Here is a 54,721-nt window from a genome sequence, read left to right on the forward strand (position 1 = left end):
TTCGACTTCAAATCCTGCAGCGAGGCGTTGAAAAGGTCGGCGCCGGCCTTGGCGTCGATCTTGCCGGCCAGCAGCGCGCGCGCGGCTTCGACCGCGATGTCGACGGCGCTGGCGCGCACTTCGCCGATCGCCTCGCGCTCGGCCTGGCCGATCTTCTGCTCTGCCAAGGCGGTACGCCGGGCGACATAATCCTCGGTCTTCTTGTGCACCTCGGCGGCGAGCATGTCGGCTTCGCGCTTGGCGGCGGCGACGATGGCCGCGGCCTCCTGCTCGGCTTCCTTGCGCTTGCGCTGATATTGGCCGAGCAACTGCTGGGCCTCTTCGCGCAACCGGCGCGCTTCCTCGAGTTCGCTGCTGATCTTGTCGGCACGGGCATCGAGCGCCTTGGCGATCATGCCCGGCACCTTGATGTAGATGGCAATGCCGAGGAAGATTATGAGGGCAACGGTTGCCCAAAGCGTCGCGAGAGATGTGGCGTCCATGATGCGCTCCTCACCCGGCCACGGATTTGACCGCGGCCGCGATCTCGGCCTTGCTGGCCTTGCCGCCGACCAGCGCCTCGACGATGGCCGAAGCGGTGTCCTCGGCGATCGTGCCGACTTCCTTCATGGCATTGGCCTTGATGGAAGATATGCGCGCCTCGGCCTCGCCAAGCTTCTGGTCAAGCGCTGCCTCGATCGTCTTGCGGGCAGCCTCGGCTTCCGCCTTGGCCGCATCGTTGGCCTGCTGGCCGATCGCATTGGCCTTGCCCTTGGCTTCCGCCAATTCCTGCTCATAGGCGGCAACGGCGGCATCGGCCTCGCCTTTCAGCCGGGCAGCATGATCGAGATCCTGCGTGATGCGGTCGTTGCGCACGTCGATGATGCCGCCGACGCGCGGCATCACTACCCGCTTCAAGAAGAGGTAGAACAGCCCGAAAGTGATTGCCAGCCACAGCAGCTGTGACGGGTACGTCGCCGGATTGAATGGCGGGAACGTGCCGTGCGCCTCGGCAGGCACGCCGGTGGCGGCGTGCGTTTCGCCTTCCGTTGCGGCGGGCGCGGACTCTTGCGCAAAGGCAGATGTCACGAACATGGACTATCCCCGAAATTCAGACCCGCCGCAGGATCGCGGCCGGCCTGTTCAATTCTTCCCAATGTTCAGCCGAACAAGTATTCAGCCGAACAGGGCGAGAAGCGCGATGAGAAGCGAGAAAATACCCAGCGCTTCGGTCACGGCGAAGCCGAAAATCAGGCGGCCGAACTGGCCGTCGGCGGCCGACGGGTTGCGCAGCGCGCCCGCCAGATAGCTGCCGAATATGTTGCCGAGGCCAATGCCCGCGCCGCCCATGCCGAGGCATGCGATGCCGGCGCCGATGTACTTTGCTGCTTCTGCGTCCATTTGTTCAACTCCTTTGGATCTAAAATTCCGTTGCAAATTCGATCCGGCGGCAATGCCGGAAACCTTGTTAGTGCCCGGGATGCAGGGCGTCGTTGAGATACATGCAAGTCAGCACGGCAAAGACGTAGGCCTGCAGGAACGCGACCAGCAGCTCCAGCGCCGTCAGCGCCACGGCCATCGCCAGCGGCAGAACCGAGCCCGCCACGCCGACCGCGCCGAGCGCGCTCAGGCTGACGACAAAGCCCGAGAACACTTTCAGCGTGATGTGACCGGCAAGCATGTTGGCGAACAGACGAACCGAGAGGCTGACCGGACGCGAGACGAAGGAAATCACCTCGATCAGCACCACCAGCGGCAGCAGGTAGACCGGCACGCCATGCGGGACGAACAGCTTCAGGAAGCCAAAGCCGTGCTTGGTGAAGCCGTAGACGACGACCGTTCCGATCACCAGCGCAGCGAGGCCGAAGGTGACGATGATGTGGCTGGTGATGGTGAAGAAATATGGGAACAGGCCAAGCAGGTTGGCGACAAGCACGAACATGAACAGCGAGAACACGAAGGGGAAGAACTTCATGCCTTGCGTGCCCGCGGCGTCCCTCAGCATATTGCCGACAAATTCATAGGCCATTTCCGAGACCGACTGAAGGCGGCCGGGAACGAGGCTGCGGCTCGACGTGCTGAGGTAGAGAAACGCCGATGCAACAGCAACCGTCGCAAGCATAAACAGAGCCGAATTGGTGAAAGACAGGTCGTAGCCGCCGATGTGAATCGGAATGATCGGCTGAATCTGGAACTGGTGGATCGGATCGACCTTGTCAGCAGCCACTTTAAATCCCCATCGAAGCCGCAGACGGCTTGAGTATCCTGTTCAATGCGCCGGCATGCGGCGCCTCAATTCATTCTTTCGGATCGCGCGGTTTGTCGCCCGTTCCGAATTCCGACACAAGCCCGGCTGAACGCAGGACATTGAGCACGCCGGCGCCAAAACCCAGCAACAGCCCGACTATCAGACCCCATGGCGATGTCCCCGCCACGCGATCGATAAACCAGCCGAGAGCCGCGCCGACCACTATCCCGGCGATGAACTCGCTGGACAGCTTGAGCGCCTGGCCGTACCCCGCCACACTGCCCGCTTTCGCGTCGTCTTTCCCCTCGAGCCGGTCCGGCCGCCTTGTCGCAAGCGATGCTTCAAGGTCGCGCCGACGGCGCTCAAGATCGTCGTCGCGGATGTCGGCTTCATGCTGCTTGCCGCGGCCGGTTTTTCCGGTTCCGTCTGGCCCATTCTTGTCGGCCACGCAACCCCCCTGCCCGGTCAGACCGTCACCGTCCGTCCGCTTCTTAAAGTCGCCGGCAACATAGTTAGAGGGTCCGCGCCCGTCAAGCCACGAGCGGACGTTCAAGCTCAAGTATTTTTTCGTTATAAATCAGCTACTTGCTTGGGTGCGACATCGTGCCCGACGCGGTCTCTGGCGGGCTGCGGCCGAATCCCCACGACGACGGGTCTTCGATCGGCCGCTCTCCCGCGAAAGATGCAAGGGCTGCCCGAGCACTCAGCTCCAGCCGCCGCCATAGGTGCGGTAGAAGATATGCAGGCCGATCCTGGTCATTTTCTTCATCGTCCTCGCCCAGCCCGGATGGACGTAGTTGGCGTAATAATGGGTCGACGAGCCGACTTCCGGAATGAATATCTTGCCGGCTGTGACGGCCATGGCGACATCCTGGGCGGTCTTGTAGGCGGCGGGATTGTCGATGCGCTTCTTCCTGCCGTCGCAGGCGAAGGAAAACTGGCAGCGGTTGAACCAGTTGTCGTTCTGGTAGACGACGCCGCAGATCGAGTTCGGATAGGCCGGGTTGCGGACGCGGTTGAGGATGACCTGGGCGACGGCGGCCTGGCCGCGCACGGATTCGCCGCGCGCCTCGAAATAGATGCCGTTGGCGAGACAGGCCTGCTCCGGTTTGGAAAAGACGCTCGCCGGCAGCGGCGTCTGCATCCAAGAATGATCGCCCTTGCTCAGCGGTGGAATGAAGCGGCCATCGTTCGGGTCCTCGTCCTGCAGCAAGGCCTCGAAAGGCGATGCCTTGGCATAGTCGGGAGCCGACGAGGCATAGGCGGTCGCCAGCACGTCGGGATGATCGTTGTTGACCAGCGCGGCAAGCATCGCCGGCACGCCGGGATCCGGCTTCTTGTCGACGCGCGTGTGGAAGGCGGCGGCGATCTGGATTTCCTTGCCTTTGATCTCGGGCTTGGCGAAAGCCATCCTCAGGCCGCTGTCCATGCTTGGGCGGAGCAGCGAAGAGGTGCGCTCGAAGATCGAGCCGGCGTTGAAGTTCTTCGGCGGCGAGACGGGCGAGACCTGGATGATGCGGCCCTTCTTGTCGGCACGCGTGATACGGTTCTCGTCCGGCGTCGTGCCGGCGATGCCGCCCTTGCCGCGAAACGAGACGGAGCCGATGCCGGGCAGTTGGACGCCGGAGCCGGAGAGCGAGCCGGTGCTGCTGGAATCGAGGAAGGGCATTTCGGCGGCGTGAACGGAGCCGGCGACGGACTTCTCGACATAGGCGTTCCAGCGGACGCTCGGCGCCTCAAGGCCGGAGACCAGGCTTGTCATGTCCTGATAGGCAGCGACCGTCGGAAAGCCGATCCAGATGCCAAGGCCAATAATAAACGGAGATAGGAAGGAACGTTTTTTGTCACCGGCGGCGGCGACAAGCCGCGTCAAAACACGTCGATGCACGGAACTCTCCAGAAACGCAACGGACCCCACTGGAGAGCTACAATGATGCATTAACCTTGATGGGGCGTTAACAGCTTAGAACGTTGTTTTCCCATCTCATGTCGAAGTCAGGCGCTTTTGCGGCCATCGCTTGACGGAAGAAAGATCGGCCAGGCGATCAGTGCGCAAATAGCCGCACCCAGCCAGACGCCTGCCCACGAGCAGAGCACGAGAAGTCCGGGGATGGCGATCGGCACCAGGAAGAAGGCAATGAAGACCAGGCTGTTGGCGAGGCCGAGCGCCGTTCCGGCCTGGCTCGCGCCGGCCAGCGTCGCAAGCTCGGTGTAGGCGACGCCATGCCAGGAGGAGACGCAAATGCCGGCCACGACCAGCATCGCGACGATCGCCGGCGACAGCATCGGCACTTGGCCTGACAAGAATTGGGCCGCCAACAAGACGAGCGCCGCAAGCACGGTGAAGGCGATCAGGCTCAACAGGCTGCACAGACGCAGGAACGACCGGCGGTTGCCGTGACGGTCGGTGTAGCGGCCGCTCCAGACGCGCATGACCATGGCGCCGACCTGCACGGCGGCGAGGCTGGCGCTGATCACGGCTGTTCCCATGCCGGCGAAATCATGCAGGAAGACGGAAGCAAAGGTGAGCACCGCCACCTGCGGAAAGCACAGCAGGCCGATGGCTGTTGCGATGCGCCAGACGGCCGGGTTGCGCAGCGGCGCCGGGCCGGCCGGCAATGCCGTGCTGCTCGAATTGGTATCGTCATGCACCGGTGGCTGATGCAGCCAGCGCCAGGCGAGAGAGGTCGAGACGGCGGATGCAGCCGCCAGAAGTCCGAAGACCGCCGTGAAGCCATGGGCCGAAGCGAGCGACGGCAGCACGAGCGCGCCAAGCCCGCCGCCAAGCGGCACCGCTGTCTGCCTGATGCTCATGGCAAAGCCGCGCTCGCCTTCGCCGAACCAGGCCATGATGGCACGGCCGCTGGAGCCGTTGACGCTACCGCCGAGCAATCCGGTGACCAGCAGGGCAGCGGCGAGAAGCGCGATGCCAGGAATGTGGGCCGGTGACGGCACGATCAGCGCGGCCATGACAAGCAGCCAAACCGCGGTTGCGCCGAGCCCGGTCAGCAGCACGCGGCGGTCGCCCCAGCGATCGGTCAGCAGTCCCCACGGCAATTCGCTCAGCGCTACGCCCAGGCCGAGAAGACCAAGCGCCATGCCGAGTTCGCCATTGGAGAGATGATAGCCCGAGCGCAGGAACACCGCCGTCGCCGGAATGCCGGAGAAGGTCGCGGAAAAGCAGGCATTGGCGGCGACGCCGATGCCCAGCACCTTCCAGCGATGATTGGCTCGAAGTGCCGCCGCTTCCGACGGGGCGGCAACGGCGCCTGGGCGAAACGGTTTGCAATCTGGTCCTGTGGCGACAGCAGACATGGTTCAGCTCCTGCATGGGCTGGTTGCGTTCGGTCTTGACGCGCTGTCTCTATCGCCATAGCTTCGTCCTGAATATCAGGAAGTTTTTGACGTAATGTCCCAAATACCAGGATTATTGCCATCCGACGCGTGACATTCGATCTCGACGTCCTGCGCAGCTTCGTCACCGGTATGGAGTTGGGCAGCTTCGCCAAGGCCGCCGACCGGCTCGGCCGCTCGACCTCGGCAATCAGCGCACAATTGAAGAAACTGGAGGAGCAGGCGGCGACGCCGATCTTCCGAAAGTCGGGGCGCAGCCTGGCGCTGACCGAGGCAGGCGAGACCATGCTGGGCTATGCGCGGCGGCTGATCGAGCTCAACGACGAGGCCGCGTCCGCCATCCACGACGTCGAGCTGGAGGGCTGGGTGCGGCTTGGATTGCAGGAGGATTTCGGCGAGGCGGTCCTGCCGGAGGTGCTCGGGCGCTTCGCCCGCGCCCATCCCAAGGTCAAGATCGAAGCCAGGATCGCACGCAGCCACGAGCTTGCCGAACGGATCATTTCGGGCAGCCTGGATATCGCGCTTGCCTGGCACAATGGCGCGACGCTGCCTTACAGCCGGCATGTCGCCGACGTCCAGATGCGCTGGATCGGCCCGACAAAACCGATCGAGATCAGCCTGCGCGATAGCGAGCCATTGCCGCTGGTGGCGCTTGAGGCGCCGTGCCTGCTGCGCAGCGTGGCGACCGAAACGCTCGACCGCGCCGGCCTGTCATGGCGGATGGCGTTCTCCAGCCCGAGCCTTGGCGGCATCTGGGCGGCCGTTGCCGCCGGGCTCGGACTGACGATCCGCACCGATATCGGCCTGCCGGCCACCGTCAGGGCGATGACGCCGGAGATCGCCGGACTGCCCGCCTTGCCCAAGATGGCGCTGTTCCTGCACCGCAAGGAGGCCGAGCCCGACCCGGTGGCGGCGCGGCTTGGCGACATCCTGCTGCAGGCGGCGCTGGAAGCGTTGCCGCAGACGCAAACAGCGCCTGTCCTGCGCAACGTGGCGTAGAGGAGAAGTGGCGCTCAGTGGCGCTTCTTTGCCTTGCTGGCGAACGGGTTGTCCGAGGTGCGCAAGGCGATGCGGATCGGCACGCCGGGCATGTCGAAAGCCTCGCGCAGGCTGTTCGAGAGATAGCGGACGTAGGATTGCGGCATCGCATCCGGCCGTGAGCAGGAGACGACGAAGCCCGGCGGCCGCGTCTTGGCCTGCGTGACATATTTGATCTTCAGCCGACGCCCGGCGACGGCGGGCGGCGGATGATGCGCCAGGATGCCTTCCAGCCAGCGGTTGAGCTTGCCGGTCGACACACGGCTGTTCCAAACTCGATGCGTCCTGATGACGGCATCCATCAGCTTGTCGAGGCCACGCCCGGTCTCGGCCGACACCGGCACCGCCTGCATGCCGCGCGCCTGCGGCAGCAGCCGCTCGGTTTTTTCGCGCAGCTCGGCCAGCAACTCCTGGGGATGGTCGATAAGGTCCCATTTGTTGAAGGCGATCACCGGGGCACGGCCCTCGCGGATGATCAGGTCGGCGATCTGCAGATCCTGCTTCTCGAAGGGAATGGTGGCGTCGAGCACGATGATGACGATCTCGGCAAAGCGGATGGCGCGCAAGCCGTCCTGCACCGACATCACTTCGAGCTTTTCGTGGATCCTGGCCTTGCGGCGCATGCCGGCGGTGTCGAACAATTTTAAGCGGCGGCCATGCCAGTCCCAGTCGACCGAGATGGAATCGCGGGTGATGCCGGCCTCGGGGCCGGTCAACAGCCGTTCCTCGCCGATCAGCGCGTTGATCAGCGTCGACTTGCCGGCGTTGGGACGGCCGACGACGGCGATGCGCATCGGCTTGGTGTCGTCATAGCTCGGCTCTGCGTCCGGGTCGGTGATGTCCTCGCCGATCAGCACCTCGCTGGCGGCGACCTCATCCTCGCCGGCCTCTTCGTCCTCGCCGAAGGCGCGCGCCTCGCCAAGTGCCGCGATCACCGCGTCGCGCAGATCGGGCAGGCCCTGGCCGTGTTCGGCCGAGACCGGGATCGGTTCGCCAAGGCCGAGCTCCCAGGCCTCCAGCATGCCGCCCTGGGCGCCGCGCGCCTCGGCCTTGTTGGCAACGACGACAACCGGCTTGCCGGACTTGCGCACGATCTCGGCGAACGTCTTGTCGTCGGGCATCAGCCCGGACTTGGCATCGATCGTAAAAAAGATCAGGTCGGCCTCGCGGATGGCGATCTCGGTCTGGGCGCGCATGCGGCCGGGCAGCGTCGAGGCGGCCGCATCCTCGAAGCCGGCGGTGTCGATGACGTCGAAATGCAGATCGTAGAGTTTTGCGGCATGGACGCGTCGATCGCGGGTGACGCCCGGCGTATCGTCGACAAGCGCCAGCTTCCTTCCCACCAGCCGATTGAAAAGGGTCGATTTGCCGACGTTAGGCCGGCCGATGATGGCGACTTTGAAGGTCATCCGGCCCTGCTATGCATGTCGTTGCCCCAAAACCGCTGTGCACTTTTGGGCGACATGCATTACGATACACCGCCCGAGCCGCGGATCAGCTCCGACATCAACGTCGCCCGCTCGCGCGTGTTGCGCGGGGCGCCGTCGTCCGCGGCGATCTGGTCGAACAGCTTCAATGCATCCGCCGCCTTGCCTTCCTTCCAGGCGGCAAGGCCAAGCGCCTCGCGCGCCGTATGGCGCAGCGTGTTGGTGTCGGCGGTCAGCGCCTCGACGCGGCTGGAGACATCGGCGAAAGAGCCATGGTCGACCAGAAGCAGCGCTGCCCTGAGCCGCGCCATGTCGCGAATGCCGGAGGGGATCTTGGTGTCGGCGGCGACCTCGTCGAAATCCTTGACGGCGGCGTCGACGTCGCCCTTGTCCGCCTTGACGGTTGCCGCACGCATGCGGGCGAGCAGCGGATAGGCGCCGTAGCCGTCCTTCTCAAGCCCCTCCAGAGCGGCAAGCGCCTCGTCGTTCTTGCCCTCATTGGCAAGCTTTAGCGCTTGCGAGAAGGCATCCCCCGAGCGGTTGGCGCGGGTCTCGTCCCAATAGCGGTAGCCGACGACAGCAGCGGTGCCGAGCACCACCAGCACGGCCAGCACAAGCACGGCGGGACCGAAACGGTCCCACAGCGCATGCGCCTGATCGCGACGAATCTCTTCGTTGACTTCGCGGATAAAACTGTCGTCCGACATGGATCAAAACCATTCATGCCCCGGCCGGGGCGGTTGATGAGCCCGCGTTTTAGCGAAATTTCGCCGGCATGGAAGGGGTTCGGCAGGAAAATCGCCCATTCACGAGGCAACCACCGCCAACGGCGGCCGCGCAGGTCGATCGTACCCGTGCCATATTTCACCGGTAGGCGGTGCTTCTACATTCCTCAATCCGGTCAGATGCCTTTGTCCCGTTTGTCCCGCGTTGTTGCGTTTTCGATTGCTACCGGCGCGGCTTTTGCCGACCCGCCGGCGGCGCCGGCAAAACCGAAGCAGATCGTCATCATCTCGTTCGACAGCGCCCGCGACATTTCGCAGTGGCAGCGCAGCCGGGCATTGGCCGCACGCACAGGCGCGCATTTCACCTATTTCGTCTCGTGCGTGTTCCTGCTGTCGCCCGAGACACGCAAGCAATACACCGCGCCCGGCAAGACAGAAGGCAAATCGAATATCGGCTTTGCCGCTTCCAAACAGGAAGTCGCCGAGCGGCTCGAGCAGATCAACCTCGCCGCCAGGGAAGGCCACGACATCGGCAGCCATGGCTGCGGCCATTTCGACGGCAAGGACTGGAGCAAAGCCGACTGGCTGAGCGAGTTCGGCTCGTTCAAGCACATTCTCCAAAACGCCTATTCGATCAACGGCATCGCGCCCGAACCAACGGGCTGGCGCGATTTCGCAGGCAAGGCAGTGGTCGGCTTCCGCGCGCCTTATCTGTCGGCAAACAAGGCGCTCTACGAGGCGCTGCCCGCGGCCGGTTTCCTGCTCGACGCAAGCGGCGTTTCGCGCGGGCCGGTCGAGCCGCCGACCGTCAACGGCATCACGCGCTTTTCGCTGCCGCAGATCCCGGAAGGGCCGAGCTCAAGGCGCGTGATCGCCATGGATTACAATCTCTATGTCAGACATTCCGGCGGCTTCGAGCGGCCGAGCATGGCAGAAGAGTTCGCTGACCGGACCTATCACGCGTTCCGCGCCGCCTTCGATGCGCAATACCAGGACAAGCGCATTCCGCTTGAGCTCGGCTTCCACTTCACGCTGATGAATGACGGCGCCTACTGGAATGCGCTGGAACGCTTTGCCGGCGAGGTCTGCGTCAAAGCGGACGTCGAGTGCATCAGTTTTCACGATTATGTCGCGCGGCGAGGCGAAAAGCAGGCGGCGGTGGGCGGCTGAGCCGCCCAGCGCCCTCCACCCGATTTTCTTAGCTTGCTGGCTGATCCTCAGGGCGCAGGCCAGCTTGCTCCCGTTCCAGATAGTGCTGATCGATTACCGGCAGCGGTGCCCCTTCAAGGGTCGCTTCGAACGCGCGCAGACGTTTGTAGATAGAAATCAACTCGACGATAGTAGGCCAGGAATTGACGAGATACTGGAACGAACTGGCGACTTGGGAAAAGGCGGAGACGACCTGCTGAAAAATGCCGAAGCTTATCTTGCCTACAGCGAGAGTCGGAACAAGAATAAGTGTGGCGAAAACATTGTCTACCTGGAGATAGAGATACCGGACCATGTCGAAGTAGACATAATGAGCGTAGAGGGTGAAATAGTTCTTCCGAACATTCGCGAACAGCTCAGCTAGGGTTGGCGGTTGCGCTCTTGCCATATCGTCCTCACCAAGGACAAGTTCCTTGCGCAGAGCGGCTTCAACCCGTTGATTCCGAAATTCCAGGCCAGGAAGCTTGACCCCGACCACGGCCAACAACCCAGTGCCGAACAACGACCACACGATTGCGGCGATGACCAGTGGATAGGGAATCGCTCCGACGATGGGAAGGGTTGGGACATGACGAGACAGAGCTGCCAGCAAGGGCAGGAATGCGATGAGGGTCATAACGGAATCGATGAAGTTCACTCCCAGCCCTTGCATTGTGCTCGAGAAGCGCATCGTGTCGTCCTGAACGCGCTGCGACGCCCCTTCGATATGACGTAGCCTCGGCCAATAGGCGGTAAAATAGTCGTTCATGGCCGTCCGCCAGCGGAAGACATAGTGCCTGACGAAGAAGACGTTCAAAACCGCGATGGTCATATAGACCAGCGCCAAAGAGAGGAACTGCCACACTCCGTAGTAAAGCTCGGCAGGCGTGACAGAGCCGGGCGTGGTCAGGGCCCTCTGCACCATGTCGTAGAACATGCCACGCCAATCGTTCAGCGCCACACTTATCTGGACGATGAAATTAGTGACAAAAACAACCAAACCAGAACCAAGGATCGACCAATTCTGCCAGGGATGGGGGGCGTACAGCGCCCAAAAAAGGTAAAATATGCCGATACCAGCGAAGAAATATCCGTAGAACCAGAGGAATGACGGCGTCAGGAATCTCACTGGGCTTATGACAGGCGCTGCCTGCGGATCGACTGGCGGCATGCCAAGCATCGTGCCGAGGTGTTCGCCGCCGAAAAACCAAAGAACAACGAGCAGAAGGCTCCAGACGGCCGCCGAGGTGAAAAACAGCTTCGGCTGCGGAAAAAACGATACAAACACTGTGGGAAAATCCTCGGTCGATGCGCAAATCAGCGGGTTCAGCGGGCATAAAGTCACACATTAGTGGGAAAGAAAATGCCCGCTACCCGACGCCCGGTGCCGAGCAAGACCATAATCATGGCGATTTTGGCGCAGCCGACCAGGCGATCGCGCCGGAGGCTAGCAGGACGGCGGCGGCCACGATCGAGGCAAGGAAAAAGTTACCCGAGGCCTGCGCAAGCAGCCCGGCGACGATCGGGCCGATGATCTGGCCAAGGCCGAAGGCGGCCGTCATTACCGCCAGCATCCGGCGTGGTGCTTGCGGAGCAAGCTGCCTGCCGGCCTGCAGGCCAAGCGCGGTGATGGCAATGAAGGTGCCGCCGACAAGAAGGCCGCCGAGCAGCGGCCCGGTGCACCCGCCCATGACGACACTGGCGCTGACGCCGACCACCTCGACCAGGCACCCCAAGGCGTAGGTGGCATAGAGCCCGATTTTAGCCGCGAGCTTCTGCCACAGCCAGACCGAGGGAAAACCGGCAAGTCCGGTGACCATCCAGACCACAGTCTCGAAGACGCGGCTGCCGCCGCCCTGGCGGACGATGGCGACCAAGAACGTTGCCGTGACGATGTAGCCGAAGCCGAACAGGCCGTAGGCGACGATGATCTTCACCAGCGACTGGTGTGTCGGCAATGCCGGCTCGCTCCCGGTGGTGCTGTTCGCGGCCGAGGTGCCGCCGGCCAGCAAGGCGACGGCGGCAAAGCCGCAGGCTGAAATCACCGCCGACCACAGCCAGCCCGCAGCCCAGCCGGCATGTTCGGTGACGAGGACTGCCAACAGCGCCGAAGACGCCGCGATGCCGAGGCCGACTCCGCCGAAATACAGCGCCTGCAGGTCGTTTCGCCCGGCTGCGGCGAGATGACCAAAAACGATGCTGGTCATGAAGACCAATACGAAGGCGCTGGCGAGGCCGGCAAGAAAGCGGATGAGGAGAAAGACGGGCATCGTGCCGGTCAGGCCCATCAGGCCGGCGAGGATCGCAGTGGCGGCGAGGCCGGCCAGCATCAGCTGGCGCTCGCGGCCTTGCGCCCAGCCGCCGGTGGCGGCAAGCGCGCCGACGAGGTAGCCGAGATAATTGGCCGATGCGATCCAGCCGGCATCGGCCGGCGACAGGCCGAGCTCTTCCATCATTCCGGGCAGGATCGGCGTATAGACGAAGCGGCCGATGCCCATGGCGACGGCCAGGGCGATCATGCCGGCGATTGCCAGACGCAAGGGCGAAGCGATGTTCATCGCGGTGCACCATAGGTGCGCCTGCCAGTGAGACAATCCGCCTTTTATTGGGCCAGAAGTGTTCGCGGCCGCGTCGGCGGCTGGCTCGCCTGAAGTGCCAGCAAGTCCTTGTTTAGCCGCAGCAGGTCCTTGGCGGGGCCGTCTCAAAGTGAGTACGACCCGCAGTCAGCCTGAACGGCATGTCGGCGAGTTCGCGCTCCGACATGGTGTCGAGCACCGGATGCGACAGCGGATCGGTCACCCAGTTGGTGGCCTCGCTGTCATGCCGGTGTGGCTGCATTCCGATTGGGGAAAAGGCGCCGAGCCATGATAAAATCTTCATCGGATTTGCCTCCTCACTCTGAGTAACCCACCTAAAATCCGGCATTCGGCAGCGCCTGACAATTGAGATTTAAGCCGTACGAGTTTAGAAAAACTGTATGGCTATGCTGAACCGTGTCCATCTCAACGGCTTGCGCGCCGTCGAAGCCGTCGCCCGCCTGGGCTCGCTCGCGGCGGCGGCCGGCGAGCTCAACGTCTCGGTCAGCGCCGTCAGCCAGCAGATCAACCGGACCGAAAAGCAGCTCGGCCGGGCGCTGTTCGAACGAACGCCAGCTGGCCTGGTGGCGACGGAATTCGGCACCGTCTTTACCGCGCGGCTCAGCGCAGGCTTCCGCGAGCTCGCACAGGCGGTAGCGCTTGCCGATGAAAGCTCGGAGTGCACGCTGGTGGTTTCGGTGGCGCCGGCTTTCGCCTCGAAATGGCTGCTGCCGCGGCTGTCGCGGCATTTCGCCCGCCATCCGAACGTGCTCCTGCGCATCGATGCCTCGGTGCGGCTTGCCGATCTCGATCGCTCGGACATCGACGTCGCCATCCGGCTCGGCGACGGCAAATGGCCGGGCGGGCGGGCAGAATTGCTGCTGGCGCAGGAGGTGTTTCCGGTCTGTGCACCGGTGATCGCCAGCAAGCTGAAATCGATCGAGGACCTTGCTTTGACCTGTGCGATCACCGACGAAAGGTCGATGATCAGCTGGGAGAGCTGGTTCGAAGCGGCCGGCGTGGAGCCGGTCACCTTCATGCAGGGCGCGCGCTTCACCGATCCGATGCTGTGCCTGGAATCGGCGATTGCCGGTCACGGTGTCATGCTCGGCTGGCAGTTGCTGGCCGCCGACGCGCTGGCCGATGGCCGGCTCGTCGCGCCGTTCGGCGCGAGGGCGCAGAGCGGGCTTGGCTATTGGCTGGTGACTTCGGCCAGCAAGGGCGAAAGCCGCAAGGTCAGGGATTTCAAGACCTGGATGCGCGAAGAGATCGAGGCGACGATGGCGCAGTTCAGATCGCTCGAGAGGGCCAGCTAGGACGTAGACTCATTACCGCCTAGCCAGATGCGGATTGCGACGAGTTTGAGCGCGGTAAGATAGTTCTCAGCCAGCTTGTCGTAGCGGGTTGCGATGCGGCGGAATTGCTTCGCTTTGTTGAAGAAGCGCTCAACTAAGTTGCGGGCCTTATACAAGAAGGGGCTGAAGCAGATCGGGTCCTTGCGGTTGGCCTTGGGCGGGATGTTGGCCCATGCTTTTCGCTCGCTGACCGCATTGCGCAAGGCGTCGGCATCATAGCCCTTGTCGGCGAGTAGCATGGCACCCTCCGGCAAATCCGTGATCAGGTCCGCGGCCGAGGTAATGTCACTCATCTGACCTGCCGTGAGCATCAGTTTGATCGGCATGCCTTTGGCGTCGACAAGAGCATGGATTTTGGTTGTCAGCCCGCCTCGGGAACGACCGAGACAATGATCTCGATCCCCCTTTTTTGCCGTCGCGCCCTGCTGATGGACGCGAACAATAGAGGTGTCGATCATCTGCACCTTGCCGTCATGGACTTTGGTGATAGCACGCGCCGATCATCGACACGCGGCACACCTCGTGGCCTTTTGGGCAAAAGTGGCTTGATCACGTGCCATTCGAAGTCGGTCAGGTCATATCGGCTCATGCAGAGTCTGGAATCAGATTCCCCTGCAATAGGAAAGCCGCCAGTCGACAATCGACCTCTTAGCGGACGTATTTGATCAATTCACAGGTGGTCTTGGGAGTGCCGCAGCCACGAAGTCTTGACCTCGGAATTGCAGTGCCAATGGTGTTCAGCCACCAGCACGGCAAGTCCGGACGTTCCGCAGGGGTCGTTAGTTGCGGCCGTTGTCGTCGATGGCGAGGGAACTCGACAGCTCGCGATAGGTATCGATCTGCTGCTGCAGAATGGCAATCTTCTGCTCTGCCGTGGCAATGGCATCGGCACCGGCAAGGAAACGGTGGGGCAGCACGTCCCCAGCCGCGAGCGTGATCAGGGCGCGCGCAAGCTTGGCGGGGTCACCCCCTTGCTTGCCGTTTTGAGAACGCCAGAAAGCGATCTGCGCCGTCCGCCGCTCATGGTAGTCCTCGACGGAAGGCGCGGCATAGTTGGTCGACTCTTCCGTGAGAAGCTCGGTGCGGAAGAAGCCGGGGTTCACGATCATCGTCTCGATGCCGAACGGCACGACTTCGGTCTGCAGCGCCTCCATCCAGCCGTCGAGGCCGAACTTCGAGGCTGAATAGGCCGAGCAGAACTCGAAACCCATCAGCCCGGCCGTCGAGGAGATCGAAATGACCCTGCCGGACCGCTGGTTGCGCATCGCTGGCAGAAAGGCCCGCGTCACCTTCATGGGACCGACGAGGCTGGTGCTGAGCTGCAGTTGCATCTGTTCGGCGGTCAACTCTTCGAAGTACCCGGCAAAGAAACTCGCCGCATTGTTGACCAGCACGTCGATGCGGCCAAACCGGTCAAGCGTTGCCTGGGCAGCGGCTTCGGCGTCGGCCGCGCTCGTCACGTCCAGCTTGACGATAAGGAGGTTCTCGGACTTTCCGACGGCCCTTGCGACCTTTTCCGTGTTGCGGCCGGTTGCCACCACCTTGTGGCCCGCCGCCAACGCGGCCTTGGCGATATCCAGACCGAGGCCCCGGCCTGCGCCGGTGATGAACCAAACACTCATATTGGGCTCCTGTTGTCTAGGCCGCAGCTCGGCCTCGAATTCGGACGGATGGCCAGCATGGGCTGACGTCCCATGCTGGTACCCATCCGCTAGCGGACTGCATCACTGCGGAAGGCCGGCGCCTTCGGTGATGATGCGAAATCCTTCGGTCGACTTGGTAAAAAACTGCCGGGCCGCCGTGTATCCCGGCGAGTTGTAGTAGCGCTTGGCGTCAGCAAGGCTCGGGAACTCGGCGATGGCGATCACCGATCTCGAGCTTCCTTCGATGGCAGTGACATTAGGATTGTAGACGATCACGCGGCCGCCATACTGGGTGACGAGCGGCGAGGCGGCTTCGATGTACTGCTGAAACACCGCCTGATCCTTGATGTCATAGCTGCCGATCATGTAGGCGCGGGGGACGGCGCCCGTCGCTTCCTGAGCAAAGGCGGCCGGGCTCACGATCATGGTGAGAGCGGTGAGCGCGCCCATGATTACCTTCTTCATTTTGTTCTCCTTCAGTGAGCCAGTTGGACGGTAGGCATTGCGCGGAGAGTTGCTCCGGTTGACCGTCTGGCCTTGATGTCAGGAAGTTAGCTCCTTTAGCGGCATGCAATTAGATGGTATAATTTGCATGAGCTTAGAAGGGGGACTGATGAATGCGTCGCGACAGCCTGGATGACTTCCTGACCTTCATCGCCGTCGCCCGCGAGCGCAGCTTCACCAAGGCGGCCGCCATGCTCGGCGTGTCGCAGTCGGCTCTGAGCTATTCGATCCGGACGATGGAAGAGCGCCTCGGCGTTAGGCTGCTGACCCGCACGACCCGCAGCGTCTCGCTAACCGAAGCGGGGGATCGCCTGTTTCGAAGCATCGCTCCCAAGTTAGATGAGATCGCAAGCGAGATTGCCGCCCTCAGCGCCCTGCGCGACAAGCCGGCCGGCACAGTCCGGATCACCACGGTGGAGCATGCCGGCGAGACCATCATCTGGCCCGCCATGGTCGGGCTCATGCGCGACTATCCCGACATCAGGGTCGAGATTATCCACGACTACGGCTTGGCAGACATTGCGGCCGATCGCTTCGATGCGGGTGTACGGCTCGGCGAACAGGTGGACAAGGACATGATCTCGGCGCGCGTTGGGCCAGACTTCCGCATGGCGGTTGTGGTAGCGCCTTCATACTTCGCAAGCCGCTCCCGTCCGGTCACGCCTGAAGACCTTGCCGATCATGCGTGCATACCCCTGCGACTGCCCACAGGCGGCTGTGCACCGTGGGAGTTTCGCAAGGAGGGGCGGGAGTTGAAGGTGCGCGTTCAAGGACACGCCGCGTTCAACACCCTCGCGATGATCTGTCAGGCCAGCCTTGAAGGATTCGGGCTCGCCTATCTGCCCGAGGATCTGGTGACCTACCCACTCGAACAGGGTCGCCTGGTGCGTGTTCTTGAGGACTGGTGCCCCCTTCGGCCGGGATATCACCTGTATTATCCAAGCCGGCGCCAACACTCGCCGGCTTTCGCACTCGTGCTGGAAACGCTGCGCTACCGCGACTGAGTGCGGTTGAAATAAGGGTCGTCAGACCTCGACGACCATGGCACCTATCCAAGCCGCCCAGTACAGGAAGTCCGGAGCGTCCGTTTCCCACCGATCCCAGTCCCCCAATTTATGAGTTCACGGCCTAGGGCTGCCGGCGTCATCAGAGTGGAAAGGTCGGTAGCGCCGGTCTATGTAAGACACAGTCCCCAATCACGGCAGGCAGGATCATGACCACACATTCGCGCGGCGTTTCCGCAAGCATCGACCCGGTGAAGCTCGACAGGCTGGCGGAGGTCGCCGTCAAGGTCGGGCTGCAATTGCAGCCGGGGCAGGATCTGGTGCTGACCTCGTCTATCGCCGCGCTGCCTCTGACGCGGCAGATCGTCGAGCACGCCTACAAGGCAGGTGCGGGCCTGGTGACGCCGATCTTCAACGATGACGAGATCACGCTGGCGCGCTTCCGCTACGGCGCCGACGCCGGCTTCGACCGCGCCGCCGGCTGGCTCTTTGAAGGCATGGCAAAAGCCTTCGCCAATAATGCGGCGAGGCTTGCCGTGCGCGGCGAGGATCCGTCGCTGCTTTCTTCTCAGGACCCGGCAAAGGTGGCGCGTGCCAACAAGGCGAATTCGATGGCTTACCAGCCGGCGCTGGAGAAGATCACCGGCTTCGACATCAACTGGAACATCGTCGCCTATCCCGATCAGGCCTGGGCCAAGCAGGTATTCCCGGACGACGCCGAAGACGTCGCCGTGGCCAAGCTTGCCGACGCCATCTTTGCCGCCTCGCGGGTGGACGTCGAAGACCCGATCGGCAACTGGACGGCGCACAATGCGGCGCTGAAGAGCCGCACCGAATGGCTGAACGGCCACAATTTCCACGCGCTGCATTTCACCGGCCCCGGCACTGACCTGACCGTCGGGCTGGCCAATGGCCACGAGTGGATGGGCGGCGCCTCGACCGCCAAGAACGGCATCACCTGCAACCCCAACATCCCGACCGAAGAGGTTTTCACCACGCCGCATGCAAGGCGCGTCGAAGGCCATGTCACCAGCACCAAGCCGCTGTCCTATCAGGGTACCCTGATCGACGGCATTGCGGTTCGTTTCGAGGCGGGGCGCATTGTCGAGGCCAAGGCCACGAAGGGCGAGGATGTGCTGCAGAAGGTGCTCGACACCGATGAAGGCTCGCGCCGTCTTGGCGAGGTGGCGCTGGTGCCGCATTCCTCGCCGATCGCCAAGAGCGGGCTCTTGTTTTTCAACACGCTGTTCGACGAGAACGCCGCCTGCCACATCGCGCTTGGCCAGTGCTACTCTAAGTGCTTCGTCGACGGCGCCTCGCTCAGCCAGGAGGAGATCGCGGCGCGCGGCGGCAACAAGAGCTTCATCCACATCGACTGGATGATCGGCTCGGATAAGATCGACATAGACGGCGTCCATAAGGACGACAGCCGCGTGCCGGTGATGCGCAAGGGCGAGTGGGTTTAGGCCCGGGATCTCTAAGCGAAGGCCAGCAAGCAGCGGCGCCTGCTGGCCCAGCGGAGTTGGCAATGGAGCTCGCGGTCAAGCGCATTTATGAGCAGCCGGCGCCCGATGATGGGCAGCGGGTGCTGGTGGATCGCATATGGCCGCGCGGCATCGCCAAGCAGGACGCGGCGCTGACGCTATGGCTGAAGGACATCGCGCCAACCAATGCGTTGCGCAAATGGTTCGGCCATGAGCCGGCGCGCTGGTCGGAGTTCCAGCGGCGATACCGCGATGAGCTCGACCGGAACGGCGAGGCGGTTGCGGAACTGCGCGCCTTGCTCCGTGAAGGCCGGGTGACGCTGCTCTACGGCGCGCATGACGAGAAGCACAATAACGCGGTGGCACTGGCGAGCTATTTGCGTGAGTAGAAGCGCTCAATTCGGCATGCCGGCGGGACAGCACCCCTCTCTGTCCTGCCGGACATCTCCCCCTCAAGGGGGGAGATTGGCAGCTTCGCCGAAAGCGCCCTTCTTTGGAGACTAGCGAAAGCCGAAGTGACATCCAATCTCCCCACTAGAGAGGGAGATGTCCGGCAGGACAGAGGGGGGCGCGACGGATCGCGGCGGGTCGGTCCTATTTCCCACGCACCGCCTGCTGATAAACATCAGGCTTGAAGCCGACCAGGATGCGCTCGCCAAGTTCCAGCACCGGACGCTTGATCATCGTCGGCTTGGCCAGCATCAGCGCCTTGGCCTTCTTTTCATCCAGACCCATCCTGTCCTGGTCCGACAGTTCACGGAACGTCGTGCTCGCCTTGTTGAGCAGGATTTCCCAGCCGACCTTGCCTGACCAGCCGTTCAGCCGATCCGCGTCAAGCCCGTCTGCCCTGTAGTCGTGAAAGCGATAGGCAACATCGTGGCTCGCCAGCCAGGAACGCGCCTTCTTGACCGTATCGCAATTGGTGATGCCGTACATTGTGATCGTCAAAACGCGTCCTCGGACCAGTCGAATCTGACGGCACCCTAAAACCGCGCCTCTCACTTTTCCAGCGGCCTCGCCGGGCTCCGCGATTTTGGCGCTTGCCAATAGTAAGGACTTTCCCTAAGTGTTTTCTAAGCCAACTCTGGTCACGCGGAATGGCCGAGGCAAGGAAATGACCATGACGAGCCTGCAGACCGAAAGCCCCCCGCCGATCGACGGCATTTTCCGGGCGCTCGCCGATCCGACCCGGCGACGCGTGGTCGAGCGACTGAACCGAAGCCCCGCCTCGGTCAGCGAGCTTGCGCAGCCGTTCGAGATGGCCCTGCCATCCTTCATCGAGCATCTCCGGGTTTTGGAAGGCTGCGGGCTGGTGCATTCGGAGAAGGCAGGCCGCGTCAGGACCTACCGGCTCGCGCCGGAGCCGTTGAAGCTCGCGGAAAACTGGTTGGCCGACCAGCGGGCGCTGTGGGAGCGCCGTCTCGACCAGTTCGACGACTACGTGCTGAAACTCAAGGAGAAAAGACAGATGAATATGGTCCCGTTGTTCCAACCCGATCCGAAGCTCGACCTCGTGCTCGAACGGACGATCGAGGCGCCGCGAGAACTGCTGTGGACGGCCCTGACGAGGCCCGAGCATGTCCGCCAATGGTTCACGCCGAAGCCGTGGATCATCACCGATTGCGAGATCGACCTGCGGCCCGGCGGTCTGTTCCGCACCCGCATGCAGTCGCCCGACGGCAAGGAGGTCAACGACAGGCGTTGCTGCTACCTCGAGATTGTTCAGAACGAGCGGCTGGTGTGGACCGATGCGCTGCTGCCCGGCTACCGGCCGTCAGGCGACCCATTCATCACAGCGGTCATATCGCTGCAATCGCAGGGCGAGGCGACGCGCTACACCGCGACCGCTATCCACCGCGACGAAGCCACGCGTAACAGCCACGAGGAGATGGGCTTTTACGACGGCTGGGGCACGGTGGCGGATCAGTTGGCCGGCTATCTCAAGACGATCTGAGGCGACCCTGCTTCGCACTCACATTGCGGCCACGGAATCGTCGTGGCCGTTCAACCGCCAGCGTCCGAGCTCGTCGTACCGGCCTTGCCGGATCAGACTGCGGATGAGCACAAAGTCACGTACGGTCCAGTTGATCGGTTCGATCGCCCGTTCGCGAACCCTTTGAACCCGCAATTTGTCACGAAGCAATGTAACATGAGCTTCAAAGGAGCTCCCCACGAAGGGCTTCAGCGGGCTGTCGGCGATCAGGGCGGTAAGATTGCGCCAGAACGCTTGCAGAGGCGGGACGCCATCGCTGCCACGCAGCACCAACGCACCGCCACCGAAAGCCGACAACCGATCGAACGACACTTCAAAAGGTTTCGCCTGGACCATCGAGGCGACGTGGCGGGCGATTTCGACCAATTCCTCCGGCAGTCCATCATAATCGCCGAGCCCAACAAGCGAGATGTGCAGGCGTTCTGCCGGAAACGCTTGCCCTCGCAGTCCCGATTCTCGCCGCCAGACGCATGCCCGGCGTGCAAGCGGCACGGCGATCGTGCTTTCAAGAAGAATGGCGAAGAACAGTCGGTCGTTCCAGCGCCGATCCAGTTCCTGCCAGTTGAAAACGGCTTGGCCGTTGTCGGTGATCCTGAATGCGGGCAGCTCATTCATGTCATTGCTCCTCTAAAAAGCCATTCCCGCCCAGCCAAGCAGAATAGAACAAAAAGAGAACAAATCAACGGAAATGATACGAGCGCTGGTGCTGGCAGCATCAATGCTCGCAACCACATTTCGGTCGGCCGTATGTTGATGGCTCAGGCGCCGTAGCCGATGATGCCCTTGATCTCGAGGAAATCGTGGATCGCCCGGTCGGCGTATTCGCGGCCGTTGCCTAGCTGGACAGCATAGGGCAGTTGGCGCCACGGCGCAGGCTGATATGCGCCACGTCGCCGACGCTGAATTGAAAACCCTCCGCCCGGCGCGGCGCGTCGATCACCACCTGTGTCCCCTGCCCCAGCTCTGCATGAAGGCGCAAGGTGCGGCCGTGAAAGACGATGCTGTTCACCCGCACCGGTGCAGTACCGGCCGCGGCCTCTGTCGTCGCCAAAAGGTCCTCCGGACGCACGCCGATGGTGCGCACCGTGCCCTCGCCAGGCAGTTCGCCCGTCTCCGAAACCGCTTCCAGCGGCAGGGCGCCGGCGGCGAACCGCAAGCGCTCGCCGTCACGGCCGACGAAGCGCGACTGCAGAAGGTTCATCGTGCCGATGAAGCTGGCAACGAATTTGGTGGCGGGCCGGTCGTAGAGGGTCGCCGGCGGCGCAATCTGCTCGATGCGGCCTTTGTTCATGACGACGATGCGATCAGAGATCGACAGCGCCTCGGTCTGGTCGTGCGTGACCATGACGAAAGTGGTGCCGAGGCGCGACTGCAGTCGCTTCAATTCGACCTGCATCTGTTCGCGCAGATGCGCATCGAGCGCCGACAACGGCTCGTCGAGCAGCAGCACGCGCGGTTCGCAGACGATGGCGCGGGCAAGCGCGACGCGCTGGCGCTGGCCACCCGACAATTCGGACACGCGGGCGCCGAGCTTTTCAGCAAGGCCGACCATGTCGAGCGCTGCGCCGACGCGCTTTGCCTGTTCGGCACCGGAGAGCTTGCGCAGCGACAAGCCGAAGCCGACATTTTCGGCGACGTTCATGTGCGGGAACAGCGCGTAGTCCTGGAATACGGTATTGACCGGACGGTCGAAGGGCCTGAGCGCACTGATGTCGCGGCCTTCGAGCAGGACCTTGCCGCTCGACGGGCTTTCGAAGCCGGCGATGACCCGCAGGCTGGTGGTCTTGCCGCAGCCGGATGGTCCGAGCAGGGTCAGGAACTCGCCGCGCGAAATATCGAGATCGACGGCATCGAGCCCGACGATGCTGCCGGGGAATATCTTGGAGACCTTGTCCAGCCGGACGAGCGGATCAGGCGCCATCGCGAACCTCGGACGGTTTGGTCGTGTTGACCCACAGGATCTGGCAGCGCTCGCTGCCCGGATTGCGGAAGGCATGCAGCAAGGTGCTCTTGAAGGCGAAGCTGTCGCCGGCCTTCAGGCCGTATCTGGTCGAATCGACCACCAGCTCGACCTCGCCCGAAAGGACGAACCCGAATTCATGGCCTGCATGGGCGTAGGCTTCGGCGGTGCCGCCACCGGCCTCCACCGTCACCAGCATGCCGGTCAGCGTAGCGGCCGGCGGCGACAGCAGTGCCTTGGCAATGCCTTCCGACTTGACCGGGATCTGCCGCCGGCTGTTGGCGCGCACACAATAAAGATCGTTGCCGGCGTCGTTGCCGTCGGCGATCAGCGCGGACGGCTCGATGTCGAGGGCGGCGGCGAGCGGCCAGATCACTCGGACCCGCAATGACGACATGCCGCGCTCGATCTGGCTCAGCGCTCCGATCGAGACGCCGGCTTTGGCTGCAAGTTCGGCCAGCGAGAGATTACGCTCCAGCCTTAGCGCCCGCACGCGCCGGCCGACCCTGACGTCGGCGTCGTCCTTCGGCTTCTCAGCCGCTTCGTCCAGCATGTCCATTCGTTCGTCCTTGTTTGGTAAGGTTTCCCCTTCTCCCCTTGTGGGAGGAGGTGGATAGGCGCGAAGCGCCGAAACGGATGAGGGGTGTTGGGCGGAGTGCCGTCGGTGCCATCTGGAACACCCCTCATCCGTCGCCTTCGGCGACACCTTCTCCCCAAGGGGAGAAGGAAGAAGCAGGCTCAGCCGCCCGCCTTGACCTTCTCGAACATCTTGGCGAGTTCATCATTCTGTTTCATCGGCCCGGTGAAGATGGTGGTCTTCAGCATCACTTCCGGATCGGACGGCAGCTGCAATTTCTCCAGCTCCTCCTTCGGCACGGCAGCGAAAGCCGAGCTGGTCGAGCTGCCATAGCCGTAGGCCTGGATCAGGTATTTGCCTGAGTCCGTTTCCAGCCGGCTGTTGATGAAGTCATAGGCGAGGTCGACGTTCTTTGCATCCTTGAGCATGACGAAACCACAAGCCCAGGTAAGCATGCCTTCCTTCGGCTTCATGAACTCGACAGGCACGCCTTGCTTCTTCAGCGACGTGGCCGATGCGTTCCAGGTCATGGCGGCGACCAACTGCCCGCTCGCCAGCGCCTGTTCAACCGATGTCATGTCGGTGGTGTAGTTCGAGAGCAGCGGGCGCTGCTCGCGCAGTTTCTCCGCAACCTTGTCCATCTGTTCCGCCGTCATGTCGAATGGATTGACGCCGGCAAGAAGGGCCGCCACCACCGGAGTATCGTGGACGGCATCGATGGTCGCCATGCGCCCGGCATATTGCTTGTCCCAGAGCAGGTTCCAGCTCGCTTCCGGGTTCTTCACCAGATCGGTGCGGTAGAGAATCGAGGTGTTGCCCCAGTCCCACGGCACCATCCAGACCTTGCCGTCGCCGGCCTGCAGGTCGGGCAGGTTCTTGAAGACCGGGAAGATCGAATCCCAGTTCTTGATGCGCTTGGTGTCGATCGGCTGCAGCAGGCCTTCCTTGTTCCAGCGCGCCACCTTGTCATAGCATGGGTGCGCGACATCGGGGCGGAAGCCGGCCTTGACCTTGGTGAAGGCGTCATCGTCGTCGCCGAACATCGAGGCTTCGACACCATCGGGGTGCACGGCGAGGAAGCTCTTGTTGAAGTCGGGCAGCTCATAGCCCGACCAGGTGAAATATTGCAGCTTGTCGCCGGCAAAGGCGACAGTCGACGCAAGCGCCAGTGCGAAGGCGGCCAGTCCGGTTTTCGCTGCCTTTGTCGTTATCGATCTCAGGTCGAATGCCATTGCAGTTCTCCTCTTTCGGTTTCTTCTGGTTTTGACAGGCTGGCGGTCGCTGGCCGCTGAGCGGCGGCAAGCCCGCGATGGCGCAGGATTTCGGCGAGTGCGGCGGTGACGAAGGACACGGCCAAGATCGCCGTGCCCAGCGCCATGACGGTCGGCAGCGATTTCGGGAAGCGCAGCTGGCTCCAGATATAAAGCGGCAGCGTCGGCTCGGTACCGGCAAGGAAGAAGGCGACGATGAACTCGTCGAACGAGGTCAGGAAGGCCAGCATGAACGCCGAGATAATGGCGGGCAGGCTGAGTGGCAGCATCACCCGCCTGAAGGTCGTCCAGTCGGAGGCGCCGAGGTCGAGCGCTGCCTCACGGATGGTCTTCGGGATGGCGGCGAAGCGGCTGCGCATGACCACCACCGTCGCCGGCAGCGCCACCAATATGTGGCCGAGCACAATGGCAATGCGCGACGGCCCAAAGCCGGCGAGGTTGACGAGGATGAGCAGCGATATGCCGACGATGACGCCTGGGATCAGGATCGGCAGCCGCGCTATGGCACTGATGGTGGCGGCCAGCGGCGAGCGTCCGTAGAGGTCCATGTAGGACACCGTGATGCCACAGAGCGTGGCGCCGGTGGCGGCAATGGCGCCGATGACGAGGCTGTTGGCGAGCGCACCGGACAGCGCCGAATTGCCTAACAGCGTGCCGTACCATTCAAGCGTAAAGCCTTGCAGGGGAAATGCCGCCTGGACGGAATTGTTGAAGGAAAACAGCGGGATCAGCAATATCGGCAAATACAGGAACACCAGATAGGCAAGGACATAGGCACCGAGCCAGCCGCCGCCCTGCCTTGCATCGATACGCGCTGTGTTCATGTGCGGCTGCCGTATCGGCGGTCGGCGAAGCGCACCACCAGCACCACGGCGAGAATGACAAGCATGACGGCGACGGCGAGTGCGGCGCCGAACGGCCAGTCATTGGCCTTGCCGAACTCGGCCTGGATCAGTGTGCCGATCATCGTGCTGGCAGGGCCGCCGACCAGCGCCGGGGTGACGTAGTCGCCGACGGTCGGCACAAAAACGACGAGGGCCGCAGCCAGCACGCCAGGCATCGAATTGGGCAGCACGACGCGGCGGAAGCTGGTGAACGGTTTTGCGCCGAGATCGGAAGCGGCTTCGAGCAGCGATTTCGGGATCGTGTCCAGCGCCACGTAGATGGGCAGGATAGCGAATGGCGCATAAGCGTGGGCGAGCGTGACGACGACTGCTGCCGGCGTATTCAAGAACGCCAATGTCGGCTCCGACCAGATGCCGCTTTCAATCAGCGCCGAGTTCAGCACGCCATTATAGGCAAGCACGATCTTCCAGGCGAAGACGCGCAGGAGATAGCTGGTCCAGAACGGCAGGGTCAGCAGGAACAGCAGCAGCCCACGCCGCCGCCCGGCATGGAAAGCCAGATAATAGGCGACGGGATAGGCGGTGACGACGGTTGCGAGCGTGACCAGGCCGGCGATGCCCAGCGAGCGCAGCGTCACCGTCCAGTACAGTGGATCGGTGGCCACAGTGACGAAATTCGCAAGGGTAAAACCAGCCCCCAGCAGCGAGCCGTCATTGCCGCGGAAGGCAAGGAAGAACACCAAGCCAAGGGCGAAAAGGATCAGCAGAAAGGTGACCAGCCCGCCGGGCAGCAGCATAGCGAAACGGAAGCCTGGCGAAGACCGGGTTTCCGGCAGCGGCTGCGTTGCGGCAATGGTCGACATTGACTGTCCGTCGAAATTTGAAATCGACTAAGCTTTTTTCATATTGGTGAAACTGTCAAGCTGTTTCACGCTTGGGAATGAAAGTCAGCGTTCGAACGCGTCCAGCATCCGGTACCAGGCGATGGTCGCGGCAACGCCGACCTGCCGAAACGCGTGAAAAGGGATCGGCCGGATCGGCGATATCGGGAACGGCAATTGCCTGGTGTCGCCGCTCGACAGATAGGAGGCGATGCGCTCGCCAAGCGCGGTCATCAGGCCGATGCCGCGGCCCTGGCAGCCGACGACCGCCAGGAGACCCTTCTCTGGCTCGTGGATATGCGGGAGATGGTCCGGCGTCATTGCCACCCTGCCGAACCACCGCTTTTCAATGGCAATGTCTGACAGCGCCGGATAAAGCCGCAGCAGAGCGCGTTCAAGATGCGCCCAGTCGGCCGGGCCGTTCGGCAAAGCCATGCGGCCGCGCCCGCCGAGCACCAGCCGGCCGTCGGCACTCTTGCGGTAATAGACGAGGATGCGGCGCGAATCCGAAACCGCCTGCCCTTCCGGCAGGATCGCCGCAGCGAGATTGGACGATAGCGGCGCTGTCGCGATCTGGAAGGAATGCAGCGGAACGATCGTCTCGGCGAGGCCGGGGAGCAGGCCGCCGGTATAGGCGTTGGTCGCCAGAACGACCACCTTGGCCTTCAGTTCGGCGCCGCTTTCCGCCGAAACGTGCCAAATGCCAGCATCCTTGCTGATCTGCATCACGTTCTGGCGTTCGGCGATCTTCACGCCCGCCGCGGCAGCGACGCGCGCCAGTTCCGACGTGTAGGCGAGCGGATCGATGACACCGGCGCGGCGATCGAGCCAGCCGCCGAGATAGCCTTGCGCGCCGGTCATCGTCGCAATCTCCGTCGCGCTCAGCAGCCGGACATCGGCGCCGCGGGCGCGCCACTGCCGATCCCGGTTTGCCGCCGCTTTTAGCGCGGTCCCGGTATGCGCCGCCTGGATCCAGCCATTACGGACGAACGGCACCGCCAGTCCTTCGTCGCGGATCAATTCGAAGACGGTGTCAGCGGTCGAGGCGGCAAAGTTGACGAGCGCTTCGCCGCGCTCCAGACCAAAATGCTCCAGCAGCCAGTCCGGATCGTATTTCAGGCCGGGAATGACCTGACCGCCGTTCAGGCCGGATGCGCCATTGCCGATTTCGCCGGCGTCCAGCACCTGGACGGCAAGACCGAGCCGGGCGGCGTGCAAGGCCGTCGACAGCCCCATGATGCCGCCGCCGACGATGACGACATCGACGCGTCGGCCGGCTGGAAAAAGCGACTGGAACGCGGTTGCTGTCCGCGGCTTTTGCCAGATTGGATCGGAAAACCGTAAGCGCAAGCGTCACCTGGAGATTTCAGTAAGTGAAAACCCTAGCGACGATTTCATTATTTTGAAAGAGCGTTTTCCATGGCCATTGGCGCACGTCAGGCTCGATCAAGGTCCAGCGATGCGAAGACCGCTGGAAAGAATTGACAAAGCTCACCCTGGAAGCGGGATAGACGTTTGGCGGGAATTTGTTGAAAGTGCCGCGGCCCAAGGACAAGACAACAGGAAACGTAAGTCATGACGAACGCCACACATTTGCCCGCCGAGGGCCTCTTCGTAGGCCGCGCCCGGACGAGCGATGCTTCCCATCCGCTGGTGGTCACGGTGCGCGACGGCACGGTCTTCGACATCACGTCAAATGTGGCACCGACCGTACGCGACATTTGCGAATTGCCGGATCCGGCAGGACACGTCCGCTCGGCCAAGGGGCGGCCGATCGGCCCGCTCGAAGCCATTGCCGCCAACAGTTTCGAGACAGCGCGCGATCCGGGAACGCCGTACCTGCTGTCCCCCGTCGACCTGCAGGCGATCAAGGCGTCTGGCGTTACCTTTGTCGTCAGCCTGCTCGAGCGCGTCATCGAGGAACAGGCGCGCGGCTCGGCGGAGAAGGCCGACGCCATTCGAGCCGACATCGCCGGGCTGATCGGCCACGATCTGTCGAAGCTCAAACCCGGCTCGCCGGAAGCGATGGAGATCAAGGCCAAGCTGATCGCGCGCGGCGCCTGGTCGCAATATCTGGAAGTCGGCATCGGGCCCGATGCCGAGATCTTCACCAAATGCCAGCCGATGGCCTCGGTCGGCTTCGGCGCCGATGTTGGCCTGCATCCGGTTTCGACATGGAACAATCCGGAGCCGGAGATCGCCATGATTGCCGCCAGCAGCGGCAGGATTGTCGGGGCGACGATCGGCAACGACGTCAATCTGCGCGACGTCGAGGGACGCTCGGCGCTCCTGCTCGGCAAAGCCAAGGACAACAACGCTTCGGCAGCACTTGGCCCCTTTATCCGGCTGTTCGACGAGACATTTTCCATCGGCGACGTGAAGAAGGCGGTCGTACGGCTGAAGGTCGAGGGCGAGGACGGGTTCTCGCTGGAGGGCGCCAGTTCGATGGCCGAGATCAGCCGTTCGCCGGAAGAGTTGGTCGCCGCCGCGATGGGGCCGCACCACCAGTACCCGGACGGGCTCGCGCTCTATCTCGGCACGATGTTCGTGCCGTCGAAGGATCGCGGCGAAAAAGGCAAGGGTTTTACCCACAAGGTCGGCGACATCGTCACCATCTCGTCGGAGAAGTTCGGCGCCTTGGTCAACCGCGTGCGGCTGTCACCCGACTGCCCGCACTGGACCTATGGCGCCAGCCATCTGATGCGCGACCTCGCCAGAGCCGACCTGATCTGAATAGAGAACGATCCAATTCGGCAGTAACCAGGCCGTGAACCGCCTCTATTTCGGGACGGGCAAGCAGGAGCCGCCGAGGATCAGATGGGTCGGAAAGGCGATGCGTTGCGCCGGCCGCTCGCTCTGGCGGCCGAGCCGCTCCAGCAGAAGCTGTGCTGCGGTGCGGCCGATCTCCTCGACGGCCCGGTCGATGAGCGTGATCGGGCCGGGATAAAGCAGCGCGACGTCCGACCTGTCGCAGCCGATCAGCGAGATATCGCCCGGGACCGAAACGCCTTGCTGCTGGATGGCGCGCAGCACGCCGACCAGAATGCGGTTGCCGGCGGCGATGATGGCGGTTGGACGCTCCTTCATCTGGAACAGGGCGGTGGCCTCGCGGAAACCGAAGTCCACCGAGAGGCTTTGCGAGCGGATCAGGTCCTGCGGCACCGGCAGGCCGCTGCGCTGGAACGCCTCGACGAAGCCGCGCACCCCGTTCACGGCCCGGCCTGATGTCGCTGCCGGCCGTGATGATGGCAATGCGACGGTGCCCGAGTTCGATCAGATAGCTTGTCGCCTGCCGTAACCCGGCGGCGTGCTCGGTCAGCACCGCGTCGATCTCGAGCGGAATGTCGCGATCGAGCAGTACTGATGGAATCCGCAACTCCTTCAAGCGCTTGATGGTGCGCGCATCCTGTTCGTTGTTGATGGTCATGATCATGCCGTCGGCCCGCCCATGCTGCAGCATGTCGATCGCCGCCGCCTCCTCGGTGGCGCGGCCGTTGGTGCTCATCAGGTAAAGCGAATAGCCGCGCTGGCGCATTTCCGCGTCCACCGCCTTGAAGCAACTGGCATGCCAGGGATTGGCAATGTCGTCGATGACGAAACCAACCGTCATGGTGTTTCGACGGCGCATGTTCTGGGCGCGCGAATCGGCTGGAAGCCGAGCGACTGGATTGCCGCGCGTACCTTCCCCAACGTCTCCGGCCTGACAGTCTCAGGCGCGTTCAAGCTCCGCGAAACGGTTCCGACGGACACGCCGGAAACGCGCGCCACGTCGCGTATTGTCGCCGCCAGAATCCGGGTTTTCCATGTCGCGAAACTGAAAATCGAACGCGACATGATGAATGCTGGCGGCTTCCGCGTCTCGCCGCTGGAAGTCGAGGCAGCGCTTGCGCCCTGCCCCGGCGTCGCCGAGATCGCCGTTGCCGAACACCGGGTGCGCGACGATGTCTCGGTCATCGCGGCCTATGTCGTGCGCAAGGCAGGCGTCAGCGTCAGCGCCGAAGATATCGTCGCCCTGGCGGGGCAAAGGCTCGCCGCCTACAAACGGCCGAAACAGGTGTTCTTCGTGCCGAGCCTGCCGCGCAGCACCAACGGCAAATTGCTGCGCCGAAATCTCGCGCCGGACTGAAGTGGTTCAGGTCTTCTGCGTCGGCTTCTTTGCGGCTCCCCGACCCCCAGCGAAGCGGGCGAGCACCGCCTCGGTATCGGCGTCGAACGGACGGCCCTGATGACGCAGGCGGCCGGGTGTCTTCGACATGCCGGCAACGACATTCTGCATCACCACGCCGTCCACTTCGGCGATCATACCGCGGGCGCGGAAATGCTCGTCGTCAAAGATGTCCTTCATGTCGAGGACCTTGGCGATTGCCGCATCGACGCGGCGGAACTCGCGCAGCACCTCCTCGGATGGCCGGCCGGCGACCCAGGCGGCGACATAGGCCTCCAATGCCTCGCGGTTCTGGCTGCGGGCCTGGAAGCCGGCAAAGCGGGGATCGTCACCGTGACCGATCAAGGCCAGGACGCGGCGGGCGACGGAATCGGACGAGCTCGAAATCGCCACCCACACGCCATCGGCGCAGCGATAGGTGCCGCGCGGGACGGTGTAGGGGATGCCGGAGCCGAGCCGCGGCTGCAGATAGCCGAGATGGGCATAGGCGGACGGTAACGGCCCCATGATCTGGAACATCGAGTTGAGCAGATTGACGTCGACTGTCTGACCTTCGCCTGTCCGCTCGGCATGACGCAGCGCCGCGAGCGCCGCAAAGGCGCCGACAAGGGCGGTGACTTCGTCGGTCATGGCGATCGGCGGCAGAAGCGGCGGGCCCCCGGCCTCGCCGAGGAGCCCGGAAAACCCACTCATCGCCTCGGCAATCGTGGCGAAGCCCGGATGCATGGCATAGGGACCATCCTGGCCGAAACCGGTGATGCGCAGGATCACCAGCCTGGGATTGCGGCGCAGCAGTTCGTCCGGCGCAAAACCCAGCGCCTCGAGCTTGCCCGGCCGCATGTTCTCGATCAGTACGTTGGCGTCGAGCAGCAGCGACCAGAGATTTTCCTTGCCGGTATCGGTCTTGAGGTCGAGCGCAATGACCTGCTTGTTGCGGTTGACCAGTTTCCAGAAATAGGAATCCGTTTCCCCCGGACCGGTCCACCCCATGCGGCGGGTCGGATCGCCGCCCGGCCCCTCGACCTTGATGACCTCCGCGCCGAAATCAGCAAGATAACGGCCGGCACCCGGCCCGGCTACGACGGTGGCCAGCTCGATGACGCGGACGCCGTCGAGCGGCCCCGACGCTTCGGCCTTCGGCACGGTCTTGGTCGCTGGCGGAGCCGGCTTGTCCATCACGCGTCCTTCCCGGGGCGCAGCGGCAGCAGGACCGAGCGCGTGAATGTGCAGACTTTGAGCCGGTCCTGGTTGAACCCATCCGTGCGAACGGTCAAAACCCCCTCGCCCTGCCTGGAGGCGGATGGACGCTGCGCCAGTATTTCGGTCTCGCCATAGAGCGTATCGCCATGGAACAACGGAGCGAGATGGCGCAGCTCGCTAAGGCCGAGATTGGCGACCGCGCGTCCGGAAATGTCGGGTACGCTCATGCCGAGAAGCAGCGAGTAGACATAGGTGCCGACGACGACATTGCGGCCTTGCGCCATTTCGGTCTCGGCGAAATGGCGGTCGATGTGGAGCGGGCTGGCCGCCATGGTCAGCAGGCAAAAGAGGTGGTCATCGGCCTCGGTAACGGTCTTGCCCGGCCAGTGCTTGAACACGTCGCCGATCTCGTAGTCGTCGAGATACGAGCCAAACCTTTCGTCGCGGGCCGAATGAACCCTCGGCATGTCAGACCTCGAGCACCAGGGTCGGGGCGCCGGTCCTCACGTCATCGCCGACAGCGATCAATATCTCGATGACGGTTCCGGCGAAGGGTGCGGGAACTTCGACCTGGGTTTTGTCGGTCTCCACCGTGAAGAGGGTTTGCCCCTCGGTGATCTTGGCACCGATGCTGGCCTGGATTTCGCTGATGACGACTTCATCGACGGCATCGCCGACCTTGGGCATCTTGAGTGTGGAACGCATCGTCAGTTCTCCGTCTGCAAGGCGAGGGTTGAAGGAAGTCCGCCGGCTGGCAGCCAGGCTTCGCGGCGGATGGGCGCTTGAAAACACCCACTTCTTCGTTGCCAGACGACAAGACCCCCGCCAAGATCGAGCGCAAAGACTTCGGTGAAATTCGAGGCGGCACGCGTTCTCATCACAGCGCCTTGCCCGTGGTGCCGTCGAAGAGATGCGCGCGGCTACCATCGATGACGAGTTCCAGCATCGTGTCGCGGCGCGGCACCTTGTCGGCGCTGACGCGAAGCACGATCAGGCGGGCATCCCGGCGCACCAGCTCGGCCGGATCGGCGGGAGTGCCGATCGAATAATCATCAGCGGTGCGGATGACGACCTGGGGATTGGCTGGAGCCACCGCGATGAAGGATTCAGGTTCGAGCTGTTCGACCAGCTCGACACGGCCGGCCAGACAGCTTGCTGCCCCCCCGCTGGCCGAAGCTTCGCCTGCAGGCCGCCATGACAGGTGCTCCGGCCGGAGGCCGACCAGCAATGTTCTGCCGGCCGGGAGGTCGTGGGCATCCGACTTCGGTGTCACAACCAGCCGACCGTCGCCGATGGACACGACCATCTTGCCGCGCCCGGCATCGACTACAGTTGCCTCAAGGAAATTCATCGCCGGGCTGCCGATGAAACCGGCAACGAAAATGTTGGACGGCGCGTGATAGAGCGCGTGCGGCGTGTCGTACTGCTGCAGCGCGCCGCACGAAAAGACGGCGACGCGGCTGCCGAGCGTCATCGCTTCGACCTGGTCGTGGGTGACATGGATTGTGGTGACGCCGAGCCGCACATGCAGGCGGCTGAGCTCGGCGCGTAGCTGGACGCGCAATTTCGCGTCAAGATTGGAGAGCGGCTCGTCGAGCAAAAAGGCCTCCGGATCGCGCACAATGGCGCGGCCCATGGCGACACGCTGCCGCTGGCCGCCGGAGAGCTCGCGCGGCTTACGGTCAAGCAGATCGGCGAGGTCGAGAATTCGCGCCGCTTCGCTGACGCGGCGGTCGATCTCGGCCTTGGCAAATTTACGCAACTGCAGCGCGAAGGCGATGTTCTCGCGCACCGTCATTTGCGGATAGAGCGCATAGTTCTGGAAGACCATGGCAATGTCGCGATCGCGCGGCGACACCTCGTTCATCACCTTGCCATTGATGCTGATCTTGCCGGTGGTGATGGATTCCAGCCCAGCGATCATGCGCAACAATGTCGACTTGCCGCAGCCGGACGGGCCGACGAAGACGACGAACTCGCCGTCCTCGACCTCAAGGTCGACGCCATGGACCGCCGAAACGGCGCCATAGAGCTTGCCGACCTTCTGCAGGCTGATCGATCCCATCAACACCCTTCCCTGCGCAACGGCCTGCAAGCAGCCAGGCGCGGGCGATGCAGGAGCGCATTTCGCACCGTTGGCGACTGCCGACAAAAGCGGTCCCGCACCAGAAATTGTGGCACGAGACTAGGCAATTCGAGAATCTATGTCAATCGTTTGACCAGACCAGATCAATCGGTTGACCAAACCGCCTCGCGGGGCTATGGTTGCTCCGCTTTCCCGGGTCGGCCGGGGTCCTTGGGAGGGGATGGAATGCCTGGTCCTTCAACTATCGTCGATATCAGCGTCGCCGCCATACAGGGCCAATTGCCGGCGCCGGTGATCTTTGGCGACTGGGTGATGAAGCAAAGGGAATTCGTGGTCGTGCGGCTGCGCACGCAGTCCGGCCATGAGGGCTGGTCGTTCACGCTGACGCGGGATGGCGCCTGCGCCGAGCAGATCCGCAAGAGCATCGCCCCAGTTTATATCGGTACCGACGTTGGCGACCGCGTGAAGACCTTCAAGACAGCCAAGGGGCGCAGCTACGGTTCGCACAGCGCCGGTGTCGGCTTGCGCGCGCTGTCGCAGGTCGACCTCGCCGCATGGGACGCGGCAGCAAAGATAGCCGACAAGTCGATCGCCGAGTTCCTCGGCGGAACAACCGCGCCAATGCCGGCAACCGCGATCGTCGGCTACCCGCCGGCGCTGATGAACCCGCAGCAGATCGGCGACCAGGTGAAAGGGCTCTATGCCGCGGGCTGGCGCCGGTTCAAGGCGCCAATGGGCGTCACGCTGGATGAATCCGAAGCGCGGCTGCGCGCCGCGCGCAGGAACGCGCCGGACGCCTGGCTCGGCACCGATCTGGTCTGGATGTTCTCGGACGTCGACGCGGCTGCCGCCTATGCCAACCGCCTCGCCGATCTCAATATGGGCTGCATCGAAGACATCTTCCCGCCGGGAAACGCCAGGAAGCTCGCCGAGCTGCGCAAACGCGTGCCGATGCCGATCTGGCAAGGCGACGAACAGGGCGGCTCTTACTATCCCGAAGCGCTGATCATGGCCGGCTCCGTCGACCGCGTGCGCGTCGACCTGACCTGCATGGGTGGGATTACCGGCGGCCGCGCCATCATCGACGAGTGCCTTGCCGCGGGCGTCGATTTCGGTCCGCACATGTTCGCGCATGTGCACAGCCAGGTGTTCAGCGCCTGGGGCTTTTCCGACAAGCCGGTCGAATGGGGCGTGCCGTGGAGCGGCGTCGACCCCTATGCGGACAGCCTGGTGCAACCGGAAATCATCAAGGGCGGGCTGATGAAGCCGCTTCCTGCCAAACCCGGCTTCGGCGACATGCTCAACCGGGAATGGGCGCTGAGCCAGCCGCACCAGGATCCCGACCACATTCTCAACTGACCAAAGCCGCCGCGGAGCGGCCTAGACACGGGCATAGCGATGACCGACGACCAGACCGTTCCCGCCAATTATGCAGCGGGCCTCTTCGACCTCTCCGGCCGCATCGCCGTCGTCACCGGCGGCGGCAGCGGGCTGGGTGCCGCGATCGCGATCGGCTACGCGCAATTGGGCGTCACCGTCATCGTTGCCGACATCAACATGGCCGGCGCCGAAGCGTCGCGCGCAACGATCGCCGAACAGGGTGGCAAAGCCGAGGTCGCCAGCCTCGATGTCACCAAGCGCGACCAGTGCTTCGCCTTGGCCGAGGCGGTCAAGCGCGGTCACGGGCATGTCGACATACTGGTCAACAGCGCCGGCTCGGCCTTCCGCAGCCCGGCCGAGGAGTTCCCCGAGGACAAATTCAACTTCATCCTCGACCTCAACCTGAAGGGCACGTATTTCTGCTGCCAGGCCTTTGGCGGAGTGATGCTCGGCCAGAACAAGGGCTCGATCATCAACATCGCCTCGATCGGCTCGTTCAAAGCCTATCCCTGGGCGAGCGCCTATCTCGCGTCGAAGGGCGGCGTCCTGCAGGTCACCCGCGCACTGGCGCTCGAGTGGCGCGACCGCGGCGTCAGGGTCAACGGCATCGGGCCGACACTGATGGAATCGCCGCTGACCAGGGCGGCGGGAGCGACAAGCTCGATCACCGCCGATTTCATCAAGGCGCGTATGCCGCGGCCGCGACTCGGCTTGCCGCGCGAACTGATCGGCACGGCGGTGTTCCTCGCCAGCGACGCCTCGGAACTGGTCACCGGCCATGTCGTCATGTGCGACGACGGCTATCTGAACGCCTGACCAAAGGAGCGCAGACGGAATGGCCAGGATCACGAAAGCCCATCACACCGGCTTCACCGTGCGCTCGCTCGACCGCTCGATCGCGTTCTATCGCGACGTGCTCGGATTCGAGCTGGCGTTCCAATGGAACCCGCGTGCGCCCTATATCGGCGAATTGGTCGGCTATCCAGAAGTCGACCTGCACAGCGCCATCCTGCGCCTGCCCGGTACCGACGTCTGCCTCGAGCTTCTGGAATACCGCAATGTCGAGCAGATTCCCGTCGACATGCATAACGGCAATGTCGGCAATGGCCACATCGCCTTCAACGTCGATGACCTCATGTCGTTCTACGAAAAACTGACGGCGATGGGCGTCAAATCCGTGTCGCCGCCGGTGACACCGACGATCGGGCCGAACAAGGGCGGCAAGGCGGTTTACCTGATCGACCCGGACGGCTTCCGCGTCGAGCTCATCGAAAGTGCCCAAGCCTTCGGCAGCTACAAACCGGAATGACGCCAGTGCCGATAAAAACGTTTCCAAATCTTTTCCGCTGCGATGATTTCGCCGACGCTATCGACGATCCGAGCAGTGCATTGGGAGGTCTGAACCTTGGCTAAAATCTGGATACGGCAAGCGGTTCTGCGGGCGCTTGACGATGCAATGACGGATGACCCCAGCGTCATCGTCATGGGTGAAGACATCGCCGCCGCCGGTGGTCCGTTCAAGGTGACCGAGGGGCTGCTTGCCACGCACGGCCCCGAACGGGTGATCGACACACCGATTTCGGAAATGGCGTTCATGGGTGCCGCGGTCGGTGCTGCCGTCTGCGGCCTGAAGCCGGTGGTCGAGATGATGTTCATCGAATTCATCGGCGTCGCGCTCGACCAGTTGACGACGCAGGCGGCAACGATGCGCTATCTGTCGCGCGGCCGGCTGCCGCCGCCGCTCGTCGTGCGCGCGTCCGCCGGCGCCGGCCAGGGGTTTGGCTGCCAGCATTCGCAGATGCTCGACCACTGGTTCCGCGGCACGCCCGGCCTCAAGGTCGCGGTGACCAGCAATGCACGCACGACCTATGGCCTGCTGCGGTCGGCGATCGAAGATCCGGATCCGGTGGTGGTGCTCGAACCGCGTGTGCTTTACGCCGAGCGCGAGGAATACGAATTCGACCGCAACTACCGCATTCCGCTCGGCCAGGCCGAGATCGCGCGGCCCGGCACCGACGTGACGCTCGTCACCTGCGGCGCGATGCGGCGGGTGGCGCTCGCGGCAGCGGAAACCAGCCACGCCAATATCGAGGTCGTCGACCTTCTGACGCTGTGGCCATGGGACCGCCGGAGTGTTGCCGAATCGGTTGCGCGCACAGGCCGCCTAGTGACACTCGAGGAGGCGCCGGCCGGCAGCGGCTGGGGCGGCGATGTCGTCTCGTCGATCGCCATCGAAGCGTTCGGCCGGCTGAAGGCGCCGCCGCATCGTATCACTCTTCCCGAAGCGCCCGTACCTTATAGCGGCGCGCTGGAAGCCCGTTTCCTGCCGAGCCCGGCCTATGTGGCCGAGCAGATCGCGACGCTTGTCTCGACCAACAAGCCACCCCTGCCGTGGTGGAGGAACGCAGCATGACGCTCTCCAATTCGAATGTGCCGATCGTGCGGCGCGAGGCCTTGAAGAACAGGCTGGAGCAGCTCACGCGCATGGTCGAGATCCGCGCGGTCGAGGAGCGCATCCAGAAACTCTTCGCCGAAGGACATGTCCGCGGCAGCACACATCTTGCCTGTGGACAGGAGGCCGTCTCGGTCGGCATCGCGCGCTCGATCGATCCCGACGACATCGTGACCTGCACCTATCGCGGCCATGGCCACGCGTTGGCGCTCGGCGTGTCGCCAACGGCGGTTATCGGCGAGATCTGCGGCCGCGTCATCGGTTGTGCCGGTGGCCTCGGCGGTTCCATGCATCTGGTCGAGCCAGAGGTCGGGCTGCTGCCGACCGCCGCCATTGTCGGCGCCGGCCTGCCGATCGCCTGCGGCGCGGCGATGGCGGCACGCGCCCGCGGCAAGGACCGCATCGCCGTATCCATTTTCGGCGACGGCTCGGCCAATATCGGCGCCTTCCACGAGTCGCTCAATTTCGCGGCGATCCGCAAGCTGCCGGTGGTCTTCGTCTGCGAGAACAATCTCTACGGCGAATACACCCGTATCCAGCTGTCGACCCCGGTCGAGGACATCGCCATACGTGCAGCGAGCTACAATATGCCGGGCGTCGTCGCCGACGGGCAGGATGTCGACAAGGTGGCGGAGGCGATGGCGACCGCCGTCGCCCGCGCCCGCCGCGGCGAAGGGCCGACACTGATCGAAATGAAGACCTATCGCTATTCCGGCCATTCACGTTCGGACCCGGCGACCTATCGGCCGGCCGGCGAGCTCGATGCCTGGCTGAAGCGTGACCCGATCGACATCCTGGCAGAGCGGCTGGCCGGCGAAAAAATATTGGCGCCGGGCGGTCTCGACCAGCTTAAGGCCGACATAAGCGATGCCGTGGAGCGGGCGACAATGGAGGTGCTGGACTCACCGGCGCCGGATCTCGGCGAAATCCTGGCGCATGTCGGCGCCCATTCGGCTGGAGGGGACCAGAGATGGAATTTCTGGTCGAAATAGAGGTAAATTTCCCGCCCGACGGCGACCCCCTGCAAAAGGCGGAGCTGATCGCGGCAGAAGGCCGTCGCGCCAAGGAACTGGCCGCGGCCGGCATCGTGCGCCGGCTGTGGCGTCAGCCGGGCCGATGGGCGAATTTCGGCATCTGGGAGGCGCCGGACGCGACCGCGCTGCATGAGGCGATCGCGTCGCTGCCGTTCTACCCCTGGCTGAAGGTGGTGGTGCGGCCGCTGGCAGCGCATCCTTCTGATCCGGGCCGAAGCTGACGAAGGTTCAGCAGCGTGATCACGTCTCCCCCCGCAACAGGCATCGACGGTCCGTTCTACGAGGATCTCCGCATCGGCGACCGCGTCGACGGAGCGCCGGTGATGCGGCTGAGCGATGGCCTTGCCGCTGCCCACCATGCAATCGTCGGCGGCAGGCTGAGGCTGGCCTTCGATGCGGCACTGTCGGCATCCGTGACCGGACTAAAGCAGCCTTTTGCCGCGCCGGCGCTGGTCTGGGACGTGGCGATCGGCCAGTCGACGCTGGTGACGCAGCGGGCGATCGCCAACCTCTTCTACCGCGGTCTGATCTTTCGCCGGGCGCCGGCGATCGGCGACAGTTTGAAGACCGTCACCACCATCATCGGGCTGCGGTCCGCCGCCGCCAGGCCGGGGCGTGCGTCGCGCGGCCTGGTCACCATGCGGATCGCCACCAGCGATCAGGAGGACCGACCGGTACTCGATTTCTGCCGGTGCGCGCTACTACCGGCCAGACAGGCAGGGGATGGTGCCGCGCAGGGCGAAACCGATCCGCCGCGATCCGAGTTCACGGGAGCGCCGGCGGCGATCGGCGGATGGAACCTCGACGCTTACCGCAAGGCGGTGCCTGGCCCGCATTTCAACGATCTCAGCGCCGGCACCATCCATCGCCTTGCCGGCGGCGATGTGGTGAGCAGCGCGCCGGAGCTGGCGCGGCTGACGATGAACCTGGCGACGATCCACCATGACCGCACCCAGACGGGGCAGCGCCTCGTCTATGGCGGCCATACGATCGGGCTGGCAGCGGCACAGTTGACCCGTGCACTGCCGTCGCTGGTAACCATTTTGGGCTGGCAGGACTGCGATCATCTGGGGCCGGTGCACGAGGGCGACACGCTGCACTCCGAAATCGGCATCGGGCGCTGCGAGCCTCTGCCCGGCGGCGGTGGGCTGGTGCATTTGCGCTCACTGGTGCGGGCGACCGCTTCCGATGGCGGGATTTCCGACGTGCTCGACTGGCGATCAGTGGGGCTGTTCGCATGAGCGGCGGCATTCTCGCCGGCCTTAGCATCGTCGAGGGCTCGGCCTTCGTGGCGGCACCGCTCGGCGGCATGACGCTGGCACAATTGGGGGCCGACGTGATCCGCTACGACCAGATCGGCGGTGGGCTCGACCATGGCCGGTGGCCAGTGGCGGACAACGGCCAGAGCCTGTTCTGGGCCGGCATGAACAAGGGCAAGCGTTCGATCCAGATCAACCTGCAGTCGCCCGAAGGGCAGGACGTCGTGGCCAGTCTGATCGCGAGACCGGGGCCGGGCAACGGCATCTTCCTGACCAATTTTGCGGCGCGCGGCGCCCTCTCCTACGAGGCCCTGAAGCACCGGCGCAACGACGTCATCATGATCGCGCTGACCGGCAACAATGATGGAACCAGCGAGGTCGACTATACCGTCAACGCGGCAACCGGCTTTGCCGAAATCACCGGCGCGCGCGGCGCCACGGAGCCTACCAATAGCGTGCTGCCGGCCTGGGACATCGCGATGGGCGAGATGGCGGCGGTGGGCGTGCTTGCCGCCGACCGCCACCGCAGCCGCACCGGCAACGGGTCATTGGTGAAACTGGCGCTATCGGACGTAGCGCTGGCCATGACCGGCAATCTCGGTCGGCTGGCGCAGGCCGAACTTGGAGGCAGTGCCGAAAAGGACGGCAACTATCTCTATGGTGCGTTCGGGCGGGATTTCCTCACCGCCGACGACCGCCGCGTCATGGTGATGGCGCTGACCGGCCGGCAATGGGCCGTACTGCTGCAGGCGACCGGGCTGGACACGGCAAAGCTCGCGGCAACAAGCGGCGCCGACCTCGACAGCGAAGGCGGGCGTTATGCGGCGCGCGAGGCGATCGCCGCCCTACTGGCGCCGTGGTTTTCGGCACGGAGCTTCGCCGACGTGCGGCGCATCTTCACGGCATCCGGCGTCTCGTGGGGGCCTTACCAGACATTCCGGCAATTGTTGGTCGAGGATCCGCGCTGCTCGACGGACAACCCGATGTTCGCAAAGGTCGATCACCCCGGTCTCGGATCGCTGCTGACCCCGACTTCGCCACTGGATTTCTCCTCGGTGGAACGGCTTCCTGCAGTCCGCGCGCCCGTACTTGGCGAGCACACCGACGAGATCCTGACCGAACTGGGGTTGAGCGACGGCGAGATCGGAAGCCTGCACGACCGCGGCATCGTCGCCGGTCCGGCGACGGCTTGAGCCGCGAAGGCTTTAGCGCAATTCCAGGAAAGGTGTGAAACGGTTTTCCGTCCGGAATTGCGTAGAAACAAAGAGATAGAGCGGTTCGGCGTTTCCGTGAAACGATGAACCGCTTTAGCGAGGCGGCGGCGCCACGGATTCGCGGTAAACCAGCTTCGGCGGGATATCGATCACGACATCCTGCGGTTCGCGCCCCTGGATCATGGCTTCGAGCTCGACTACGGCGCGCGCGCCCATTTCGGCGAGCGGGGTAATGATGGCGGTCAGCGGCGGCGCGGTAAAGATGGCGTCCTCGCCGTCGAGCGTGACCACCGAAAGATCGTCCGGCACGCGCACGCCGCGCACACGGGCCGCCGCCAGCGCACCGATGCCGACCAGCATGTTGAAGGCGAAGACGCCGGTCGGGCGTTGCGCCTCATCGAGCAGCCTGTGCAAGGCATCGTAGCCACCGCGGCGCGAGACCGGGCCGGCGATTTCGACGACGGCCGGCAGGCCGGCAGCCTGGCAGACTTCGACGAAGCCATGGCGCCGGCGTCGCGAGGTGTCGAGTTCGGGCAACGCGCCGATGAAGCCGAGGCGCCGATGGCCGGCCTCGATCAGGGTCTGCGCGGCAAGCCGTCCCGAAGCCTGGTCGTCGACGGTGACGCTGCGGCCGATGCTGGAACGGCGGTTGACGAAGACGTGCGGCACCGGATTGTTCTCGATGGCAGCGATCATCTCGCTGGTTTCGGCGCTGACGGCGATGATCAGCCCGTCGATGCGGCGTTCGCTGACCAACCGCATATAGGCGGCGGCGGAGGTGCGCTCGTCCGCAACCTCGGCAATGAGCATGACGTAGCCGGACCGTTCGGCTTGGCGCATCGCACCATGCACCGTCTCGGCATAGATTGGATTGGTGAGGTCGGGCAGCAGAATGCCGAGTGCGCCGGTGCGCTGGGTGCGCAGGTTGCGAGCCGGCGCATGTGGGCGATAGTTGACCCGGCTTGCCTCGTCGATGATTGCTTGGCGCGTCTGCGGCCGCACGCTGATGCCGCCGTCGTTGAGCACCTTGGAAACGGTGGAAACGTCGACGCCGACAGTGCGGGCAATGTCCTTCAGCGTGGCGCGCCCCGGCGGGCTGATTGGCTTCAAAGGCTTCAGCCCTTTCCGTACATGGCGAGCAGTTGCGCGTCGGGCGCATAGCGGTAGCAGCGCGAGGTCAAGCCGCCATCGACGGCCAGCGACTGGCCGGTGACGAACGAGGCCTCGGACGAAATCAGCCACGAGACGGCGGCCGCGATCTCCTCCGGCTCGCCGATGCGCTCGAGCGGATGCTGAATCGACATTTCCTTTTCAGCCACCGCGCTGTCGGGGCTGTCGCGGATCACGCGTTGCACCAGCGCCGTACGGACGGCGCCGGGCGCGACCGCATTGGCGCGGATGCCGATCGGCCCGTATTCGACCGCGATATAGCGGGTCAGCGCATCGATGCCGGCCTTGGCCACATCATAGGCCGCCCACATGTTGAAGGCCGAGCGGCCATGCACCGAGGAGACATTGACGATCGAACCGGTCGCCCGGTCTCGAACCCACGTCCGGATGGCTTCGGACGAGCCCCAGAAATGCGACATCAGGTTGACGGCGAACAAACGCTCGACCTCGGGCTCATTGGGTTCATGCAGATTGCCCATCAAGGCGATGCCGACATTGTTGACCCATCCGCGCAACGGCGCGAGTTGTTCCGCCGCCTCGCGGGCGGCTTTCAGCACCGAGCGGTCGGATGCGTCGCCGCACACCGCATGATGGCCGTTGCCAAGCGTCTTGCCAAGCGCCTCGGCTGCCGCCCGGTCAAGTTCGAGGCCGACGACATTCCAGCCGTCGGCGGCCAATCGGATCGCTATGGCGCGTCCTATGCCGTCGCCCGCACCTGTCACGACAACGCTTCCCAGGCTCATCGACGACCTCCCTGTCGGTTCGGGCTTCGGATGCGCTGGAAGGCCGCCATTCAGTCGCCTGGCACATTGTTGTTTGCCAGCGTGTAGAGGCCGTGCGCGACAGCTGTCAAGCGCCTGCGCCCGAGACAATTTTCACCCATAGAGCACGGCATCGATAACACGACGTGTTTGTTCAAGCAATCGTTTGAGCGATCATTAAGCAATCGATTGACTATTTAGATCGCCGGATGCAATCTGCCGTCCGGACCGATGCAGTCCCGTCGGCAGAACAAAGAAGAAACTGGGGAGTGAGACATGAGCGGAAAAGAGCAGACGGATCACCCGCGGCCCGGCGAAAACGCCGCCGTGGATACAGGCGGCCTGACGCGCCGCGACCTGATGCAGCGCGCCGGCATGCTGGGCCTGGCAACGGCGTTTGGAGGACTTGGCGGCACCGTGCCGCTCTACGCCGCCGGTTTCGACATGAAGAAGTTCGCCGGCACCAAAATCAACATCCTGATGACCGGCGATGAGAACGACCATCGCGCGCTCGCCGACATGCTGCCGAAATTCGTCGAGGAGACCGGCATGGAACTGGAGATCACCTCGCCGGCACTCGGCGCGCTGATCGAAAAGACATTGCAGAACCTCAAGGCAGACAAATCCTCGTTCGAATTGATCGAGTATCTTGGGTTCCTGACGACCCAGCAGGTCGGCGGCGGCTATTACGAGCAGCTCAACGCCTATATCGACGATCCCGCAAAAACGCCGCCGGACTGGGATTTCGCCGATCTCATCCCGGCGGCGATGAAGAATGTCGGCATTTTCGACATGGCCTCCGGCACAGTTGGCAAAGGCAAGGACGTCTACGGCATACCCGGCCTGCATTCCGGGTCGGTCATCTATTTCTATCGCAAGGACCTGTTCGACGCGGCAGGCCTGCAGCCGGCCAAGACCTGGGACGAGTTCAAGGCTGCCGCCGAGAAGCTCAACACCGACGACGTGGCCGGTTGCTCCTTCATCGGCGCCAACGATTTCTCGCTCGCCGCGGTCGACTGGTACACTCGCTTCATCACCACTGGCGGCGTGCTGATGACCGGCAGCGCCAAGGAGAAGAATTTTAAGCCGCAGGTCAATTCCAAGGAAGGCATCGGCGCCTTGCAGATGCTGATCGACCTGCTGCCGTATGCGCCGAAGAATGTGACCAAATACGGCTTTGCCGAAAACGTCGACGGCTTCTCCACCGGCAAGATCGCGCAGATGATCTTCTGGTCTACAATTGCCGGGCCGATCCTGAACAGCGAGAATTCCATGGTCGCCGAGACCACCGCGACCACCCCGGTTCCTTCCGGCGACGGCAAGTCGCCGCGGGCAATCCAAGGCGGCTGGGGGGTCGGCATCCCGAAGAATATCGACCCGGCGAAGAAGGACGCCGCCTGGCTGGCGCTGACCTGGATCACCAGCAAGGCGGTGAACCGCTATTCCATCGAGAAATACAACATCGATGCGAACCGCACCTCGGCTTTCACAGATCCCGAGCTGGTGGCGAAGTTCCCCTACCTCAAGGACGCGCTGACGGCGATCGAGACGGCCGACACCATACCGACGTCGCTGATCCCGGAATTCTTTCAACTCAACGATGTCATGAACGTCGAGTTCAACGCGGCGCTGATCGGCACGCAAGATGCCAAGACTGCCTGTGAAAAAGTGCAGACCCAGTGGGAGGCGATCTTGCGGAAGGCAGGCCACCTTGCCTGATCGGTGCCCGCGCGGATCGCTGTGGATGTGATTTTCGATGAGCCTTGCGACAACCGCCGCCACCCAGACGAAATTCGTCTTCGGCACACGTGACGAGCCGGGGAGAGCCGTGTGGCTGCTCCTCGGCCCGTGCCTGCTTTACCTGATCGTCTTCAGCATTTATCCGCTGTTCCACAGCCTGCGCCTGTCGCTTACAGATTTGACCGCCGCGACCGGCACCGGCAATTTCGTCGGCCTCGCCAATTACCGTGCCCTGCTGGTCGATCCGCTGTTTTGGAACGCCGCCATGAACAGCGCCATCATGGTGTTTTTCTCGGTTTCCATCCAGGTCGTGCTCGGCGTCGCACTGGCGATGTTCTTCAACCTGCAGCTGAAGGGCGGCTGGATCGTGCGCGGCATCCTGTTGCTGCCGATGCTGATGACGCCGATCATCGTCGGGGTGATGTGGCGCGCCCTGCTCAATCCGGACTGGGGGCTGGTCAACTGGGCGATAAAGCAGATCGGACTGACGCCACCCGACTGGCTGGGCTCGGTCGGCATGTCGATGGTGACGGTGATCCTCGTCGACTGCTGGCAATGGACGCCATTCGTCTTCATCATCGTCTTTGCGCGCCTGCAGGCGCTGTCGCAGGACGTCTTCGAAGCCGCCCAGGTCGACGGCGCCGGCCCATTCGTCACCTTCCGGCGCATCACGCTGCCGATGCTGGCGCCGGCCATCGTCTTCGCCGCCGTGTTCCGCGCCGTCGATGCTTTCCGTTCGTTCGACCTGATCTACGGGCTGAGCTATGGCGGGCCAGCGCGCAGCACGACGACGCTGTCCTTTTTCTCGTTCCAGAACGGCTTCCAGTTCCAGAATTACGGCTATGCCGCGGCGGTGGCCTACATGATGCTTCTGATCCTCGCCGTCGGCACGACAGTGATGCTCAGATACGTCCAGATCCGGCCCGGGAACTCGCGATGAAGATCCGCCCGGGCCGGGTCATCGCCTACCTCTTCCTCATCGTGCTCGGCATCTTCGGCGCCGCGCCCTTCCTCTATCTGGCGGTGCTGTCGACCAAGAAGCGCATCGAGATCCTGGCGCAGGTGCCACCGACGCTCAACCTCAACTGGACGCAGATCGTCAAGAACTACAATGAGGTGCTGTTCAGCCAGGGGATGCTGGCCTTCACCCTCAACTCCATCATCGTGGTCGGCATCGCAACCGCAGCCGCGATTCTGATCGGCACGCCGGCGGCCTATGCGTTTTCAAGGCTGCGCTTCAAGCATAGCGAGCAGCTGGCAAGCACCATCCTGTCGATGCGCTTCATGCCGCCGATCGCTGTCGCCATTCCGCTGTTTCTGATGGTCAAGACGGCCGGCCTGCAGGACAGTTATCCGGGCCTGGTCCTGCCCTATATCGCCTTTTCGCTGCCGCTCGTGGTGTGGATCATGATCGGCTTCTTCGACGAAATCCCGAGCGAGATCGATGAAGCGGCGATGATCGACGGCTGCACGCGCGTCGGTGTGCTGTGGCACGTCATGCTGCCGATCGTGCGGCCGGGCCTGGTGACGGCAGCGCTGTTCGGCGCGCTGTTCATCTGGAACGAGTTCCTGGTCGCACTCTACGTCATCGACAGCCGTGCCTTCCAGACCATATCGCTGGGTGCCGCGACCCTGGTCAGCGCGCAGCGACCGATCGACTGGAACATCGCCGCGACGGTCGGCGTCGTCACCGTCATCCCGATCCTCCTCTTCTCGCTTTTCGTCCAGCGCTACATCGTGCGCGGACTAACCGCAGGGGCCGTGAAATGAAGAACGATCTTTCGCCGGAACTGGTGACGGACAATCTCGGATGGCCGGAAGGGCCGACCGTGATGCCGGACGGCAGCCTGGTCTTCGTCGAAAGCTACCGCAGCCAGCTGACCATTGTCGGCAAGGACGACAAGGCAAGGCAATTCGCCTATGTCACCGGCGCGCCGAACTCCTGCGTGCTTGGCTCCGACGGCGCGCTCTATGTCTGCCAGAACGGCGGCACCGTCGGTCCGTGGCGCGCGCCTGAGATGACCGTGCCATCGATCCAGCGGGTGCGGCCGGGCGCCGGGCCGGAAATTCTGGTGACCGAGGTCGAGGGCGTCAAACTCAATGGCCCGAACGATCTGGTCTTTGCGCCGGATGGTACGCTGGTCTGGACCGACCCCGGCACCTATAATCCCGCCAGTCCCGACCCGAGCTACATTTTTGCGCTGGCACCGGACGGCAAGGCGACAATCAAGGTGGCCTTCCCAGAACCGGTGTTTCCGAACGGCATCGTCGTCGAGGCCGACGGCTCGATCGTCTGGGACGAATCTTACACCGGCCGTGTCAGGCGACTGAAGGGCGACGGCAGCATCGAGGATCTCGGCCGCATGCCGGGGGATAACCCGATCCTCGACGGCATGACGATCGCCGCCGACGGTTCGCTGCTGGTCACGGATCTGGTCGGCGGCGGCATCCATGTCGTCGCCCGCGACGGCGCCATCAAGGGCTTCATCAAGTGCGGCGGCGCGCCGACCAATCTCGCCTTCGATGGCGAGACGCTGTGGGTGACCGACGCCAGCGTGCTGGCATCGAGCGACAAACCGTCCTATGCCGGGCGCCTGTGGCGGCTGAAAGTGCCGGGCGGCGGCGCCCCGACCTACAAAGGCACGATCAAAATGGCAGCGGAGGCGGGCGCATGAGCCCGCGCGAACCGTTTCCCGGACTTTCCTATCAAGGCAAGGTCGCCTTCATCACCGGCGGCGGCTCGGGCATAGGCCGCGAGACGGCGCTGACACTGGCCGATCTCGGCGCCGATGTCGCCATCCTCGACTGGACCGCGGGCGCTGCTGCAGACACCGCCAGGCAGGTCAAGCACATCGGTCGGAAAGCGATCGCCTTCGAAGGCGATGCCGGTCATGAGAAGACCGTCGCCGATGCCTTTGCGGCGACGCGCAAGCAGCTTGGCGAAATCGATGTCGCCGTGGCCTGTGCCGGCGTGCTCGGCGTCGGCGGGCCGGTGTTCGAGACCTCGGTCGAGGATTTCGAGCAGGTGATGGGCGTCAACGTGCGAGGCTCATTCCTGGTGGTGCGCGAGGCGGCCAAGGGCATGCGCAAGCAAAAGAGCGGCGCCATCGTGCTGCTCTCCAGCCTCGATGGGCTGCAGGCCGAGCACGGCATGTTCTCCTACTGCGTGTCGAAGGGAGCGCTGCTCAACCTTGCCCGCGCGGCGGCGCTCGACCTGGCGCGGGACCGGGTCACGGTCAATTGCGTCTGCCCGAGCGTGACCCATACGCCGCTGCTGGCCGGACGGCTGGCAGCGCTGCCGAATGGTGACGAGATCCTCGCCTCCTACGCCGAGCGGCATCCGCTCGGCCGGGTGCTGACACCGCGTGACATCGCAGCGGCGATTGCGTTCGTCGCCTCGCCCATAGCCAATGGCATTACAGGCGCTGCCATTCCGGTCGATGCAGGCATCGGTGCCACATGGGACAATTTTCGCGACCCGGCCTGGATCAAGGGCTGATCTTGACATCCGGAATCTGAGGTCTTCGGTATCAAACAGGCCCGCAGCGCCCACGACAAGGGACGTCATGGTCGTTTGGAGTAGATGGGCGCCGGGAGCAATCCGGCCGACGCAGTCCAGGAATCGCCTGCCTGAAAAATATCACGCAAACTGATGCAATCTGATGGTAGGGCTGATGGCGCCTGCGGATGCGCCAACTACCACTGGCAGATGAAGGCTTGCCATCGATCGAAAAAGGGGATGCTCTGATGCACCCAGGTCGACGCTGGCAGAATACGATCGCGGTTTTTGCCGCGCACGGTTTTTCGCCGCGATCGTCGTGGGAGGAGGAGTTCGGTTCAAATGGGAGGAAATCAAATGCTGACGAGGCTAAGACTGCTTGTACTTGGCTTGGTGGTGGCGCTGGCCATTCCGGCCGCGGCACAGGCCAAGACATTCTACTGGATTTCGCATGGCGGCCCGGCCGATCCGGTCTGGACCTACTTCCTTGCCGGCGCCAAGCAATGGGCGACGGACACCGGCAATACCGTCAACACCTCGTTCCACAATGGTGACGTGGCGTCGCAGCAGGAAGCCGTTCGCGCCGCAATCGCCGCCAAGGCCGACGGCATCACCACCACCAGCCCCGATCCGGGCAGCCTTGTCGAGATCGTCAAGGAAGCGCGGGCGGCGAACATCCCGATCATCAACTTCAACACGCCCGACCCGAAGGCGGATTTCAACGCCTATGTCGGCGGCGACAACGTCACCTTCGGCAAGCATTGGGCGCAGTATCTGGTCGACAAGGGCCTGGTGAAGAAGGGCGACTTCGTCTGGATGCCGGTCGAAATTCCCGGCGCCACCTATGGCGTCCAGGAAGAGGAAGGCATCAAGAGCGTCTTCGAGCCGCTCGGCATCACTTATGAAATCACCGAAGCGACGCTCGACCAGGCCGAAGTGATCAACCGCATGGTCGATTACCTCACCGCCAACAGGGCCAAGGTCAAGGCGGTCATCGGTCTCGGCGACCTTGTCACCGGTTCGATCAAGCGAGTGTTCGACCAGGTCGGCGTCAAGCCGGGCGAAATCCCGGTTGTCGGCTGGGGCAACTCGCTCGATACCACCCAGGAAGTGCTGAACGGCTACGTCAATGCCGGCCAGTGGCAGGATCCGCAGGCGACCAGCTACGTCGCGCTCTCGCTCGCCAACATGGCGGCGAGCGGCATTCCGCCCGGCTTCGACGTGATCACCGGCGCGCTGTACGAGAAGGACACCGCGGCAGTCTACGACAAGATCCTGTCCGGCAAATAAATCCGCGATCGAGTTGGTCACGGCCGCTCCGGCGGCCGTGGCTGTCTCATCATTCCGCCGAAGCCGGTTGCCGTCTCGGCCAGTTCCAATCCTATCGCGGGTCCAAGGTGGAAAATCGTTCCCTTATCCAACGCTCGATCGCGCGGCCAGAGTTCGGGCCTTTCGTGCTGCTTGTCGTCGAGATTGCCGTGTTCTGGGGCATCAATCACGACTTCCTGTCGCCGCAGAACATCTCGAACACGCTGGCCTTCACGGTCGAACTCGGGCTGATCGCGCTGGCGATGACACTGCTGATGACATCGGGCGAATTCGACCTCTCGGTCGGCTCGGTGTTCGGCTTCTCGCCGGTCCTGATGTGGACGCTGTTCAACAGCGGTCTCACCTCGCTCGAAGCCGCCTTCGCCGTTGCCCTGGTGGTTGCCGCCTTCATCGGGCTGGTCAATGGCTGGTTCGTGACGCAGCTCAAGATCCCGTCCTTCCTGGTGACGCTGGGCATGCTGCTGGTGGTGCGCGGCACCGCTTTGTTCGTCACCAACGGGTTTCCGCAGCGGACCTGGAGCGCCGAGGGGAGCTGGCTGGCGGAAGCCCTGGTCGGCGATTTCTTCATCGGGCCGTTCCGTATCTATATGTCGCTGTTCTGGTTCATCGCGGCCGCCGTCGCGCTCGGCTACGTGCTGACGCAGAGCCGGATCGGCAACTGGATCCAGGCGGCCGGCGGCAACCCGAGTGCCGCAAGGGCGCGCGGCGTCAATGTCAGCGGCGTCAAGATCGGCCTGTTCATCCTGTCGTCGATCCTGGCCTCGCTTGCCGGCGTCATCAGCTCGCTGCGCACCTCTGCGGCCAACCCCAACAGCGGCACCGGCTACGAGCTCGAAGTCATCGCCATGGTGGTGATCGGCGGTACGGCGCTGACCGGCGGGCGCGGCACCATCATCGGCACAGTGCTCGGTATCCTGATCCTGCGCGTGATGCGCAACGGCATCGTGCTGATCGGTGTGCCGGGCCTTGCCTACAACATCTTCATCGGCGCTATCATCCTCGGCATGATGGCGCTCCACTCCTGGCTGGAACGCCGGCATCAGGCAGGGACTTGAGACGATGGTCGAGCCGCTGATCCGCATGACGAACATCCGCAAGTCCTATGGCCGCGTTCAGGCGCTGGTTGATGCCAATTTCCATGTCAACGAAAGGGAGATCGTCGGACTGCTCGGCGACAATGGCGCCGGCAAGTCGACGCTGATCAAGGTGCTGTCGGGCGCGGTCCCGCTGACCAGCGGCGACATCTTCATCCGCGGCAAGAGGGTAAATTTGCGCAGCACCAGCGACGCCATCGCCCACGGCATCGAGACGATCTACCAGGACTCGGCGCTGGTGACGCAACTGTCGATCGCCCGCAACCTGTTCCTTGGACGCGAGCCGATCAAGCCGCCGCGTTTCCTCAACCGCATGGACCAGGAGGCGATGAACGTGGTTGCCCGCGACCTGCTCAAGCAGGTCGGCATCTCGAAGAACATTCCGCCGACGACGCCGATCGGCTCGCTCTCCGGCGGCGAGCGGCAGGCGGTGGCGATTGCACGCGCCATGCATTTCGACAGCGACCTCATCATCCTCGACGAGCCGACCAACAATCTCGGCGTCGCCGAAACGCAAGGCGTTCTAAGCTTCGTGCGCAGCGCCCGCGATTCCGGCCATTCCTGCATCTTCATCGCCCACAACATCCACCACGTCTTCCAGGTGGTCGACCGCATCGTCGTCATGCGCCGCGGCAAGGTGGTCGCCGACGATATCGACCCGAAGAAGACCAGCGTCGCCGAAGTCGAACGCGTCATCACCGGCATGTCGGACAAGGAGATCCACGACGCGCTGGTCGAGCGCACAAAGCGGCACGACTGACCGCCGGCTGACCGCCGAGGCACTGGATCGCATCGCCACATGGTTGCGAGATGAAAGCCACCGTTTCGGATATTGCCAGGAGCTGCGGCCTGTCGACCGCGACGGTCGACCGTGTGCTCAACAACCGGCCGGGGGCGAGTGCCGCCAACCGGCAGCGCGTAATTGAGGCGGCCAAGCAGCTCGGCTATCTGCCGGTTGTCGACCAGGTCGCGTTGCCCTCGCGGCCGGCGCATCTCGAATTCTTCCTGCCGATCGGCAGCAATGCCTTCATGGCCGATCTGGCCAGGCACATCGAGGATTATGCGGCGCGCCTGCCGCTGGTCGCCTCCTGCCGCATCCATAAGCTCACCGGCATCTCGCCGAGCGCCTTACAGACAGCCGTCGAAAACCTCTCCCTCAAGGCGAACGGGGTCGGCGTCATTGCCGTCGATCATCCAAGGACGCGCAACATCTTGCGCGAGATCGTCGAGGCCGGCATCCGCCTAGTCACGCTGGTGTCCGACGTTCCGGGCGCGCCCCGCTCGGCCTATGTCGGTATCGACAACCGGGTGGCGGGCCGCACCGCGGCGCTGCTGATGGGACGGTTCCTCGGCGGCCGCAAAGGCCATCTGGCGATGGTGGTCGGCTCACGTTCCTATCGCGGCCACGAGGAACGCGAAATGGGCTTTCGCTCCGTGCTCGGCGAGGAGTTCCCCAATCTGACCGTCACCAGTGCCGTCGAGATCAACGACGAGCCGGAGGTCAGTTACACCGCGACCATGAACGCGCTGCACAACGAGCCGGAGCTGCTCGGCATCTACTGTATCGGCGCCGGACGATCAGGCGTGGCGAAAGCGTTGCTCGAAGCCAGACCGCAGAAAAAGCCGGTGTTCATCTGCCATGATCTGACGCGCGAAACGCGCGGCTATCTCGTCGACGATCTGCTCGACGTCGTCATCGACCAGAATGCCAGGCTGATCGCCGAACAGTCGGTCATTCGCCTGCTCGGCTCGATCGCCTCGTCGGCGCCCTATCTGACGCGGAAATTCATCGACCCGCGCCTGATCTTCAAGGAAAATGTCCCGGTGCAGTGATGCCGCGCGAGGGCGGTGTTCGCTCGGCCTCGATCGTTAAAATTCGGTTGATACCGCAAATCTGCACATCAGCTATGCAACTTTTGTGGTTGCCGAATCATTGGGCAACCAGTAAGTTCATAAGCGTCGGCCATCTACTCCTCCCAGATGCGATGCCGACGTTGAATTCGGTGCACCTCCTCCCGCACCGCATTCGAAAATCAAGCCCGCTGCCACCTCCTCCCGGCAGCGGGCTTTTTTCGTTCCGGCTCTGAGGTATCGGCCAAGGCTGGGGCCATGACTATCACCGGGACGAGTACCGATCCGCGAATCGATGGGCCTTCGCTGAGATCGCCACGGCATTTCCGGGCGGAATCCTGTCACACTTGTCACTCTCACCAATTCGCTGCCGGCCCTATCTTGCCCTCACAACCAACAAGCAATACGCCGCGCAAGGAATGGCGCGGCGGCAGACGGAGAAGTGTGGTGACGACACATCCGAATGGGACGAAAGAGCGCTCGGCGGCGCGGCTCGTAACCAACGAGCTGTCAATGGTTTCGCCGCTTGCGAGACTATCTGGCCCTGAAAGAAGTGATCAGGCCTTCCGCCATGCGGACGAACTGCGCGCTCGGGCCTTCGGCGCCGACGCTTTGCAGGCTGACACGGGCGCCCTCGAGCAGAAGCGACAGCGTGTCGGCGAGAAGTTCGGCCTGGCCGATGCCGGCATCGCGACACAGCGAGACCAGCCGCTCGCGCTGCGCTTCCTTGAGTTCCTTGATCACTTGCCTTGCCGGATGATCGGTCTCGCTCAGCTCGATGGCGGCGTTGGCCATGTCGCAACCGCGACGATCCGACATCAGGCAATCGGCCGCCATCCGGACCCAGGCGTGCAGTTGCGCCAGTTTGTCGCCCGGATTCTCGGCCTCGAACTTTTCCCACATCGCGTTGGCGCTGCAGGCGGTCGCCCGCAGACATTCGATGATCAGGTCGTCCTTGGACTCGAAATGCCGGTAGAGCGTCATCTTGTTGGTACCGGCGGCCTCGGTGATGGCGTCGATGCCGACGCCGCGAATGCCATGCTTGTGAAACATGTCCCGTGCCGTCTCCAGGATCCTGTCCCGGGGGCGACCACGCTCCACAACACTGTCTGTCATCAAAACCTCCGTGATTGCGTTTCCCGAAATTCCCTCGGTGCACCTCTTGACTAGGGTGTTACCGGTCTGTAACGTTAGAGATGTTACTTACCTGTAACACCCGCATTGCATCATGTCAAACTCGCAAGTGCCGGCCATCAGCCCCGCCCAATCGGCAAGGGGACGAACCGCACCTTACGGCCTCGGCCGGCGAGCAAGAGAACACCCGATCCGCGGCCTGCCGCGGATCGCCAAAAACCAGGAGCCGCTTCGATGTCGCAGCGCAATGATCTGACGATCGATGAAGTCGTGAAGGATCCGATGATCCGCATGCTGATGAAGGCCGACCGCGTCGATCCGCGGTCTTTCGAGGCGATGCTGCGTGCGCTGGCGGACGAGCAGGCCGAGCGCCGCAACGCGCCGCGTCGCCCGCTGCAAGATTTCGGCTTTCTCGAAGATTCCGGCTCAACGCGCAGCCGGCGACTGTCCAGGGTGGCCAGGGCCTTTGGCCGGGCCAGAGCATCGGGCGAGGCGTGCATCTCATGGTAAACTTCTTCATTCATCGTCCGATCTTTGCGTCGGCGATCGCCATCATCATGGTGCTCGCCGGGGGGATTTGTTATTTTCTGCTGCCCGTCTCGCAGTTTCCCGACATCACGCCGCCCCAGGTCGTGGTCAGCGCCCACTACCCGGGCGCCAGCGCGCAGGTTGTCGCCGACACGGTGACGACGCCGCTCGAACAGCAGATCAACGGCGTTCAGGGCATGACCTATATGTCGTCGTCGAGCTCCAATGACGGCTCCTCGACGATCACCATCACTTTCGAGGTCGGCTATTCCCTGAGCACCGCCGCCGTCGACGTCCAGAACCGCGTTTCGCAGGCGGCTTCCTCGTTGCCGGCCATCGTCAACCAGGGCGGCGTGACGATCAAGAAACAGAACCCGAACTTCGTCCTGATCGTCGACCTCACCTCCCCGGACGGCTCCGTCAACCCGGTCACTTTGAGCAATCTCGCCTACCTGCAGGTGGTCGATCCGCTGAAGCGCCTGCCTGGCGTCGGCGACGTGCAGATCTTCGGCGAGCGGCGCTATTCGATGCGCGTTTGGCTCGATCCCGACAAGCTCGCCAATCTCGGCATCACCGCCGTCGACGTGCAGAACGCCGTCGCCGAGCAGAACGTCCAGGTGGCGGCCGGCAAGATCGGGCAATCGCCGGCTCCGGCCGGCACCGCTTTCGAGATGCAGGTCAACGCCGTCGGCAGGCTGAGCGACCCCAAGGAGTTCGGCGACATCGTCGTGCGGGCCAATACCGCCAACGGCTCGTTGGTGCGGCTCCGCGAC

Annotated in this window: 59 protein-coding genes and 3 pseudogenes (2 of these 62 only partly in view); 30 read left to right on the top strand and 32 right to left on the bottom strand. The window is 63.5% G+C overall.

The features are described from left to right. The 7 genes from NKH29_RS08750 to NKH29_RS08780 all read right to left on the bottom strand — a co-directional run. A protein-coding gene (locus NKH29_RS08750; RefSeq protein ID WP_352999389.1) for a F0F1 ATP synthase subunit B crosses the window boundary here: on the bottom strand, positions 1-482 show its 5' portion. Its footprint begins 10 nt before the window's first position; only the first 482 of its 492 coding nucleotides appear in the window; it begins with the start codon at positions 480-482; its stop codon lies beyond the left edge, outside the window. 10 nt (positions 483-492) lie between these two features. After that, positions 493-1,074: a F0F1 ATP synthase subunit B gene (locus tag NKH29_RS08755; RefSeq protein ID WP_023716854.1), complete on the bottom strand. Its 582-nt coding sequence runs from the start codon at positions 1,072-1,074 to the stop codon at positions 493-495. Positions 1,075-1,155: 81 nt separating this feature from the next. Further along, positions 1,156-1,380 carry a F0F1 ATP synthase subunit C gene (locus NKH29_RS08760; protein WP_006206606.1) on the bottom strand — a complete coding sequence of 75 codons (225 nt, stop codon included), beginning with the start codon at positions 1,378-1,380 and terminating at the stop codon, positions 1,156-1,158. A 67-nt stretch (positions 1,381-1,447) separates the two neighbouring features. After that, complete coding sequence (locus tag NKH29_RS08765) at positions 1,448-2,206, bottom strand: F0F1 ATP synthase subunit A (RefSeq protein WP_023716853.1); 759 nt, start codon at positions 2,204-2,206, stop codon at positions 1,448-1,450. Positions 2,207-2,276: 70 nt separating this feature from the next. Then, on the bottom strand, positions 2,277-2,675 hold the full coding sequence (locus NKH29_RS08770; protein WP_023716852.1) for an AtpZ/AtpI family protein: 399 nt from the start codon (positions 2,673-2,675) through the stop codon (positions 2,277-2,279). Positions 2,676-2,930: 255 nt separating this feature from the next. After that, positions 2,931-4,115 carry a cell wall hydrolase gene (locus tag NKH29_RS08775; RefSeq protein WP_023716851.1) on the bottom strand — a complete coding sequence of 395 codons (1,185 nt, stop codon included), beginning with the start codon at positions 4,113-4,115 and terminating at the stop codon, positions 2,931-2,933. Between the two features lie 107 nt (positions 4,116-4,222). Next, positions 4,223-5,542, bottom strand: coding sequence for an MFS transporter (locus NKH29_RS08780; RefSeq protein WP_352484068.1), 1,320 nt, complete (start codon positions 5,540-5,542; stop codon positions 4,223-4,225). 120 nt (positions 5,543-5,662) lie between these two features. Here NKH29_RS08780 and NKH29_RS08785 point away from each other — a divergent pair, with 120 nt between their 5' ends. Beyond that, positions 5,663-6,580 carry a LysR substrate-binding domain-containing protein gene (locus tag NKH29_RS08785; RefSeq protein ID WP_352484126.1) on the top strand — a complete coding sequence of 306 codons (918 nt, stop codon included), beginning with the start codon at positions 5,663-5,665 and terminating at the stop codon, positions 6,578-6,580. A gap of 14 nt (positions 6,581-6,594) precedes the next feature. Here NKH29_RS08785 and der read toward each other — a convergent pair whose 3' ends face one another. Both der and NKH29_RS08795 read right to left on the bottom strand, forming a co-directional pair. After that, positions 6,595-8,028 carry a ribosome biogenesis GTPase Der gene (gene der / locus NKH29_RS08790; RefSeq protein ID WP_352814322.1) on the bottom strand — a complete coding sequence of 478 codons (1,434 nt, stop codon included), beginning with the start codon at positions 8,026-8,028 and terminating at the stop codon, positions 6,595-6,597. A 59-nt stretch (positions 8,029-8,087) separates the two neighbouring features. Beyond that, complete coding sequence (locus tag NKH29_RS08795; RefSeq protein WP_352548679.1) at positions 8,088-8,753, bottom strand: tetratricopeptide repeat protein; 666 nt, start codon at positions 8,751-8,753, stop codon at positions 8,088-8,090. 198 nt (positions 8,754-8,951) lie between these two features. Here NKH29_RS08795 and NKH29_RS08800 point away from each other — a divergent pair, with 198 nt between their 5' ends. Further along, a complete protein-coding gene (locus NKH29_RS08800; RefSeq protein ID WP_502897683.1) occupies positions 8,952-9,941 on the top strand; it encodes a polysaccharide deacetylase family protein in 990 nt (329 codons plus the stop codon). A gap of 28 nt (positions 9,942-9,969) precedes the next feature. On the opposite strand, the gene sbmA is transcribed toward NKH29_RS08800, so the two are convergent. The 3 genes from sbmA to NKH29_RS08815 form a co-directional block, all read right to left on the bottom strand. Then, complete coding sequence (gene sbmA / locus NKH29_RS08805; RefSeq protein ID WP_023716846.1) at positions 9,970-11,247, bottom strand: peptide antibiotic transporter SbmA; 1,278 nt, start codon at positions 11,245-11,247, stop codon at positions 9,970-9,972. Positions 11,248-11,362: 115 nt separating this feature from the next. Further along, entirely contained in the window at positions 11,363-12,517 is a 1,155-nt protein-coding gene (locus NKH29_RS08810) for a YbfB/YjiJ family MFS transporter (RefSeq protein WP_352548682.1), read from the bottom strand. A gap of 112 nt (positions 12,518-12,629) precedes the next feature. Continuing rightward, positions 12,630-12,839: a hypothetical protein gene (locus tag NKH29_RS08815; protein WP_352496674.1), complete on the bottom strand. Its 210-nt coding sequence runs from the start codon at positions 12,837-12,839 to the stop codon at positions 12,630-12,632. A 97-nt stretch (positions 12,840-12,936) separates the two neighbouring features. Here NKH29_RS08815 and NKH29_RS08820 point away from each other — a divergent pair, with 97 nt between their 5' ends. Beyond that, complete coding sequence (locus NKH29_RS08820; protein ID WP_352999391.1) at positions 12,937-13,851, top strand: LysR substrate-binding domain-containing protein; 915 nt, start codon at positions 12,937-12,939, stop codon at positions 13,849-13,851. Here NKH29_RS08820 and NKH29_RS08825 read toward each other — a convergent pair. From NKH29_RS08825 to NKH29_RS08835, 3 genes and pseudogenes are all read right to left on the bottom strand, one after another. Beyond that, positions 13,848-14,479, bottom strand: a pseudogene (locus tag NKH29_RS08825) (IS5 family transposase). The gene NKH29_RS08820 and the pseudogene NKH29_RS08825 overlap by 4 nt on opposite strands. 190 nt (positions 14,480-14,669) lie before the next feature. Then, a complete protein-coding gene (locus tag NKH29_RS08830; protein WP_352548684.1) occupies positions 14,670-15,512 on the bottom strand; it encodes an SDR family oxidoreductase in 843 nt (280 codons plus the stop codon). Positions 15,513-15,614: 102 nt separating this feature from the next. After that, positions 15,615-15,998, bottom strand: coding sequence for a DUF1330 domain-containing protein (locus NKH29_RS08835; RefSeq protein ID WP_352999392.1), 384 nt, complete (start codon positions 15,996-15,998; stop codon positions 15,615-15,617). 152 nt (positions 15,999-16,150) lie between these two features. Between NKH29_RS08835 and NKH29_RS08840 the strand changes: the two genes are divergently transcribed. The 3 genes from NKH29_RS08840 (at position 16,151) to NKH29_RS08850 (ending at position 18,914) form a co-directional block, all read left to right on the top strand. Beyond that, positions 16,151-17,041, top strand: coding sequence for a LysR family transcriptional regulator (locus NKH29_RS08840; RefSeq protein WP_352484076.1), 891 nt, complete (start codon positions 16,151-16,153; stop codon positions 17,039-17,041). Between the two features lie 209 nt (positions 17,042-17,250). Next, entirely contained in the window at positions 17,251-18,507 is a 1,257-nt protein-coding gene (locus tag NKH29_RS08845; protein WP_352999394.1) for an aminopeptidase, read from the top strand. Positions 18,508-18,563: 56 nt separating this feature from the next. Beyond that, positions 18,564-18,914 carry a DUF488 domain-containing protein gene (locus tag NKH29_RS08850; protein ID WP_352588955.1) on the top strand — a complete coding sequence of 117 codons (351 nt, stop codon included), beginning with the start codon at positions 18,564-18,566 and terminating at the stop codon, positions 18,912-18,914. A 205-nt stretch (positions 18,915-19,119) separates the two neighbouring features. On the opposite strand, the gene NKH29_RS08855 is transcribed toward NKH29_RS08850, so the two are convergent. Then, positions 19,120-19,473, bottom strand: a complete 354-nt coding sequence (locus tag NKH29_RS08855) for an ArsC family reductase (protein ID WP_352588952.1) — start codon at positions 19,471-19,473, stop codon at positions 19,120-19,122. 172 nt (positions 19,474-19,645) lie between these two features. Here NKH29_RS08855 and NKH29_RS08860 point away from each other — a divergent pair. Both NKH29_RS08860 and NKH29_RS08865 read left to right on the top strand, forming a co-directional pair. Then, positions 19,646-19,987, top strand: a pseudogene (locus NKH29_RS08860) (ArsR/SmtB family transcription factor); the annotation flags it as partial. Between the two features lie 12 nt (positions 19,988-19,999). Then, a complete protein-coding gene (locus tag NKH29_RS08865; RefSeq protein ID WP_352548748.1) occupies positions 20,000-20,479 on the top strand; it encodes an SRPBCC family protein in 480 nt (159 codons plus the stop codon). An 18-nt stretch (positions 20,480-20,497) separates the two neighbouring features. Here the strand turns inward: NKH29_RS08865 and NKH29_RS08870 are convergent, their stop codons facing one another. After that, positions 20,498-20,965, bottom strand: a complete 468-nt coding sequence (locus NKH29_RS08870) for a 2'-5' RNA ligase family protein (RefSeq protein ID WP_352548750.1) — start codon at positions 20,963-20,965, stop codon at positions 20,498-20,500. On the opposite strand from NKH29_RS08870, the gene NKH29_RS08875 reads away from it, so the two are divergent. After that, positions 20,864-21,289, top strand: a complete 426-nt coding sequence (locus NKH29_RS08875) for a hypothetical protein (RefSeq protein WP_352999442.1) — start codon at positions 20,864-20,866, stop codon at positions 21,287-21,289. The genes NKH29_RS08870 and NKH29_RS08875 overlap by 102 nt on opposite strands. A gap of 64 nt (positions 21,290-21,353) precedes the next feature. Here the strand turns inward: NKH29_RS08875 and NKH29_RS08880 are convergent, their stop codons facing one another. From NKH29_RS08880 to NKH29_RS08905, 6 genes are all read right to left on the bottom strand, one after another. Beyond that, a complete protein-coding gene (locus NKH29_RS08880; protein WP_352548690.1) occupies positions 21,354-22,439 on the bottom strand; it encodes an ABC transporter ATP-binding protein in 1,086 nt (361 codons plus the stop codon). Then, positions 22,429-23,037, bottom strand: coding sequence for a cupin domain-containing protein (locus tag NKH29_RS08885; RefSeq protein WP_352548691.1), 609 nt, complete (start codon positions 23,035-23,037; stop codon positions 22,429-22,431). The genes NKH29_RS08880 and NKH29_RS08885 overlap by 11 nt, the downstream gene beginning before the upstream one ends. A gap of 179 nt (positions 23,038-23,216) precedes the next feature. Then, on the bottom strand, positions 23,217-24,287 hold the full coding sequence (locus NKH29_RS08890) for an ABC transporter substrate-binding protein (RefSeq protein WP_352999397.1): 1,071 nt from the start codon (positions 24,285-24,287) through the stop codon (positions 23,217-23,219). Then, positions 24,272-25,150, bottom strand: a complete 879-nt coding sequence (locus NKH29_RS08895) for an ABC transporter permease (RefSeq protein ID WP_023716833.1) — start codon at positions 25,148-25,150, stop codon at positions 24,272-24,274. The genes NKH29_RS08890 and NKH29_RS08895 overlap by 16 nt, the downstream gene beginning before the upstream one ends. Continuing rightward, positions 25,147-26,034: an ABC transporter permease gene (locus NKH29_RS08900; protein ID WP_352564767.1), complete on the bottom strand. Its 888-nt coding sequence runs from the start codon at positions 26,032-26,034 to the stop codon at positions 25,147-25,149. Before NKH29_RS08900 ends, NKH29_RS08895 begins: the two co-directional genes overlap by 4 nt. 84 nt (positions 26,035-26,118) lie before the next feature. Then, a complete protein-coding gene (locus tag NKH29_RS08905) occupies positions 26,119-27,402 on the bottom strand; it encodes an NAD(P)/FAD-dependent oxidoreductase (protein ID WP_352588943.1) in 1,284 nt (427 codons plus the stop codon). A 225-nt stretch (positions 27,403-27,627) separates the two neighbouring features. Between NKH29_RS08905 and NKH29_RS08910 the strand changes: the two genes are divergently transcribed. Then, positions 27,628-28,785 carry a fumarylacetoacetate hydrolase family protein gene (locus tag NKH29_RS08910; RefSeq protein WP_023716830.1) on the top strand — a complete coding sequence of 386 codons (1,158 nt, stop codon included), beginning with the start codon at positions 27,628-27,630 and terminating at the stop codon, positions 28,783-28,785. A 45-nt stretch (positions 28,786-28,830) separates the two neighbouring features. Here NKH29_RS08910 and NKH29_RS08915 read toward each other — a convergent pair whose 3' ends face one another. After that, on the bottom strand, positions 28,831-29,265 hold the full coding sequence (locus tag NKH29_RS08915) for a substrate-binding domain-containing protein (protein ID WP_352494013.1): 435 nt from the start codon (positions 29,263-29,265) through the stop codon (positions 28,831-28,833). An 85-nt stretch (positions 29,266-29,350) separates the two neighbouring features. Next, positions 29,351-29,680: pseudogene (locus NKH29_RS08920) on the bottom strand (type 1 periplasmic-binding domain-containing protein); the annotation flags it as partial. On the opposite strand from NKH29_RS08920, the gene NKH29_RS32620 reads away from it, so the two are divergent. After that, complete coding sequence (locus NKH29_RS32620) at positions 29,618-30,178, top strand: AMP-binding enzyme (RefSeq protein ID WP_502911229.1); 561 nt, start codon at positions 29,618-29,620, stop codon at positions 30,176-30,178. The pseudogene NKH29_RS08920 and the gene NKH29_RS32620 sit on opposite strands and share 63 nt — an antisense overlap. A gap of 6 nt (positions 30,179-30,184) precedes the next feature. On the opposite strand, the gene NKH29_RS08935 is transcribed toward NKH29_RS32620, so the two are convergent. The 4 genes from NKH29_RS08935 to NKH29_RS08950 all read right to left on the bottom strand — a co-directional run bounded on the left by NKH29_RS08935 (position 30,185) and on the right by NKH29_RS08950 (position 33,482). Then, positions 30,185-31,393, bottom strand: a complete 1,209-nt coding sequence (locus NKH29_RS08935) for a CaiB/BaiF CoA transferase family protein (RefSeq protein ID WP_352588938.1) — start codon at positions 31,391-31,393, stop codon at positions 30,185-30,187. Continuing rightward, complete coding sequence (locus NKH29_RS08940) at positions 31,393-31,884, bottom strand: MaoC family dehydratase (RefSeq protein ID WP_023716825.1); 492 nt, start codon at positions 31,882-31,884, stop codon at positions 31,393-31,395. The genes NKH29_RS08935 and NKH29_RS08940 overlap by 1 nt, the downstream gene beginning before the upstream one ends. A gap of 1 nt (position 31,885) precedes the next feature. Then, positions 31,886-32,122 (bottom strand): biotin/lipoyl-containing protein, encoded by a 237-nt coding sequence (locus tag NKH29_RS08945; RefSeq protein WP_023716824.1) that lies wholly within the window; start codon positions 32,120-32,122, stop codon positions 31,886-31,888. A gap of 172 nt (positions 32,123-32,294) precedes the next feature. After that, positions 32,295-33,482 (bottom strand): ABC transporter ATP-binding protein, encoded by a 1,188-nt coding sequence (locus NKH29_RS08950; protein ID WP_352999401.1) that lies wholly within the window; start codon positions 33,480-33,482, stop codon positions 32,295-32,297. Between the two features lie 246 nt (positions 33,483-33,728). On the opposite strand from NKH29_RS08950, the gene NKH29_RS08955 reads away from it, so the two are divergent. The 8 genes from NKH29_RS08955 (at position 33,729) to NKH29_RS08990 (ending at position 40,821) form a co-directional block, all read left to right on the top strand. Then, positions 33,729-34,862 (top strand): enolase C-terminal domain-like protein, encoded by a 1,134-nt coding sequence (locus NKH29_RS08955; RefSeq protein WP_352999403.1) that lies wholly within the window; start codon positions 33,729-33,731, stop codon positions 34,860-34,862. A gap of 39 nt (positions 34,863-34,901) precedes the next feature. Further along, positions 34,902-35,699, top strand: a complete 798-nt coding sequence (locus tag NKH29_RS08960) for an SDR family NAD(P)-dependent oxidoreductase (RefSeq protein WP_352861778.1) — start codon at positions 34,902-34,904, stop codon at positions 35,697-35,699. Positions 35,700-35,718: 19 nt separating this feature from the next. Beyond that, positions 35,719-36,192: a VOC family protein gene (locus tag NKH29_RS08965; protein WP_352588929.1), complete on the top strand. Its 474-nt coding sequence runs from the start codon at positions 35,719-35,721 to the stop codon at positions 36,190-36,192. Between the two features lie 96 nt (positions 36,193-36,288). Then, positions 36,289-37,296: an alpha-ketoacid dehydrogenase subunit beta gene (locus tag NKH29_RS08970; RefSeq protein WP_352999405.1), complete on the top strand. Its 1,008-nt coding sequence runs from the start codon at positions 36,289-36,291 to the stop codon at positions 37,294-37,296. Beyond that, a complete protein-coding gene (locus NKH29_RS08975) occupies positions 37,293-38,327 on the top strand; it encodes a thiamine pyrophosphate-dependent dehydrogenase E1 component subunit alpha (protein ID WP_352494006.1) in 1,035 nt (344 codons plus the stop codon). The genes NKH29_RS08970 and NKH29_RS08975 overlap by 4 nt, the downstream gene beginning before the upstream one ends. Further along, a complete protein-coding gene (locus NKH29_RS08980; RefSeq protein WP_352494005.1) occupies positions 38,306-38,590 on the top strand; it encodes a muconolactone Delta-isomerase family protein in 285 nt (94 codons plus the stop codon). The genes NKH29_RS08975 and NKH29_RS08980 overlap by 22 nt, the downstream gene beginning before the upstream one ends. 15 nt (positions 38,591-38,605) lie before the next feature. Then, positions 38,606-39,610, top strand: coding sequence for a MaoC family dehydratase (locus tag NKH29_RS08985; protein WP_352999407.1), 1,005 nt, complete (start codon positions 38,606-38,608; stop codon positions 39,608-39,610). Next, positions 39,607-40,821, top strand: a complete 1,215-nt coding sequence (locus tag NKH29_RS08990) for a CoA transferase (protein ID WP_352494003.1) — start codon at positions 39,607-39,609, stop codon at positions 40,819-40,821. Before NKH29_RS08985 ends, NKH29_RS08990 begins: the two co-directional genes overlap by 4 nt. Positions 40,822-40,935: 114 nt before the next feature. Here the strand turns inward: NKH29_RS08990 and NKH29_RS08995 are convergent, their stop codons facing one another. Together NKH29_RS08995 and NKH29_RS09000 are read right to left on the bottom strand one after the other, a co-directional pair. Then, positions 40,936-41,952 carry a LacI family DNA-binding transcriptional regulator gene (locus NKH29_RS08995; RefSeq protein WP_352999409.1) on the bottom strand — a complete coding sequence of 339 codons (1,017 nt, stop codon included), beginning with the start codon at positions 41,950-41,952 and terminating at the stop codon, positions 40,936-40,938. Positions 41,953-41,957: 5 nt separating this feature from the next. Further along, entirely contained in the window at positions 41,958-42,755 is a 798-nt protein-coding gene (locus tag NKH29_RS09000) for an SDR family NAD(P)-dependent oxidoreductase (RefSeq protein ID WP_023716813.1), read from the bottom strand. Between the two features lie 294 nt (positions 42,756-43,049). Here NKH29_RS09000 and NKH29_RS09005 point away from each other — a divergent pair, with 294 nt between their 5' ends. From NKH29_RS09005 to NKH29_RS09045, 9 genes are all read left to right on the top strand, one after another. Beyond that, a complete protein-coding gene (locus tag NKH29_RS09005) occupies positions 43,050-44,492 on the top strand; it encodes an extracellular solute-binding protein (RefSeq protein WP_352494002.1) in 1,443 nt (480 codons plus the stop codon). A gap of 37 nt (positions 44,493-44,529) precedes the next feature. Continuing rightward, positions 44,530-45,453 carry a carbohydrate ABC transporter permease gene (locus tag NKH29_RS09010; protein ID WP_352855947.1) on the top strand — a complete coding sequence of 308 codons (924 nt, stop codon included), beginning with the start codon at positions 44,530-44,532 and terminating at the stop codon, positions 45,451-45,453. After that, the gene (locus NKH29_RS09015) at positions 45,450-46,283 is read left to right on the top strand and encodes a carbohydrate ABC transporter permease (protein ID WP_023716810.1); all 834 of its coding nucleotides are present in this window, start codon (positions 45,450-45,452) and stop codon (positions 46,281-46,283) included. Before NKH29_RS09010 ends, NKH29_RS09015 begins: the two co-directional genes overlap by 4 nt. Next, complete coding sequence (locus NKH29_RS09020) at positions 46,280-47,188, top strand: SMP-30/gluconolactonase/LRE family protein (protein WP_352515634.1); 909 nt, start codon at positions 46,280-46,282, stop codon at positions 47,186-47,188. Before NKH29_RS09015 ends, NKH29_RS09020 begins: the two co-directional genes overlap by 4 nt. Then, positions 47,185-48,012, top strand: a complete 828-nt coding sequence (locus NKH29_RS09025) for an SDR family NAD(P)-dependent oxidoreductase (RefSeq protein ID WP_352588911.1) — start codon at positions 47,185-47,187, stop codon at positions 48,010-48,012. The genes NKH29_RS09020 and NKH29_RS09025 overlap by 4 nt, the downstream gene beginning before the upstream one ends. A 357-nt stretch (positions 48,013-48,369) precedes the next feature. Then, complete coding sequence (locus tag NKH29_RS09030) at positions 48,370-49,302, top strand: substrate-binding domain-containing protein (RefSeq protein WP_023716807.1); 933 nt, start codon at positions 48,370-48,372, stop codon at positions 49,300-49,302. Positions 49,303-49,409: 107 nt separating this feature from the next. Beyond that, on the top strand, positions 49,410-50,396 hold the full coding sequence (locus tag NKH29_RS09035; RefSeq protein WP_352493998.1) for an ABC transporter permease: 987 nt from the start codon (positions 49,410-49,412) through the stop codon (positions 50,394-50,396). A gap of 4 nt (positions 50,397-50,400) precedes the next feature. After that, complete coding sequence (locus NKH29_RS09040; protein WP_023716805.1) at positions 50,401-51,195, top strand: ATP-binding cassette domain-containing protein; 795 nt, start codon at positions 50,401-50,403, stop codon at positions 51,193-51,195. A 50-nt stretch (positions 51,196-51,245) separates the two neighbouring features. Further along, positions 51,246-52,268: a LacI family DNA-binding transcriptional regulator gene (locus NKH29_RS09045; protein ID WP_352999412.1), complete on the top strand. Its 1,023-nt coding sequence runs from the start codon at positions 51,246-51,248 to the stop codon at positions 52,266-52,268. Positions 52,269-52,820: 552 nt separating this feature from the next. Here the strand turns inward: NKH29_RS09045 and NKH29_RS09050 are convergent. Continuing rightward, positions 52,821-53,402, bottom strand: coding sequence for a TetR/AcrR family transcriptional regulator (locus tag NKH29_RS09050; protein ID WP_352895548.1), 582 nt, complete (start codon positions 53,400-53,402; stop codon positions 52,821-52,823). 252 nt (positions 53,403-53,654) lie between these two features. Between NKH29_RS09050 and NKH29_RS09055 the strand changes: the two genes are divergently transcribed. Continuing rightward, positions 53,655-53,930 carry a hypothetical protein gene (locus tag NKH29_RS09055; RefSeq protein ID WP_023716802.1) on the top strand — a complete coding sequence of 92 codons (276 nt, stop codon included), beginning with the start codon at positions 53,655-53,657 and terminating at the stop codon, positions 53,928-53,930. Continuing rightward, positions 53,924-54,721 carry the start of an efflux RND transporter permease subunit gene (locus tag NKH29_RS09060; RefSeq protein ID WP_023716801.1) on the top strand. The gene runs 2,382 nt beyond the window's last position, so only the first 798 of its 3,180 coding nucleotides appear in the window; its start codon is at positions 53,924-53,926; its stop codon lies beyond the right edge, outside the window. The genes NKH29_RS09055 and NKH29_RS09060 overlap by 7 nt, the downstream gene beginning before the upstream one ends.

This window comes from Mesorhizobium sp. M1295 (assembly GCF_040318135.1).
Lineage (GTDB): Bacteria > Pseudomonadota > Alphaproteobacteria > Rhizobiales > Rhizobiaceae > Mesorhizobium.

What these genes read in the sequence shown, in the direction of transcription:
- NKH29_RS08755 (WP_023716854.1), bottom strand. Translation starts at nt 1,074, where the DNA reads ATGTTCGTGACATCTGCCTTTGCGCAAGAGTCCGCGCCCGCCGCAACG.
- NKH29_RS08760 (WP_006206606.1), bottom strand. Translation starts at nt 1,380, where the DNA reads ATGGACGCAGAAGCAGCAAAGTACATCGGCGCCGGCATCGCATGCCTC.
- NKH29_RS08780 (WP_352484068.1), bottom strand. Translation starts at nt 5,542, where the DNA reads ATGTCTGCTGTCGCCACAGGACCAGATTGCAAACCGTTTCGCCCAGGC.
- der (WP_352814322.1), bottom strand. Translation starts at nt 8,028, where the DNA reads ATGACCTTCAAAGTCGCCATCATCGGCCGGCCTAACGTCGGCAAATCG.
- NKH29_RS08795 (WP_352548679.1), bottom strand. Translation starts at nt 8,753, where the DNA reads ATGTCGGACGACAGTTTTATCCGCGAAGTCAACGAAGAGATTCGTCGC.
- NKH29_RS08800 (WP_502897683.1), top strand. Translation starts at nt 8,952, where the DNA reads ATGCCTTTGTCCCGTTTGTCCCGCGTTGTTGCGTTTTCGATTGCTACC.
- NKH29_RS08810 (WP_352548682.1), bottom strand. Translation starts at nt 12,517, where the DNA reads ATGAACATCGCTTCGCCCTTGCGTCTGGCAATCGCCGGCATGATCGCC.
- NKH29_RS08815 (WP_352496674.1), bottom strand. Translation starts at nt 12,839, where the DNA reads ATGAAGATTTTATCATGGCTCGGCGCCTTTTCCCCAATCGGAATGCAG.
- NKH29_RS08820 (WP_352999391.1), top strand. Translation starts at nt 12,937, where the DNA reads ATGGCTATGCTGAACCGTGTCCATCTCAACGGCTTGCGCGCCGTCGAA.
- NKH29_RS08830 (WP_352548684.1), bottom strand. Translation starts at nt 15,512, where the DNA reads ATGAGTGTTTGGTTCATCACCGGCGCAGGCCGGGGCCTCGGTCTGGAT.
- NKH29_RS08835 (WP_352999392.1), bottom strand. Translation starts at nt 15,998, where the DNA reads ATGAAGAAGGTAATCATGGGCGCGCTCACCGCTCTCACCATGATCGTG.
- NKH29_RS08840 (WP_352484076.1), top strand. Translation starts at nt 16,151, where the DNA reads ATGCGTCGCGACAGCCTGGATGACTTCCTGACCTTCATCGCCGTCGCC.
- NKH29_RS08845 (WP_352999394.1), top strand. Translation starts at nt 17,251, where the DNA reads ATGACCACACATTCGCGCGGCGTTTCCGCAAGCATCGACCCGGTGAAG.
- NKH29_RS08865 (WP_352548748.1), top strand. Translation starts at nt 20,000, where the DNA reads ATGGTCCCGTTGTTCCAACCCGATCCGAAGCTCGACCTCGTGCTCGAA.
- NKH29_RS08880 (WP_352548690.1), bottom strand. Translation starts at nt 22,439, where the DNA reads ATGGCGCCTGATCCGCTCGTCCGGCTGGACAAGGTCTCCAAGATATTC.
- NKH29_RS08885 (WP_352548691.1), bottom strand. Translation starts at nt 23,037, where the DNA reads ATGGACATGCTGGACGAAGCGGCTGAGAAGCCGAAGGACGACGCCGAC.
- NKH29_RS08890 (WP_352999397.1), bottom strand. Translation starts at nt 24,287, where the DNA reads ATGGCATTCGACCTGAGATCGATAACGACAAAGGCAGCGAAAACCGGA.
- NKH29_RS08895 (WP_023716833.1), bottom strand. Translation starts at nt 25,150, where the DNA reads ATGAACACAGCGCGTATCGATGCAAGGCAGGGCGGCGGCTGGCTCGGT.
- NKH29_RS08900 (WP_352564767.1), bottom strand. Translation starts at nt 26,034, where the DNA reads ATGTCGACCATTGCCGCAACGCAGCCGCTGCCGGAAACCCGGTCTTCG.
- NKH29_RS08910 (WP_023716830.1), top strand. Translation starts at nt 27,628, where the DNA reads ATGACGAACGCCACACATTTGCCCGCCGAGGGCCTCTTCGTAGGCCGC.
- NKH29_RS32620 (WP_502911229.1), top strand. Translation starts at nt 29,618, where the DNA reads ATGCCAGGGATTGGCAATGTCGTCGATGACGAAACCAACCGTCATGGT.
- NKH29_RS08935 (WP_352588938.1), bottom strand. Translation starts at nt 31,393, where the DNA reads ATGGACAAGCCGGCTCCGCCAGCGACCAAGACCGTGCCGAAGGCCGAA.
- NKH29_RS08940 (WP_023716825.1), bottom strand. Translation starts at nt 31,884, where the DNA reads ATGCCGAGGGTTCATTCGGCCCGCGACGAAAGGTTTGGCTCGTATCTC.
- NKH29_RS08945 (WP_023716824.1), bottom strand. Translation starts at nt 32,122, where the DNA reads ATGCGTTCCACACTCAAGATGCCCAAGGTCGGCGATGCCGTCGATGAA.
- NKH29_RS08950 (WP_352999401.1), bottom strand. Translation starts at nt 33,482, where the DNA reads ATGGGATCGATCAGCCTGCAGAAGGTCGGCAAGCTCTATGGCGCCGTT.
- NKH29_RS08955 (WP_352999403.1), top strand. Translation starts at nt 33,729, where the DNA reads ATGCCTGGTCCTTCAACTATCGTCGATATCAGCGTCGCCGCCATACAG.
- NKH29_RS08960 (WP_352861778.1), top strand. Translation starts at nt 34,902, where the DNA reads ATGACCGACGACCAGACCGTTCCCGCCAATTATGCAGCGGGCCTCTTC.
- NKH29_RS08965 (WP_352588929.1), top strand. Translation starts at nt 35,719, where the DNA reads ATGGCCAGGATCACGAAAGCCCATCACACCGGCTTCACCGTGCGCTCG.
- NKH29_RS08975 (WP_352494006.1), top strand. Translation starts at nt 37,293, where the DNA reads ATGACGCTCTCCAATTCGAATGTGCCGATCGTGCGGCGCGAGGCCTTG.
- NKH29_RS08980 (WP_352494005.1), top strand. Translation starts at nt 38,306, where the DNA reads ATGGAATTTCTGGTCGAAATAGAGGTAAATTTCCCGCCCGACGGCGAC.
- NKH29_RS08990 (WP_352494003.1), top strand. Translation starts at nt 39,607, where the DNA reads ATGAGCGGCGGCATTCTCGCCGGCCTTAGCATCGTCGAGGGCTCGGCC.
- NKH29_RS09000 (WP_023716813.1), bottom strand. Translation starts at nt 42,755, where the DNA reads ATGAGCCTGGGAAGCGTTGTCGTGACAGGTGCGGGCGACGGCATAGGA.
- NKH29_RS09005 (WP_352494002.1), top strand. Translation starts at nt 43,050, where the DNA reads ATGAGCGGAAAAGAGCAGACGGATCACCCGCGGCCCGGCGAAAACGCC.
- NKH29_RS09010 (WP_352855947.1), top strand. Translation starts at nt 44,530, where the DNA reads ATGAGCCTTGCGACAACCGCCGCCACCCAGACGAAATTCGTCTTCGGC.
- NKH29_RS09015 (WP_023716810.1), top strand. Translation starts at nt 45,450, where the DNA reads ATGAAGATCCGCCCGGGCCGGGTCATCGCCTACCTCTTCCTCATCGTG.
- NKH29_RS09020 (WP_352515634.1), top strand. Translation starts at nt 46,280, where the DNA reads ATGAAGAACGATCTTTCGCCGGAACTGGTGACGGACAATCTCGGATGG.
- NKH29_RS09025 (WP_352588911.1), top strand. Translation starts at nt 47,185, where the DNA reads ATGAGCCCGCGCGAACCGTTTCCCGGACTTTCCTATCAAGGCAAGGTC.
- NKH29_RS09030 (WP_023716807.1), top strand. Translation starts at nt 48,370, where the DNA reads ATGCTGACGAGGCTAAGACTGCTTGTACTTGGCTTGGTGGTGGCGCTG.
- NKH29_RS09040 (WP_023716805.1), top strand. Translation starts at nt 50,401, where the DNA reads ATGGTCGAGCCGCTGATCCGCATGACGAACATCCGCAAGTCCTATGGC.
- NKH29_RS09045 (WP_352999412.1), top strand. Translation starts at nt 51,246, where the DNA reads ATGAAAGCCACCGTTTCGGATATTGCCAGGAGCTGCGGCCTGTCGACC.
- NKH29_RS09050 (WP_352895548.1), bottom strand. Translation starts at nt 53,402, where the DNA reads ATGACAGACAGTGTTGTGGAGCGTGGTCGCCCCCGGGACAGGATCCTG.
- NKH29_RS09055 (WP_023716802.1), top strand. Translation starts at nt 53,655, where the DNA reads ATGTCGCAGCGCAATGATCTGACGATCGATGAAGTCGTGAAGGATCCG.